The organism is Achromobacter sp., assembly GCF_057314935.1.
This window is the reverse complement of sequence record NZ_DBHKZA010000015.1, coordinates 30,468-86,946: the sequence shown is the minus strand read 5'-3', so window position 1 is coordinate 86,946 and position 56,479 is coordinate 30,468. Positions and strand designations below refer to the sequence as shown.

Annotated in this window: 51 protein-coding genes (1 of these 51 running past the window's edge); 24 read left to right on the top strand and 27 right to left on the bottom strand. The window is 65.6% G+C overall.

What is annotated here, in order from left to right; all coding sequences use genetic code 11:
- Both risS and risA read right to left on the bottom strand, forming a co-directional pair.
- Positions 1-396: the beginning of a sensor histidine kinase RisS gene (gene risS, locus ACO6D5_RS08080; RefSeq protein ID WP_485825082.1), read on the bottom strand. Its footprint begins 999 nt before the window's first position; 396 of the gene's 1,395 nt are visible here — the first part of the coding sequence; its start codon is at positions 394-396; its stop codon lies beyond the left edge, outside the window.
- Between the two features lie 34 nt (positions 397-430).
- The gene (gene risA, locus ACO6D5_RS08075; protein WP_003813882.1) at positions 431-1,165 is read right to left on the bottom strand and encodes a response regulator transcription factor RisA; all 735 of its coding nucleotides are present in this window, start codon (positions 1,163-1,165) and stop codon (positions 431-433) included.
- 131 nt (positions 1,166-1,296) lie between these two features.
- Here risA and tsaB point away from each other — a divergent pair, with 131 nt between their 5' ends.
- Entirely contained in the window at positions 1,297-2,574 is a 1,278-nt protein-coding gene (tsaB, locus tag ACO6D5_RS08070; protein ID WP_485825081.1) for a tRNA (adenosine(37)-N6)-threonylcarbamoyltransferase complex dimerization subunit type 1 TsaB, read from the top strand.
- The gene (locus ACO6D5_RS08065; RefSeq protein WP_485825080.1) at positions 2,571-3,569 is read left to right on the top strand and encodes a uracil-DNA glycosylase; all 999 of its coding nucleotides are present in this window, start codon (positions 2,571-2,573) and stop codon (positions 3,567-3,569) included. The genes tsaB and ACO6D5_RS08065 overlap by 4 nt, the downstream gene beginning before the upstream one ends.
- Positions 3,570-3,660: 91 nt before the next feature.
- Here ACO6D5_RS08065 and lplT read toward each other — a convergent pair whose 3' ends face one another.
- Positions 3,661-4,974, bottom strand: coding sequence for a lysophospholipid transporter LplT (gene lplT, locus ACO6D5_RS08060; protein ID WP_315132470.1), 1,314 nt, complete (start codon positions 4,972-4,974; stop codon positions 3,661-3,663).
- Positions 4,975-5,238: 264 nt separating this feature from the next.
- On the opposite strand from lplT, the gene smc reads away from it, so the two are divergent.
- Genes smc through ligA form a run of 3 tightly spaced genes read left to right on the top strand, consistent with a single transcriptional unit; the run spans position 5,239 to position 11,998 of the window.
- Positions 5,239-8,772: a chromosome segregation protein SMC gene (smc, locus tag ACO6D5_RS08055; RefSeq protein WP_485825079.1), complete on the top strand. Its 3,534-nt coding sequence runs from the start codon at positions 5,239-5,241 to the stop codon at positions 8,770-8,772.
- A 46-nt stretch (positions 8,773-8,818) separates the two neighbouring features.
- Positions 8,819-9,895, top strand: coding sequence for a cell division protein ZipA C-terminal FtsZ-binding domain-containing protein (locus tag ACO6D5_RS08050; protein ID WP_315847070.1), 1,077 nt, complete (start codon positions 8,819-8,821; stop codon positions 9,893-9,895).
- The gene (gene ligA / locus ACO6D5_RS08045; RefSeq protein ID WP_485825078.1) at positions 9,896-11,998 is read left to right on the top strand and encodes an NAD-dependent DNA ligase LigA; all 2,103 of its coding nucleotides are present in this window, start codon (positions 9,896-9,898) and stop codon (positions 11,996-11,998) included.
- Positions 11,999-12,130: 132 nt separating this feature from the next.
- Here the strand turns inward: ligA and ACO6D5_RS08040 are convergent, their stop codons facing one another.
- The 4 genes from ACO6D5_RS08040 to msrB all read right to left on the bottom strand — a co-directional run bounded on the left by ACO6D5_RS08040 (position 12,131) and on the right by msrB (position 14,246).
- Positions 12,131-12,907 (bottom strand): peptidylprolyl isomerase, encoded by a 777-nt coding sequence (locus ACO6D5_RS08040; RefSeq protein WP_006223778.1) that lies wholly within the window; start codon positions 12,905-12,907, stop codon positions 12,131-12,133.
- Between the two features lie 17 nt (positions 12,908-12,924).
- Entirely contained in the window at positions 12,925-13,194 is a 270-nt protein-coding gene (locus tag ACO6D5_RS08035; RefSeq protein ID WP_485825077.1) for a BolA family protein, read from the bottom strand.
- 77 nt (positions 13,195-13,271) lie between these two features.
- A complete protein-coding gene (locus ACO6D5_RS08030) occupies positions 13,272-13,847 on the bottom strand; it encodes a septation protein A (protein WP_315845177.1) in 576 nt (191 codons plus the stop codon).
- Positions 13,848-14,246 (bottom strand): peptide-methionine (R)-S-oxide reductase MsrB, encoded by a 399-nt coding sequence (gene msrB, locus ACO6D5_RS08025; protein ID WP_315845178.1) that lies wholly within the window; start codon positions 14,244-14,246, stop codon positions 13,848-13,850.
- 52 nt (positions 14,247-14,298) lie between these two features.
- Here msrB and ACO6D5_RS08020 point away from each other — a divergent pair, with 52 nt between their 5' ends.
- The 7 genes from ACO6D5_RS08020 to ACO6D5_RS07990 all read left to right on the top strand — a co-directional run bounded on the left by ACO6D5_RS08020 (position 14,299) and on the right by ACO6D5_RS07990 (position 21,345).
- On the top strand, positions 14,299-14,976 hold the full coding sequence (locus ACO6D5_RS08020) for an energy-coupling factor ABC transporter ATP-binding protein (protein WP_485825076.1): 678 nt from the start codon (positions 14,299-14,301) through the stop codon (positions 14,974-14,976).
- Positions 14,973-15,569 carry an energy-coupling factor transporter transmembrane component T family protein gene (locus ACO6D5_RS08015; protein ID WP_485825075.1) on the top strand — a complete coding sequence of 199 codons (597 nt, stop codon included), beginning with the start codon at positions 14,973-14,975 and terminating at the stop codon, positions 15,567-15,569. The genes ACO6D5_RS08020 and ACO6D5_RS08015 overlap by 4 nt, the downstream gene beginning before the upstream one ends.
- A gap of 39 nt (positions 15,570-15,608) precedes the next feature.
- Entirely contained in the window at positions 15,609-16,166 is a 558-nt protein-coding gene (locus tag ACO6D5_RS08010; protein ID WP_315845181.1) for a biotin transporter BioY, read from the top strand.
- Positions 16,167-16,395: 229 nt separating this feature from the next.
- A complete protein-coding gene (locus ACO6D5_RS08005) occupies positions 16,396-17,559 on the top strand; it encodes an ABC transporter substrate-binding protein (protein ID WP_485825074.1) in 1,164 nt (387 codons plus the stop codon).
- A gap of 146 nt (positions 17,560-17,705) precedes the next feature.
- Positions 17,706-18,743, top strand: coding sequence for an ABC transporter permease subunit (locus ACO6D5_RS08000; protein ID WP_315845183.1), 1,038 nt, complete (start codon positions 17,706-17,708; stop codon positions 18,741-18,743).
- A gap of 5 nt (positions 18,744-18,748) precedes the next feature.
- Positions 18,749-20,587, top strand: a complete 1,839-nt coding sequence (locus ACO6D5_RS07995; RefSeq protein ID WP_088587960.1) for a branched-chain amino acid ABC transporter ATP-binding protein/permease — start codon at positions 18,749-18,751, stop codon at positions 20,585-20,587.
- Positions 20,584-21,345: an ATP-binding cassette domain-containing protein gene (locus ACO6D5_RS07990; protein WP_315845184.1), complete on the top strand. Its 762-nt coding sequence runs from the start codon at positions 20,584-20,586 to the stop codon at positions 21,343-21,345. Before ACO6D5_RS07995 ends, ACO6D5_RS07990 begins: the two co-directional genes overlap by 4 nt.
- Before the next feature lie 54 nt (positions 21,346-21,399).
- On the opposite strand, the gene ACO6D5_RS07985 is transcribed toward ACO6D5_RS07990, so the two are convergent.
- The 14 genes from ACO6D5_RS07985 to fdxA all read right to left on the bottom strand — a co-directional run bounded on the left by ACO6D5_RS07985 (position 21,400) and on the right by fdxA (position 35,194).
- Complete coding sequence (locus ACO6D5_RS07985; protein ID WP_485825073.1) at positions 21,400-21,798, bottom strand: ASCH domain-containing protein; 399 nt, start codon at positions 21,796-21,798, stop codon at positions 21,400-21,402.
- Positions 21,795-23,948, bottom strand: coding sequence for a phosphocholine-specific phospholipase C (locus tag ACO6D5_RS07980; protein ID WP_485825072.1), 2,154 nt, complete (start codon positions 23,946-23,948; stop codon positions 21,795-21,797). The genes ACO6D5_RS07985 and ACO6D5_RS07980 overlap by 4 nt, the downstream gene beginning before the upstream one ends.
- A gap of 82 nt (positions 23,949-24,030) precedes the next feature.
- The gene (locus tag ACO6D5_RS07975; RefSeq protein ID WP_315845187.1) at positions 24,031-24,876 is read right to left on the bottom strand and encodes a branched-chain amino acid aminotransferase; all 846 of its coding nucleotides are present in this window, start codon (positions 24,874-24,876) and stop codon (positions 24,031-24,033) included.
- Between the two features lie 86 nt (positions 24,877-24,962).
- A complete protein-coding gene (locus ACO6D5_RS07970; protein ID WP_485825071.1) occupies positions 24,963-25,985 on the bottom strand; it encodes an ABC transporter substrate-binding protein in 1,023 nt (340 codons plus the stop codon).
- Between the two features lie 112 nt (positions 25,986-26,097).
- On the bottom strand, positions 26,098-27,081 hold the full coding sequence (locus ACO6D5_RS07965) for an ABC transporter permease subunit (protein ID WP_315845189.1): 984 nt from the start codon (positions 27,079-27,081) through the stop codon (positions 26,098-26,100).
- Complete coding sequence (locus ACO6D5_RS07960; RefSeq protein WP_006223794.1) at positions 27,078-27,965, bottom strand: branched-chain amino acid ABC transporter permease; 888 nt, start codon at positions 27,963-27,965, stop codon at positions 27,078-27,080. Before ACO6D5_RS07960 ends, ACO6D5_RS07965 begins: the two co-directional genes overlap by 4 nt.
- 97 nt (positions 27,966-28,062) lie before the next feature.
- Positions 28,063-29,277: an ABC transporter substrate-binding protein gene (locus tag ACO6D5_RS07955; RefSeq protein ID WP_315845190.1), complete on the bottom strand. Its 1,215-nt coding sequence runs from the start codon at positions 29,275-29,277 to the stop codon at positions 28,063-28,065.
- 61 nt (positions 29,278-29,338) lie between these two features.
- The gene (locus tag ACO6D5_RS07950) at positions 29,339-30,049 is read right to left on the bottom strand and encodes an ABC transporter ATP-binding protein (protein WP_006223796.1); all 711 of its coding nucleotides are present in this window, start codon (positions 30,047-30,049) and stop codon (positions 29,339-29,341) included.
- Positions 30,046-30,819, bottom strand: a complete 774-nt coding sequence (locus tag ACO6D5_RS07945) for an ABC transporter ATP-binding protein (protein ID WP_315845191.1) — start codon at positions 30,817-30,819, stop codon at positions 30,046-30,048. Before ACO6D5_RS07945 ends, ACO6D5_RS07950 begins: the two co-directional genes overlap by 4 nt.
- Positions 30,820-31,171: 352 nt before the next feature.
- Positions 31,172-31,807 (bottom strand): endonuclease III, encoded by a 636-nt coding sequence (gene nth / locus ACO6D5_RS07940; protein WP_006223798.1) that lies wholly within the window; start codon positions 31,805-31,807, stop codon positions 31,172-31,174.
- Entirely contained in the window at positions 31,804-32,469 is a 666-nt protein-coding gene (gene rsxB, locus ACO6D5_RS07935; RefSeq protein WP_485825070.1) for an electron transport complex subunit RsxB, read from the bottom strand. Before rsxB ends, nth begins: the two co-directional genes overlap by 4 nt.
- A gap of 112 nt (positions 32,470-32,581) precedes the next feature.
- The gene (locus ACO6D5_RS07930) at positions 32,582-33,808 is read right to left on the bottom strand and encodes a polyhydroxyalkanoate depolymerase (RefSeq protein ID WP_315845193.1); all 1,227 of its coding nucleotides are present in this window, start codon (positions 33,806-33,808) and stop codon (positions 32,582-32,584) included.
- Positions 33,809-34,020: 212 nt separating this feature from the next.
- Entirely contained in the window at positions 34,021-34,821 is an 801-nt protein-coding gene (locus ACO6D5_RS07925; protein ID WP_485825069.1) for a ferredoxin--NADP reductase, read from the bottom strand.
- A gap of 49 nt (positions 34,822-34,870) precedes the next feature.
- Positions 34,871-35,194, bottom strand: coding sequence for a ferredoxin FdxA (gene fdxA / locus ACO6D5_RS07920; RefSeq protein ID WP_006218015.1), 324 nt, complete (start codon positions 35,192-35,194; stop codon positions 34,871-34,873).
- A gap of 156 nt (positions 35,195-35,350) precedes the next feature.
- Here fdxA and pncB point away from each other — a divergent pair, with 156 nt between their 5' ends.
- The gene (pncB, locus tag ACO6D5_RS07915) at positions 35,351-36,526 is read left to right on the top strand and encodes a nicotinate phosphoribosyltransferase (protein ID WP_006223802.1); all 1,176 of its coding nucleotides are present in this window, start codon (positions 35,351-35,353) and stop codon (positions 36,524-36,526) included.
- 72 nt (positions 36,527-36,598) lie between these two features.
- The gene (locus tag ACO6D5_RS07910; protein WP_006223803.1) at positions 36,599-36,949 is read left to right on the top strand and encodes a RidA family protein; all 351 of its coding nucleotides are present in this window, start codon (positions 36,599-36,601) and stop codon (positions 36,947-36,949) included.
- An 87-nt stretch (positions 36,950-37,036) separates the two neighbouring features.
- Here the strand turns inward: ACO6D5_RS07910 and ACO6D5_RS07905 are convergent, their stop codons facing one another.
- Together ACO6D5_RS07905 and ACO6D5_RS07900 are read right to left on the bottom strand one after the other, a co-directional pair.
- Positions 37,037-37,546: a flavodoxin family protein gene (locus ACO6D5_RS07905; protein WP_315845195.1), complete on the bottom strand. Its 510-nt coding sequence runs from the start codon at positions 37,544-37,546 to the stop codon at positions 37,037-37,039.
- Positions 37,543-38,376 (bottom strand): zinc-dependent peptidase, encoded by an 834-nt coding sequence (locus tag ACO6D5_RS07900; RefSeq protein ID WP_315845196.1) that lies wholly within the window; start codon positions 38,374-38,376, stop codon positions 37,543-37,545. The genes ACO6D5_RS07905 and ACO6D5_RS07900 overlap by 4 nt, the downstream gene beginning before the upstream one ends.
- A 372-nt stretch (positions 38,377-38,748) precedes the next feature.
- Between ACO6D5_RS07900 and ACO6D5_RS07895 the strand changes: the two genes are divergently transcribed.
- Positions 38,749-41,043 carry a RelA/SpoT family protein gene (locus tag ACO6D5_RS07895; protein ID WP_485825068.1) on the top strand — a complete coding sequence of 765 codons (2,295 nt, stop codon included), beginning with the start codon at positions 38,749-38,751 and terminating at the stop codon, positions 41,041-41,043.
- Positions 41,044-41,084: 41 nt separating this feature from the next.
- On the opposite strand, the gene ACO6D5_RS07890 is transcribed toward ACO6D5_RS07895, so the two are convergent.
- A complete protein-coding gene (locus ACO6D5_RS07890) occupies positions 41,085-42,398 on the bottom strand; it encodes an MFS transporter (protein ID WP_485825067.1) in 1,314 nt (437 codons plus the stop codon).
- 135 nt (positions 42,399-42,533) lie between these two features.
- Here ACO6D5_RS07890 and argE point away from each other — a divergent pair, with 135 nt between their 5' ends.
- The 5 genes from argE (at position 42,534) to ACO6D5_RS07865 (ending at position 47,581) form a co-directional block, all read left to right on the top strand.
- Positions 42,534-43,685 (top strand): acetylornithine deacetylase, encoded by a 1,152-nt coding sequence (argE, locus tag ACO6D5_RS07885; RefSeq protein WP_315845199.1) that lies wholly within the window; start codon positions 42,534-42,536, stop codon positions 43,683-43,685.
- A gap of 128 nt (positions 43,686-43,813) precedes the next feature.
- On the top strand, positions 43,814-45,013 hold the full coding sequence (gene trpB, locus ACO6D5_RS07880; protein WP_485825066.1) for a tryptophan synthase subunit beta: 1,200 nt from the start codon (positions 43,814-43,816) through the stop codon (positions 45,011-45,013).
- A gap of 4 nt (positions 45,014-45,017) precedes the next feature.
- Positions 45,018-45,881: a tryptophan synthase subunit alpha gene (gene trpA / locus ACO6D5_RS07875; protein WP_315845201.1), complete on the top strand. Its 864-nt coding sequence runs from the start codon at positions 45,018-45,020 to the stop codon at positions 45,879-45,881.
- A 35-nt stretch (positions 45,882-45,916) separates the two neighbouring features.
- Positions 45,917-46,795 carry an acetyl-CoA carboxylase, carboxyltransferase subunit beta gene (gene accD / locus ACO6D5_RS07870; RefSeq protein WP_088587972.1) on the top strand — a complete coding sequence of 293 codons (879 nt, stop codon included), beginning with the start codon at positions 45,917-45,919 and terminating at the stop codon, positions 46,793-46,795.
- Positions 46,796-47,032: 237 nt separating this feature from the next.
- Entirely contained in the window at positions 47,033-47,581 is a 549-nt protein-coding gene (locus ACO6D5_RS07865) for an acyloxyacyl hydrolase (RefSeq protein WP_315845203.1), read from the top strand.
- 154 nt (positions 47,582-47,735) lie between these two features.
- On the opposite strand, the gene ACO6D5_RS07860 is transcribed toward ACO6D5_RS07865, so the two are convergent.
- Positions 47,736-50,837, bottom strand: coding sequence for an Rne/Rng family ribonuclease (locus ACO6D5_RS07860; protein WP_485825065.1), 3,102 nt, complete (start codon positions 50,835-50,837; stop codon positions 47,736-47,738).
- 525 nt (positions 50,838-51,362) lie between these two features.
- Between ACO6D5_RS07860 and ACO6D5_RS07855 the strand changes: the two genes are divergently transcribed.
- The 4 genes from ACO6D5_RS07855 to msrQ all read left to right on the top strand — a co-directional run bounded on the left by ACO6D5_RS07855 (position 51,363) and on the right by msrQ (position 54,771).
- Complete coding sequence (locus ACO6D5_RS07855; RefSeq protein ID WP_485825064.1) at positions 51,363-52,325, top strand: RluA family pseudouridine synthase; 963 nt, start codon at positions 51,363-51,365, stop codon at positions 52,323-52,325.
- 2 nt (positions 52,326-52,327) lie between these two features.
- Positions 52,328-52,993, top strand: a complete 666-nt coding sequence (locus ACO6D5_RS07850; protein ID WP_315845206.1) for an HAD-IA family hydrolase — start codon at positions 52,328-52,330, stop codon at positions 52,991-52,993.
- A gap of 157 nt (positions 52,994-53,150) precedes the next feature.
- The gene (gene msrP / locus ACO6D5_RS07845; RefSeq protein ID WP_485825084.1) at positions 53,151-54,113 is read left to right on the top strand and encodes a protein-methionine-sulfoxide reductase catalytic subunit MsrP; all 963 of its coding nucleotides are present in this window, start codon (positions 53,151-53,153) and stop codon (positions 54,111-54,113) included.
- Between the two features lie 7 nt (positions 54,114-54,120).
- Positions 54,121-54,771: a protein-methionine-sulfoxide reductase heme-binding subunit MsrQ gene (gene msrQ / locus ACO6D5_RS07840; protein ID WP_315845207.1), complete on the top strand. Its 651-nt coding sequence runs from the start codon at positions 54,121-54,123 to the stop codon at positions 54,769-54,771.
- Positions 54,772-54,829: 58 nt separating this feature from the next.
- Here the strand turns inward: msrQ and ACO6D5_RS07835 are convergent, their stop codons facing one another.
- Positions 54,830-55,615: an N-acetylmuramoyl-L-alanine amidase gene (locus ACO6D5_RS07835; RefSeq protein ID WP_485825063.1), complete on the bottom strand. Its 786-nt coding sequence runs from the start codon at positions 55,613-55,615 to the stop codon at positions 54,830-54,832.
- A gap of 4 nt (positions 55,616-55,619) precedes the next feature.
- Positions 55,620-56,330 carry an SAM-dependent methyltransferase gene (locus tag ACO6D5_RS07830; protein ID WP_485825062.1) on the bottom strand — a complete coding sequence of 237 codons (711 nt, stop codon included), beginning with the start codon at positions 56,328-56,330 and terminating at the stop codon, positions 55,620-55,622.
- Positions 56,331-56,479: the final 149 nt, after the last annotated feature.

The following is a 56,479-nucleotide window of genomic DNA, read 5'->3' as shown; positions in this document are numbered from 1 at the left end:
GTTCACGCCCCAGGCAATCTGCGTTTCCGGGCCGAAGCGCGTGCGGATGTGCTGGGCAACGCGTTGCCAGTAGTCGTCGTCGGGAAGGGCTTCGGCAAAGTCGGTGACTTCGCGCGGATAGACCTGGATGCCTTCGTTGGTGGCGAGATCCAGCAGGAGCTTGCTGCGTTCGCCGTTATGCGAGTAGATCAGCGCCGTGCGCGTGATATTGACGGCCGTGATCACCCGCTGCGCCATTTGATTGGCGCGCGGTCCCAGCTCCATGCTGAAGAAGACTTGTAGCCACGCGCCCAGGCTGACGAGCATCAGCGCGGCAAGCAGCAGGAACGTGCGGCCGAACAAGCCGAGCCGCAAACGTGATGTCAGGTTCCTGAAGGTTCTGCGCAAGCGGGGCACGAGGCTGCGCTCCTGCCCGGGGCGGGCGAGCCGATCAGCTACCACCGTCCGGCACAAACACGTATCCAAGACCCCAAACGGTCTGGATGAACACGGGCTTGGACGGATTGGGTTCGATCAGTTTGCGCAGGCGCGAGATCTGGACGTCGAGGCTGCGATCGAAAGCTTCGTATTCGCGGCCGCGGGCCAGCTCCATGAGCTTGTCGCGGGACAGGGGAATCTTCGGATGGCGCGCAAACACCTTGAGCACCGAGAATTCACCCGTGGTGATCGGCACCTGTTCGCCGTTGCGCGTGAGCGTACGGGTGGACAGGTTGAGCACGTAGGGGCCGAAGGCAATGGATTCGTTTTCCTGGCTGGGGGCGCCGGGATGCTCCTCGGTGCCGCGGCGGCGCAGGATCGCGTTGATCCGTGCCAGCAGTTCCCGGGGATTGAAGGGTTTGGACAGGTAGTCGTCCGCGCCCATCTCCAGGCCCACGATGCGGTCGATCTCTTCCGCCTTGGCCGTGAGCATGATGATGGGGGTATTGTCGTGGCCACCGCGCAGCCGGCGACAGATGGACAAGCCATCTTCGCCGGGCAGCATCAGATCCAGCACGAGCAGGTCGAAGTGCTCGCGTTGCCAGAGTTTGCCCATCTCTTTGGCGTCTTCGGCAACGAAAACGTTGAATCCCTGCTCGGACAAATACCGGCGCAGCAAATCGCGCAAGCGCGGATCATCGTCGACGACGAGGATTTTTCGGGTGGGGGTGGTGTTTTGCGTATTCATGGCCGGAAATGTAACAGTGACGAGAACCAGCGGCTAGTGGGCGTTCACAAGATATTACACATTGCGAACCATGGTTGAAATCCCCCTTACAACCGGGGGCAAAGCCGCCGTATTTCGTACAATCTGCATCTATGGAACTAAACCTGCTGGCTTTGGAAACGTCTTCGTCCCGTTGCGGGGTGGCCCTTTTGCGGGCGGTCGATGGCCGCCTGGAGGTCAGTACCCGGGAACACGAGGGGTCCCAGGAGCATGCGGAACGGCTTTTGCCGATGGCCAACGAACTGCTGGCAGCGTCAGGGCTGGCGCCGTCCGCCCTGCACGCCGTGGCGTTCGGCCAGGGCCCGGGGGGCTTTACGGGGCTCCGCGTGGCCTGTGGCGTGGCGCAGGGCATGGGCCTGGGCCTGGGCATACCGGTGCTGCCCGTGGTGTCCCATCAGGCCGTGGCGGCCCAGGTGACCGATGCCACGCCGTCCGACGCCATCGTCGTGGCGCTGGACGCCCGCATGAATGAGGTCTATCTGGCGGTCTATCGCCCGGTGGCCGCCGGGGAAGGGGAATCCGGCTGGGAGGCCTTGCAGCCGCCCTTGCTGATCGCGGCGGCCGAAGTCGTGCCCTGGACCGAACACCATCTGCCCGCGTGGTCGGCGCAGGCGGGGCAGAGCCTGAACCTGGTGCTGGCCGGCGACGCCTGGGACGCCTATGCGGCCGACATGGCGCATCCCGCCGCATGGCGCCGCGCCGCTGACGCGCAACGGCCCGAAGCCGCCAGCGTGGCGCGCCTGGCGCGCCTGGGCTGGCTGCGCGGCGAGGCCCTGCCGCCCGAACAGGCCGCGCCGCTGTACGTGCGCGACAAGGTGGCCTTCACCACCGCCGAGCGCATGCGCGGCGAGGGCGGCAATCCCAAGGCGCAGCCGTCGCTGGCGCCCCAAGCCCCCCTGGCCACCTTGATTCCGCAGCCGCTCACCCAGGCAGACCTGGACGAGGTCGTCGCGCTGGAAGCCCATGTGCAGGCCTTTCCCTGGACGCACGGCAATTTCGCGGATGCGCTGGCCGCCGGGTATGGCGCCTGGGTGCTGCGCCGCGAAGGCAAGGTGGCGGGTTTCTGCATTCTGATGTTCGCGCCCGACGTGGCGCACCTGCTTGTGATCGCCGTGGCCAAGCACTTGCATCGCCAGGGCCTGGGCGGCGTGCTGCTTGACTGGTGCGAGCAGCAGGCGCGGGAGCGCGGGCTGGAAGGCGTGTTGCTGGAAGTGCGCCCGTCCAACGCGTCCGCCGTCAGCTTCTATCAACGCCACGGCTATCTGCAGATCGGCGTGCGGCGCGGGTATTACCCGGCCGCCAAAGGCGCCCGCGAGGACGCCCTGGTCATGCAGAAGCGGTTTGCCGCAGTGACAGAGGAAGCCGCATGACGGTGCCGACCGCCGCTGCCCAGCCGGCAGCCCCCCGCGTCAATCCGCTGCAGCGCATCTGGCTGCGGGAAATCGGCATGGAACGCTTGTGGATGCGCCCCGCGCCTGCTGCGGCGCGCCCGGCTGTTGCGCCTCAAGCGCCTGATTCCCAAACCGTTCCGGCGCCCGGCCTGGCGCCGGCCGTCGCCTCGCGGGACGTCGTGCCGGCAGGGGTTCCGCCGACGGTTGTCGCGCCGGCGCCCGCCGTGGCGCAAGCGGTGGCCGATCGTCCGGCGCCGGCCGAGGTTGTGGTTCCGACCACGCGCTCGAATGGCCGTCCGGGGATCCCGGCGTCCATCCTGAACCGCACCGGTCCGCCGCCGCGCCCCGTGCCCAAGGCGGCCGAGGACGAAGCTGTCGAAGCGCCTCGCATCCCCGTGGCGCAAGCCGTCAAGAACGCCACCCTGGACGAGCTGCGCGAGCAGGTCGTGGCCTGCACCGCCTGCGGCCTGTGCGACGGCCGGCGCCATGCGGTCTTCGGCCAGGGCGCCACGCCCACCCGCTGGCTCGTCGTGGGCGAGGCCCCCGGCGAGCAAGAGGACCGGCAGGGCCATCCCTTCGTGGGCCGGTCCGGCCAGTTGCTGGACGCCATGCTGGCCGCCGTGGGCATGAGCCGCGAGACCGACGTGTTCATCACCAACGTGATCAAGTGCCGCCCGCCGGGCAACCGCAACCCCAAGCCCGAGGAAATCGCGGCTTGCAGCCCGTACCTGATGCGGCAGATCGCCTTGCTGAAACCCGAGCGCATCCTCGTGCTGGGCCGTTTCGCGGCGCAGACCCTGCTGGGCACTGATGCCACCATCGGGAGCCTGCGCGGCCGCGTGCATGCGCTCAAGACGGACGAGGGCGTCGAGATCCCCGTCATCGTCAGCTACCACCCGGCCTACCTGCTGCGCAGCCCGTCCGAGAAGGCGCGCGCCTGGCAGGACCTGAAGCTGGCGTCGCGGATGGTGTGACCGTCCGCGGGCGCAAGCCTGTCCAGATAAGAAAAAACCGGGCCTGGGCCCGGTTTTTTCTTTGGAATATCAATTGCTTGGCGCTGGCGGCCTAGTGTGTGGAATCCAGCGCGCGGCCGTGGCCTTCCTGGCCGATCTGGTCGTGCAGGCCGGGGTTGGCCTGCATGTTGCGCTTGCTCCAGCGCATGAACACGACCATCAGCACGGCGACCACGGTGCCGAAGATGACGATGATCACGTTGATGGGCAATTGCAGCCACAGCAGCAGGGTGTACATCGCCACCATCAGCAGGATGTTGAGCTGTTCGTTGAAGTTCTGCACGGCGATGGAATGGCCGGCCGACAGCAGCACGTGGCCGCGGTGCTGCAGCAGGGCGTTCATCGGCACCACGAAGAAACCGGCCAGGCCGCCCGTGATCAGCAGCAGCAGGTAGACGCTCCAGGGCGAGTAGACCAGCGGCATCAGCAGCACGACCAGCCCCATGGCGGCCCCCACCGGCAGCACGGCCAGCGCGCGGCGCAGCGGGATGCGGCCCGCCAGGATCGAACCCACCACCGTGCCCAGCGCGGCCACGCCCATCAGCATCGAGGCCTTGTCCAGCTGATAGCCCAGGTGGCTGCGGCCCCATTCGATGACGATCAACTGGAGGGTCGCGCCGGCGCCCCAGAACAGCGTGGTGACGGCCAGCGAGATCTGGCCCAGCTTGTCGCGCCACAGGACGCAGACATAACCCCAGAACGTGCGGATCAGCCGCACGGGGTTCTTTTGCTGCGGCGGATAGCGCACATGGGTGCGCGGAATCATCAGGTTGCACAGCGCTGCCAGCAGATACACGAAGGCGATCACGAGGATGGCCGCTTCGGCGGGCGTGTGGACCAGGTTGCCGATGAACGAGTGGCTGAGCAGCGCGCTGGACACCGAGGACGAAATCAGCAGACCGCCCAGCACGGTGCCCAGGATGATGGAGAAGACCGTCAGGCCCTCGATCCAGCTGTTGCCTTTGACCAGCATGTGAGGGGGCAGCATTTCAGTGACGATGCCGTACTTGGCGGGCGAGTAGGCGGCGGCGCCGATGCCCACCACCGCGTAGGCCGCGCACACCAGATAGGTCTGATATTCCGGGGCGACGCCGATGCTGGCGTAGGAAAACATCAGCAGACAGCCGGCCACCTTCAGCGCGTTGGTGGAAAACATCACCCGGCCCTTGGGGAAGGAGTCCGCCAGGGCCCCGACAAAGGCCGCCAGCACCACGTAGGCCAGCGCGAAGGACCATTTCATCATGGGCGCCAACCAGTCGGGGCCGTGCAGTTCCTGTATCAAGGCGATGGCTGCGATGAACAGCGCGTTGTCCGCCAATGATGAGAAGGCCTGCGCGGCCATGACTAGATAGAAACCACGTTTCAAGAATGTCCCCGTTCTTTGGCCTGAGCCCGGCCGGTCCGCGTGAAAATTATGTGTCGTGCCAAAAAGTGTCAGGGAGTATAGCCGGAGCGCGGATGGGCGCTATTGAGCGTTTGCCCGCGGGTTGACCGTTGCTGACGTTTGGGGACAGACTGCCTGCGGTATCATACGACCCATATGTGAGCCGGCCCTTGAAGGGCCGGTTTGCAATCTATGCGGCAGGTCCGTTAACGCCTTTCGTTCAACCCACCCCGTCGTCATCGTACTGTGCGTCTCACTCAGCTAAAACTCGCCGGCTTCAAGTCCTTCGTTGACCCCACCGTGATCCCCGTGCCCAGCCAATTGGTAGGCGTGGTGGGTCCCAACGGCTGCGGAAAATCGAACATCATTGACGCAGTGCGCTGGGTGCTGGGCGAGGCCAAGGCCTCCGAGCTGCGCGGCGAGTCCATGCAGGACGTCATTTTCAACGGCTCGGGCCACCGCAAGCCGGCCGCCCGGGCATCGGTCGAAATGGTGTTCGACAACAGCGAGGGGCGCGCCGCAGGCCAATGGAGCACCTACGCCGAAATCGCCGTGCGCCGCGTCCTGACCCGGGACGGCACCAGCAGCTATTTCGTCAACAACCAGCAGGTCCGCCGCCGCGACATCCACGACATCTTCCTCGGCACCGGCCTGGGCGCTCGGGGTTACGCCATCATCGGCCAGGGCATGATCAACCGCCTGATCGAGGCGCGCCCTGAGGAATTGCGGGTGTTCCTGGAAGAGGCGGCCGGCGTGTCGCGCTACAAGGAGCGCCGCCGCGAGACCGAAAACCGCCTGTCCGACACGCGCGAGAACCTGACGCGCGTGGAAGATATCCTGCGCGAACTGAACAGCCAGCTGGAAAAGCTGGAAGCGCAGGCCGAAGTGGCCACGCGCTATCGCGAGCTGCAGGCCGACGGCGAAAAGAAGCAGCATGCGTTGTGGTTCCTGAAGGAAACCGGGGCGCGCGAAGAGCGCGCCAAGAAAGCCCAGGAAATGGCGCAGGCGCAGAACGAGCTGGAAGCCGCCATCGCCGGCCTGCGGGCAGGCGAGGCGGCGCTGGAATCCCGGCGCCAGGCCCACTACGCGGCCAGCGACGCCGTGCACGCCGCCCAGGGCGGGCTGTATGAGGCCAACGCCCAGGTCAGCCGCCTGGAGGCCGAGATCCGCCACGTGGTGGATTCCCGCAACCGCTTGCAATCGCGCCGCGACCAGCTGCAGCAGCAGATCGCCGAATGGACCAGCCAGCGCGAGCATTGCACCGAACAGATCGCCCAGGCCGAAGACGACCTGGGCGCCGCCGCCGCCCGCACCGAAGAGGCGCGCGCCACGGCCGAAGACGCCCAGGCGGGCCTGCCATCCGTCGAGCAGCGGGTGCGCGAGGCCGCCGCCGGCCGCGACGAGATGCGTGCCGCCCTGGCCCGCGTCGAACAGAATCTGGCGTTGGTCGCCCAGACCCAGCGCGACGCCGACCGCCAGATGCAGGTCCTGGAGCAGCGCCGCGAACGCCTGCAGCAGGAACTGCGCGAACTGCACGCCCCGGACCCGGTGCGCCTGGAGCAGTTGGCCGGCGACCGCCTGGCAGGCGAAGACCAGTTGGAAGAGGCCCAGGAGGAATTGGCCACGCTGGAAGGCCGCGTGCCCGAAGCGGATGCCGAGCGCAGCCGCGCCCAGGCCGCCGCCCAGACCGACGTCCAGAATCTGGCGCGCCTGGAAGCCCGCTTGTCGGCGCTGGTGAAACTGCAGGAAGACGTGCAGAAGCAGGGGGCGCTCGAACCCTGGCTGGCCAAGCATGAACTCGCCGGCCTGTCGCGCCTGTGGCAGAAGCTGCATGTCGAGCCGGGCTGGGAAACCGCCCTGGAATCGGCGCTGCGCGAACGCATGGCGTCGCTGGAAGTGCGCAGCCTGGATTGGGCCCGCGCGTTTGCCGAAGACGCGCCGCCCGCCCGTCTGGCCTTCTACCAGTTGCCGGTTGCCGCGCCCACGCCGCCCGCGCCCGCCGGCCTGACGCCGCTGGCCAGCCTGCTGCGCATCACCGATCCCGACCTGCGCACGCTCTTGAACGATTGGCTGGCCGGCATCTACACCGCCACCGACGTGACGCAGGCCTTGGCCATGCGCGCGACCTTGCCTGCGGGCAGTGCCTGCGTGGTCAAGGCCGGCCATCTGATCGACGCGCACAGCGTGCGCTTCTACGCGCCGGACTCCGAGCAGGCCGGCCTGCTGGCTCGCCAGCAGGAAATCGAGAACCTGCAGCGCGAGATCAAGGCCCTGCAACTGATCGCCGACCAGGCGCGCGCCGCTGTCGCCCGTGCCGAAGTGGCCTGGCAGCAAGTGTCCCAGGCGATCGCCCCGGCGCGTACGCGCGTGGCCGAGGTCACGCGCCGGGTGCACGACATCCAGCTGGAACACTCGCGGCTGCAGCAGCAGGCCGAGCAATCCGGTGAACGCGCCTCGCGCCTGCGCCAGGACCTGGAAGAAATCAAGGTCCAGGAAGAAGACCTGCTGGCCACCCGCGAAGAGGCCGAAGCCCGCTTCGAGGCCCTGGACGAGGAACTGGCCGAGCACCAATCCCGTTTCGCCGACGCCGAAATCGACGGTGAAACGTTGGCCGCCCAGGCCGAGGCCGCCCGCACGCGCCTGCGCGAGCTGGAGCGCGCGGCCCAGGAAGCCGAATTCGCCGAGCGCGGCATCCAGGTCCGCATCACCGACCTGCAGCGCAACCAGCAATTGGCCGCCGACCAGAGCCAGCGCGGTTCAGTCGAACTGGAACAACTGATGGGCGATCTGGCCGAACTGGATGCCTCAGCGTCCCAGGCCGGCTTGCAGGACGCTCTGGAAGCGCGCGCCGAGCGCGAGGAAGCGCTGTCGCGCGCGCGCCAGGAAATGGAAAACCTGGCCGCCTTGCTGCGCGGCGCCGACGAAGACCGGCAACAGCAAGAGCAGACGCTGGAACCGCGCCGCGCGCGCATCATGGAATTGCAGTTGCAGGAGCAGGCCGCCCGCCTGGCCGAAGAACAGTTCACCGAACAGCTCAACGCGCGTGAAGTCGACCGCGAGGCGCTCGCCCAGGATCTGGCCAACGCCCCTGACGAATGGCGCCGCGCCAGCTGGCTGCAGCAGGAAGTGGGGCGCATTTCGCGCCAGATCGAGTCGTTGGGCTCCGTCAACCTGGCGGCGCTGGACGAATTGAACACCTCGCGCGAACGCAAGGGCTTCCTGGACTCGCAGCACCAGGACTTGATGACCGCCATCGAGACCCTGGAAGACGCCATCCGCAAGATCGACCGCGAAACCCGCGAGCTGCTGCAAGAGACGTTCAACATCGTGAACGGCCACTTTGGCGAGCTCTTCCCGAAGCTGTTCGGCGGAGGCGAGGCCAAGCTCAGCATGACCGGCGAGGAAATCCTGGACGCGGGCGTGCAGGTGATGGCGCAGCCTCCGGGCAAGCGCAACAGCACGATCCATCTGCTGTCGGGCGGCGAGAAGGCGCTGACTGCGACCGCGCTGGTGTTCGCGCTGTTCAAGCTGAACCCGGCGCCGTTCTGCCTGCTGGACGAGGTGGACGCGCCGCTGGACGACGCCAACACCGAACGTTATGCGAACCTGGTCGCCAGCATGAGCGAGCAAACCCAGTTCCTGTTCATCTCGCACAACAAGATCGCCATGCAGATGGCCAAGCAACTGATCGGGGTAACCATGCAAGAGCAAGGGGTTTCGCGTATCGTTGCGGTAGATATAGATTCGGCCGTGCAAATGATGGCCTCCGAAGCGGCATAAACCCAATATTCAGAAAGGCGCCGCACTGTTGGCGCGGGATTTACACATGAGTGATTTGCAGATCGGGCTGATTGCCCTGGGCGTCTTGCTGATACTGCTGGTGCTGGGGTTCAACTGGTGGCAGGACCGGCGCGTCCGGCGCAAGATGCAGAGCCATTTCCCCACCTCCGAGCAGGATCCGCTGCTGGGCGGCGCCGCGGCGGCCAGCGCCACGGCGGCGGCTTCGGGGGCGACTTCGCGTCGCGAACCCGGCATGGGCGGCGATGCGCCGCGCGCGCAAGGCCAGCCTGCGCCCGTGGATCCGGGCAGCGATGCCGACGACGCCGAGGAACCCGATCCCGCCTGCGAAGTGGTCATCGAGATCAACTTCGCCGAACCGGTGCGCGGCGCCGACCTGCTGCCGTACATGCAAAGCCTGCGGCATGTGGGCCGCAAGCCCATGCGCGTGTTCGCCGAAACCGACCAGCGCCGCCATCGCGCGCGGGTGCATGCCGGCGAGACCTATGCCTCCATGCAATTGGCCGTGCTGTTGGCCAACCGCAGTGGTCCGCTGACCGCCATCGAATGGTCGCAAGCCTGGGCCCGCGCGCAAGACATGGCCGAACGCTTCGACGCCACGATCGAGGGCCCGGACCAGCAGGCCGTGCTGGAGCAGGGCGCCCGCCTGGACGACACCTGCGCCGCCCTGGATACCCAGGTCGGCCTGACCCTCATGTTGGGCGCGGCCCAGCCGGCCGCTGAAGTCCTGTCCGTCGCCCGCGACACGGGTTTCGTGGCGGACGGCAACCGCCTGGCCTGGCCTGCCGAAAACGGCGTGACCCGTTTCACGCTGTCGCGTGCCGATGGTGCCGCCTTCGACGCCGGCATGGGCGGTGTCGAACGCCTGTACCTGCTGCTGGACGTGCCCTGCGCGCCGGCGGACAGCCGCGCCTTTGGCCGCATGGTGGATGTGGGCCGCGACCTGGCCGCGCGCTTGCGCGCAGAACTGGTCGACGACCAGGGCAAACCGTTGGCCGAAGGGTCGGAAACGGTCATCGACGAGCGGCTGCAAGTGCTGTTCGAACAGCTCGAACAAGCGGGCTTGCCCGCCGGAAGCGAGCGCGCTCAACGGGTGTTTGCGTAAATGAGCGGCACGTCCGGTGGGGAATCCGCGGCCCAGGCCGCGGCGCGCTTGCGCGCAGAGCTTGAACAGCACAACGTCCGCTATTACGTCTACGACGAACCCTCGATCTCGGATGCCGAGTACGACGGGCTGATGCGCCAGCTTGAGGCCCTGGAGGCCGAGCACCCCGAGCTTGTCACGCCGGAGTCGCCCACGCAGCGCGTGGGGGCCGCTCCGGTATCGGCCTTCGGCAGCGTGCGCCATGTGGTGCCGATGCTGTCGTTGAACAACGCGTTCGACGAGGAAGAAGTCGCGGCCTTCGATCGTCGCGTCACGGATACGCTGCGCGGCGCGGGCCTCTTGGGCCCGGCGCAACAGGCCGATTATTTCTGTGAATTGAAGCTGGACGGGCTGGCGATCAGCCTGCGCTATGAAGACGGCCGGCTGGTGCAGGCCGCCACGCGCGGCGACGGCCAGACCGGCGAGGACGTCACCTCCAATATCCGCACGATCAAGGCGATTCCGCTGCAGTTGAAGGGCGCGGCCCCGAAGGTGCTGGAAGTGCGCGGCGAAGTGCTGATGAACCGCGCCGACTTCGAAAAGTTGAATGTGGCCCAGGCCAAGCGCGACGAGAAGGTGTTCGTCAATCCGCGCAATGCCGCCGCCGGCAGCCTGCGCCAATTGGACCCGCGCATCACCGCCAAGCGGCCGCTGCGCTTTTTCGCGTATGGCTGGGGCGAGGTCCAGGGTTTGCCCGGCGCACAGAATGGCCTGTTCGACGAGACGTCCGCCGGCGCCGGCCAAGCCTCGGTGCTGCCGGAGAAATCGCACGGCGCGATGTTGGCCTGGCTGCACGAGCTTGGCCTGCCGGTCAATCTGATGCACAACCATCGGGCCTCCGGCGCCGAAGGGCTGATGGCGTTCTACGCCAAGGTGGGCGCGATGCGCGCGACCTTGCCCTACGACATCGACGGCGTGGTCTACAAGGTGGATTCGCTGCCGGCCCAGAAGGTGCTGGGTTTCGTGGCGCGTGCCCCGCGCTTTGCGCTGGCGCACAAGTTCGCCGCTGAAGAGGCCACGACGACCCTGCTGGATATCGAAGTGCAGGTAGGGCGCACCGGTGCGATCACCCCGGTGGCTCGCCTGAAACCCGTGTTCGTGGGCGGGGTCACGGTCACCAACGCCACGCTGCACAACGAAGACGAGATCCGCCGCAAGGACGTGCGAATCGGCGACACGGTCATCGTGCGCCGCGCCGGCGACGTCATTCCGGAGGTGTTGGGACCGGTGCTGGAAAAGCGGCCGGACGACGCCAGGGAATTCGTCATGCCGACGGCTTGCCCGGTCTGCGGTTCGGCCATCGAAAGGCTGGAAGACGAAACCATCGCGCGCTGCACCGGAGGCCTGTTCTGCGGCGCGCAGCGCAAGCAGACCCTGTGGCACGCGGCCAGCCGCAAGGCGCTGGACATCGAGGGCCTGGGCGAAAAGCTGGTGGACCAATTGGTCGATAGCGGCCGCGTGAAGACGCTGGCCGATCTGTACAGCCTGCGTCCGCTGGAACTGGTGGGGCTGGACCGCATGGGCCAGAAGTCCGCCGACAACCTGGTGGCTGCCATTGAAAAGGCCCGCGAGCCCGGCCTGGGCCGTTTGCTGTTCGCGTTGGGCATCCGCCACGTGGGCGAAACGACCGCCCGGGATGTGGCGCGGCATTTCGGCAGCATCGACGCGATCATGGATGCCGACGAAGAAGCCTTGTCGTCCGTGCCGGACGTGGGGCCGGTGGTTGCGGCTTCCATTCGCCGCTTCTTCGCCGAGCAGCACAACCGCGATGTGATCGAACAACTGAAGGCCCAGGGTGTGAACCCGGTGGCCGAAGCCGTGCCGCAAGGCACGACACTTGCCGGCAAGACCTTTGTGTTGACGGGCACGCTGCCCAACTGGACGCGCGAAGAGGCTTCGATGCACATCCAGGCAGCCGGCGGCAAGGTCAGCGGCTCGGTGTCCAAGAAGACCGCGTATCTGGTTGCGGGTGAAGAGGCCGGCAGCAAGCTGACCAAGGCGCAGGAACTGGGCGTGACGGTGCTGGACGAAGACGCGCTGAAAGCCTTGCTGGGCATGTCCTAGGCCACAGGCCGGCCTTTCCTGCAAAATAAAAAAGCTGCGCGCCTTGGGCGCGCAGCTTTTTTTGCATTCGGGCTGCCCAGGGCAAAAAAAACTGCCCGCATCGGCGGGCAGTTTTCTTGTGTGGCGAGAGGCTTACTGAATCTTGGCCTTGTCGCGCAGTTGCTTCTGGTAGTCGGCCAGGGTTTGCTGGCGCAGCATTTCTTCCAGTTGCGGACGCACTTGATCCAGCGGCGGGAATTCCACCGGGCGGGTGTCGTCAACCATGATGATGTGCCAGCCGAACTGGGTTTGCACCGGCTTGTCGACCAGTTGGCCCTTCTTCAGCTGGGTCACGGCTTGCGCGAACGGCTGGACGTAGTTGGTCGGGGGAGCCCAACCCAGATCGCCACCCTTTTCGGCGCTGCCGGGGTCCTTCGAGTTCTTCTTGGCCAGGTCGTCGAACTTGCTCTTGTTGCTCTTGATCTGGGCCAGCAGGTCATTGGCCGTCTTCTCGTCTTCGACGAGGATGTGGCGGACCTTGTATTCCATCTTGCCGGCTTGTTCCTTCTTGATCTTGTCGTATTCCGCCGTGACCTTGGCGTCCGACACCGGATTCTTGGCCAGGTAGTCGGCCATCAGGGCGCGCACCAGGATGCCTTGGCGGGCCAGTTCGACTTCAGTCTGGACGTCGGCTTGCTTGGCGATGCCGCTGGATTCGGCGGCTTGCACGAAGATCTGGCGGTTGATCATTTCCTGCTTGACCTGTTCGCGCAACTGCGGCGAATCGGTCGCGCCCTGGCTGACCAGCAGCTTGACGAATTGATCCAGGTTCTTTTGCGGAATGGCCTTACCGTTGACGGTTGCCACGTTTTGCGCGAAAGCAGGCACGGCGATGACGCAGGCCGCAGCCAGCATGACGATGCGTTTCATGAATATCCTTTGACTTTCTATTTGGGAGCCTGGGCATCTAGCGCAAGCGCATGAATCGGATAGGGGATCAAATCTTGCAAATGATGATACACCAGCCTATGTCGCGCCACGGCGGAGAGCCCTGCAAAGCAAGACGCTACGATGTGCACGCGATAGTGGCCGGCGCCGTTTTTACTGCCTTCGTGGCCGGCATGCAAATGCGAGTCGTCCAGAATGTCCAATGTGAGGGGTTCCAGAGCGGCTAGGCGCTCCCGGATCAGGGCGATGCGATCGGTGGTTTCTGACATGGCGGCAATATATAAGTTCCGGCGCGCGCCGCCAAGGAAGGCTCGCGCGCCGAGGGAGGGTTGAGCCGTCTCGCGGATCAGGGCTTGCTGGGCGGGGTGTCCGAACCGGCGTCTTCGTCGGTCTGGATGTGCTTGCCCAGCCACACCGACTGGCCGATCACGAAGACGACCATCAGGCCCATCAGGCCAAACGCCTTGAAGCTGACCCACTGCGACTCGGTGAAATGGCCCGAGAACGCCACGTACAGGTTCAGGGCGCCGGCCACGAGGAAAAATCCTGCCCAGATCAGGTTCAACTTGTCCCACGCCGCATCGGGCAGCTGGATCTGCTTGCCCATCAGGTTGCGGATCAGGTTGCGGCCCATCAGCAGGCGGGCGAACAGCAGCGCGCCGCCGAACAGCCAGTACAGCACCGTGGGTTTCCACTTGATGAAGACGTCGCTATGCAGCCAGATCGTTGCGCCGCCAAAGACCAGGATGACCGTCAGGTTGATCCAGTGCATGGGCTCGGTGGGCCGTCCCGTTACTTTTAGCCAGACGATCTGCCCCACGGCCGCGGCCATCGCGACGCCCGTGGCGATGTAGATGTCCGAATACCGATAGGCGATGAAGAACAGTAATAGCGGGAACAGGTCGAACAGAAACTTCTTCATTCAGTCTTCTATGGGTTCAAACGTCATCGACAGGGAATTGATGCAGTAGCGCAGCCCGGTGGGTTCGGGACCGTCGGGGAAGACGTGTCCCAGGTGCGAGTCGCACACATTGCACAGCACTTCGGTGCGCACCATGCCGTGGCTGACGTCGCGTTCCTCGCGCACCAGTTCCGGGTCCAGCGGCTGGAAATAGCTGGGCCAGCCACAGCCGGCGTCGAATTTGGTGTCGGATGCGAACAATGCCGTGCCACAGCCCACGCAGCGGTAAATGCCCGGTGTGGTGGTATTCCAATAACGCCCGGTGAATGCGCGTTCGGTACCCTTTTGCCGGGTGACCACGTATTCTTCGGGGGACAGTTGTGCACGCCATTCGGCGTCGGATTTGCGTACTTTTTCCATATGAGCTCTTGGAGTCCCGATGCCCGAAATGGTTCGGGCATAATCCCGCCCCATGTTAATCGAGTTTGACCAGGCGGTAGTGGCTACGCCCCAGGCGGAAGTATTGCGCGGGGTGAGCGTAACCCTGGCCGAACGCCGCATCGGCATTGTCGGGCCCAACGGCGCGGGCAAGAGCACGCTGGCCCGTCTGATCAACGGCCTGGTGCTGCCCTCCTCGGGCAGCGTTCGCGTGGGCGGGCTGGACACCCGGCATGACTTGAAGGCCGTGCGCCGACAGGTGGGCTTCGTGTTCCAGAACCCGGAAAATCAGATTGTCTTTCCCATCGTGCGGGAAGATCTGGCGTTTGGCCTGAAAAATCTGGAGCCGGATCGCACGCGACGCGAAGCCCGCATCGATACCCAATTGGGCGCCATGGGCGTGGGGCATCTGGCCGACCGGACCAGCCATACCCTGTCGGGCGGCGAGCGCCAACTGGTGGCGCTTGCCGCCGTGCTGGTCATGGAGCCGGCGTTGATCGTCTTTGACGAACCCACCACCCAGCTCGACCTGCGCAACCGCAACCGCGTGCGCCGCGCCATTGAAGGCCTGCCGCACGACGCCATCGTCGTCAGCCACGACCTGGAGCTGCTGGAAGATTTCGACCGGGTGCTGGTCGTGCGCGACGGGGGCATCGCGGCCGACGATACGCCGGCTGCCGCCTTGCGCTGGTACCGGGAGCACTGCGCATGATGGAGCCGCTCTACCTCGCCGGCCAGTCGCCGCTGCACCGGCTGCCGGCCTGGCTGAAGCTGGCCGTGCTGGCGGCGGCGGGGGCCGGCCTGTTTATGTTGCGCGATCCGCGCTGGCTGGGCCTGGCCTTCGCCATGGCCGCCGCGCTGGTGGCGTCCACGGGGGTTTCCGCGCTTGGCGTCTGGCGTCAGGTGCGGGGGCTGCTGTGGGTATTGCTGGCGGTCGGGCTGTTCACCGGGTGGTTCCAAGGCTGGATCGACGCGCTTGCCGTGGTGCTGCGCGTGGGCGCGATGGTGGGGCTGGCGCTGGCCGTCACGCTGGCGACCCGTACCTCCGATCTGATCGCCGTCTGCGAAGCCGTGTTGAAACCGCTTGAGCGCGTCGGCCTGGTCGATGCCGGCAAGGTGGCACTGGCTTTGGCCCTGGCCTTGCGCTTCGTGCCGGAAATATGGCGCAACTTCCAGGAGATTCGCGAAGCACAGGCGGCGCGCGGCCTGGGCGCCCATCCGGTGGCCCTGATCGTGCCACTGATTGTGCTGACGTTGAAGCGCGCGCAGGAAGTGGCCGAAGCGATTGACGCGCGCAGCCCCTGACGGGCGCGCCCATCGTACTGATTTCGAAGAGGGTAGACCATGAAATCCAATAACACCGTGCTGATCGCGCTGTTCGCGGCGCTGATCGTCGTTCTGAGCCTGATGCCGCCCATTCCGCTGCCGGGCATACCCGTGCCGATCACCTTGCAGACCTTGGGCGCCATGCTGGCCGGGGCGATGCTGGGGCCCGTGCGCGGGGCGCTGGCCTGCCTGCTGTATCTGGTGTTGGCGGCGATTGGCCTGCCGGTGCTGCCTGGCGGCCGCGGCGGCCTGGGCGCCTTCATGGGGCCCACGGGCGGGTTCCTGGTCGGGATGGTGGTCGGCGCGTTCGTCACCGGTTGGCTGGCGCGCTTGCTGGCCGGCCGCGCGACGAGCGCCTGGGCGAAGTGGGCGGGGTATGTCGTTGCTTGCCTGATTGGCGGCATTGCCGTGGTCTATGCGTTCGGCGTGCCGTGGCTGGCCTCGGTGACCAAGATGGGCTTGCCGAAAGCCGCCACCGCCGTAGCGGTCTTCTTGCCGGGCGATTTGGTCAAGGCCGTGGTGGCCGCCTGGGTGGCGTCGCGTGTGGAACGCGTCTGGCCGATGCTGGGCCGATAGGCCCAAGGGAATCCCCCTACTGACGCGTCAAAACGTTTTCTAGTACAAGTTCGCCATTAACGAACGCATTTGCTAAGACAAGGTTTCGGTAGCACATCAGGGATTTACCGTATTTGCGTGACGTCATCTGATACTGTTTTAACCATATAATATTTTTTTCTGTATAACTTTAACTAGGCTCGCTTCGCCTCAATCGAGGCACATAAGAGCCACCACAGGAGACAAAAATATGCGCAAGCACTTCGGCTTGTCCGCGGCGGCTGCCGCTGTAGCCCTGACTCTGCCGCTCCTGGCGAGCGCACAGGTCAAGGTGGGCGTGACGGTATCCAGCACCGGCCCCGCCGCGTCGCTGGGCATCCCCGAGCGCAACACCGTGGCATTGCTGCCCAAGGAAGTGGCCGGCCAGAAGATCGAATGGATCGTTCTGGACGACGCCACCGACACGACGCAAGCCGTCAAGAACTCGCGCAAGCTGGCCTCCGACGACAAGGTCGACGTGCTGATCGGCACGTCCGTGACGCCGGGCTCGCTCGCCATGGTGGACGTGGCCGCCGAAGCCAAGGTGCCGATGATCAGCGTGGCCGCCAGCGCCAAGATCGTCGAACCGGTGGACGAGAAGCGCCGTTGGGTCTTCAAAACCCCGCAGAACGATGCCCTGATGGCCGGCGCCCTGGCTGACGCCATGGCCAAGTCCAAGGTCAAGACGCTGGGCTTCATCGGCTTTGCCGACGCCTACGGCGACGGCTGGCTGGACGTGATGCAAAAGGCCGCCAAGGCCAAGGGCATCGAGATCGTCGCCATTGAAAAATACAGCCGCACCGACACCAGCGTGACGGGCCAGGTCCTGAAGCTGGTCGGCGCAAAGCCCGACGCGATTCTGATCGCCGGCGCCGGCACCCCGTCGGCCCTGCCGCAGAAAGAACTGAAGGCCCGCAACTACGGCGGCACCATCTATCAGACCCACGGCGCCGCCAACAACGACGTGCTGCGCGTCTGCGGCAAGGACTGCGACGGCATGTTCCTGCCGGCCGGCCCGCTGCTGGTGGCGGCCCAGTTGCCCGATTCCAACCCGGTCAAGAAGTCGGCCCTGGCCTACGTCGAGACCTACGAGAAGGCCAACGGCGCCGGCTCCACCAACACGTTCGGCGGCCACATGTGGGATGCCGGCCAATTGGTGGTTGCAGCATTGCCGGTGGCGCTGAAGTCGGGCGCCAAGCCCGGCACGCCGGAATTCCGCGTCGCCATGCGCGACGCGCTTGAAGGCGTGAAGGATCTGGCTGCCTCGCAAGGCGTGTTCAACATGTCGCCCACCGACCACGCCGGTTTTGACGAGCGTTCGCGCGTCATCGTCAAGGTCGAAGGCGGCAAGTGGGTCTATCAGCCCGGCCTGTAACTCCCCAGGATTGCCCGATCCACGGGTGCGCGACGTAAGGCAGGCGCCAGACGCTGGCGCTTGTCTTGCGGCACCCGAGCAATGCTTCGCACCGGCCTCTCCGGCCGGTGTGTCGTATCAGCAAGAAATCACAAGGTAGTTGTTCGATGGATTCCTCAATTGCGCTGATCCTGCTGCAAGACGGTGTCGTCAACGGCGCTATCTATGCCCTGTTGGGCATGGCTCTGGTGCTGGTTTTCGCCGTTACGCGCGTCATTTTCATTCCCCAGGGCGAGTTCGTGGCGTTTGGCGCCTTGACCCTGGCCATGCTGGTGGACGGCAAGGTGCCCGGCACCGCCTATCTGCTGCCGCTGCTGGGCGCCGTCTGCCTGGCGCTTGAACTGCTGCGCGCCGTGCGCACCCGCAGCTTTGCCGGCCTGCCCAAAGCGCTGGTGACCTGTGTCGTCCTGCCGCTGGCGCTGTTCTGGGTGACCAAGAGCTATACCGGACCGGACAACTCGCTGTGGCTGAACATGCTGCTGACGCTGCTGCTGGTGATCCCGATGGGTCCGATGGTTTACCGCATCGTCTACCAGCCATTGGCTGAGGCCACCGTGCTGGTGCTGCTGATCGTCTCCGTGGCCGTGCACTTCGCCTTGATGGGCCTGGCACTGGTGTTTTTTGGCGCCGAAGGCTGGCGCACGCCGGCGTTCGTCAGCGGCCAGGTGGATCTGGGCTTCATGGTCTGGTCCGCGCAAAGCCTGTTCGTGGTGGCGACCTGCGCGCTGCTGATCGTCGCCCTGTGGTTGTTCTTCGGCAAGACCTTGTATGGCCGCGCGCTGCGCGCCACGGCCGTCAACCGCCGCGGTGCTCGGCTGGTCGGCATCAGCACCACCATGTCCGGCAGCCTGACGTTCACGCTGGCCGTGGGCATCGGCGCCATGTCCGGCATGCTGATCGCGCCCATCACCACCGTCTACTACGACACGGGCTTCCTGATCGGCTTGAAGGGCTTCGTGGGCGCCATCATCGGCGGCCTGGCCAGCTACCCCATCGCCGCGGCCGGTTCGCTGCTGGTCGGCGTGCTGGAGTCGTTCTCGTCCTTCTGGGCCAGCGCCTACAAGGAAGTGATTGTCTTTACCTTGATTATCCCGGTTCTGGTGTGGCGTTCGTTCAGCACCCATCACGTGGACGAAGAGGAATAAACGCCATGAACCGCATTTTGCTTGCCGTATTCATCGTCGTCCTGGCGGGCCTGCCGTTGGTGCCGGTCACGCCTGAATTCTGGGTGACGCAACTCAATTACATCGGCCTGGCCAGTCTGGTTGTGCTGGGGCTGGTGCTCTTGACCGGCGTGGGCGGCCTGACCTCGTTCGGCCAGGCGGCGTTCGTCGGCCTGGGCGCGTACACCACCGCCTTCCTGACCACGCAGTACGACGTATCGCCCTGGCTGGCGCTGCCCGTCGGCCTGGTCATCACCGCCGTCGTGGCATATCTGCTGGGCGCGATCACGTTGCGCCTGTCGGGCCACTATCTGCCGCTGGGCACCATCGCCTGGGGCTTGTCGCTGTATTTCCTGTTCGGCAATATCGACTGGCTGGGCAAGCACGACGGCATCGCCGGCATCGAACCCCTCAGCGTTTTCGGCATTTCGCTGGCCAGCGGCCGGCACATTTATTACCTGATCTGGGTGTTCGTCCTGCTGGCGCTGTGGGCAACGCGCAATCTGCTGAACTCGCGTCCGGGCCGCGCCATCCGCGCGCTGAAAAGCGGCGCGGGCATGGCCGAATCGATGGGCGTGAACACGGCCGCGTACAAGGTCGTGATCTTTGTCTGGGCGGCATTGCTGGCCTGCATCTCGGGTTGGCTTTACGCGCACATGCAGCGCGCCGTCAGCCCCAGCCCCTTCGGCCTGAACTACGGCATTGAATACCTGTTCATGGCCGTGGTGGGCGGTGCGGGCTACGTCTGGGGCGCCTTGCTCGGTTCCAGCGTCATCCTGGTGCTGAAGGACCAGTTGCAGAACCTGCTGCCCAAGCTGCTGGACACCAACGCCAACTTCGAAATGATCGTTTTCGGCGTGCTGCTGATCCTGATGCTGCAATACGCCCGCAACGGCCTGTGGCCGATCCTGGCGGGCTGGTGGGGCAGCGTCACCGGCGCCGACGGGTCGCGCCGCAACCTGGCGCCGCCGGCCCCCGCGCCCGCCTTGCCGACGCGCGAGCGCCCGCAAGCGGGGCAGGTGGTGCTGGAAGTGGACGCCATCCGCAAGGAATTCGGTGGCCTGGTTGCAGTCAACGACATCACCTTCAAGGTCAGTTCGGGCGAAATCATGGGCCTGATCGGCCCCAACGGCGCCGGCAAGAGCACGACCTTCAACCTGATCAGCGGCGTGCTGCCGGTCACGCGCGGTAAGGTCACGTTCATGGGCCAGCGCATCGACAACCGCTCGGCGCGCGAGATCGCCAAGCTGGGCGTCGGCCGCACTTTCCAGCACGTGCAACTGCTGCCCGGCATGACCGTGCTGGAAAACGTGGCGCTGGGCGCGCACTTGCGCTCCGACGTCGGCGTGCTGGCGGGCGCCTTGCATTCGGACCGCGCCCGTGAAGCGCAGCTGCTGCACGAAGCCGCCGAGCAGATCAAGCGCGTGGGCCTGGGCGAGTACCTGTATGAGCAGGCCGGCAACCTGGCGCTGGGCCAGCAACGCATCCTGGAAATCGCGCGCGCCCTGGCGTCCGATCCCGTGCTGTTGCTGCTGGACGAGCCTGCCGCCGGCCTGCGCTACAAGGAAAAGCAGGACCTGGCGCGCGTGCTGGAACAGCTGCGCGCGGAAGGCATGAGCATTCTGCTCGTCGAACACGATATGGATTTTGTGATGCGCCTGACCAACCACCTCGTGGTGATGGATTTCGGCACCAAGCTGGCCGAAGGCGTGCCGGCCGACGTGCAAAAGAACCCGGCGGTGCTGGAAGCCTATCTGGGCGGCATCGACGACGACCTGCCCGAAGCGGATCAGGCCAAGCCCGTGTCGGCCGGAGGTGTGCAATGAGCGCGACGCAAACCCCCGTTCTGGAAGTCAGCAACCTGTCGGCCCGCTACGGCAAAGTCGGCGCGCTGGTGGGCGCCACCCTGACCGTGCCCGCCGGCAGCATCGTGACCGTGATCGGCGCCAACGGCGCCGGCAAATCCACCATGTTGAACGCCATGATGGGTTCCTTGCCGCAGACCGGCCATGCGGCCGGCACCGTGCAGTACGCAGGAACCGACGTGTCGAGCTGGCAGGTGGAGCGCCGCGTGGCGGCAGGCATGTCGCTGGTGCCCGAGCGCCGCGAGCTGTTCGGCACCATGTCGGTGGAAGACAACCTGCTCTTGGGCGGCTTTCGCCGCTACCGGGCGCGCGAGGCCGGCTGGCGCGACACGTTGAACGAAGTGTTCGACCTGTTCCCGCGCTTGCGTGAACGCCGCGCCCAGCAGGCCGGCACCTTGTCCGGCGGCGAACGCCAGATGCTGGCCGTCGGCCGCGCGCTGATGGCCAAGCCCACGCTGCTGATGCTGGACGAACCCAGCCTGGGCCTGGCGCCGCGCATCGTGCGCGAGATCTTCCACATCATCGCGCGCCTGCGCGAAACTGGCGTGGCGATCCTGTTGGTCGAGCAGAACGCCCGCGCGGCCCTGCAAGTGGCCGACTACGGTTACGTGCTGGAAACCGGTGAAGTGATCCTGCACGGCCCGGCGCGCGAACTGGCGGGCGACCCGAAGGTGATCGAAAGCTACCTTGGCCTGGGCAAGGGCGCGGAAAAAGACTGAACGGCCCCGAAGCCGACCCTGACAAAGCCGGACACCGACAGGTGCCCGGTTTTTTTATCTGTCGAACACCTCGACCACGCGGAAGCGTTCGCAGACCAGCATCATGTCCGGCGCATAGCCGCCATTGCGTTCGAAGTAGGCGATGTGCGCGTCCCGCCACACGTCGTAGGGGCCTTCGCCCTCGGCCAGCGCGAATGCTTCGTCCACCTGGTCAAAGCGCTGGATCAGCACGCTGATGGTCTCGATGACGCAAGCCGGCCGGCCCTTGCCGTCCAGCACCACGTCGCGCCGCCCGGCCGCGGGCACAGGTTCCTTGTCGTTGAAGTGATGAAGGGCGCCGCAGGTCGCCGTCTTGGTGCCGGCCAGCACCAGCGCCAGCAGTTCGTCGGCCAGCTCGGGCGAGTCGCCGAACTGGAACGTCACGGCGTTTTCGTAGGGGGCCGGGGGTTTCAAGCTTGGGGTGTCCATTGCAGGTTCAGCTCCTGGTCCATTTCAGGGTCGGACGTGGAAGGGGCGCCGGTTTCGATGCGTCCGGCCAGCCGGCGCGTACAGGCGGGGTCGTCGGGGACATGCACGGTAAGGTCATACCAGCCGCCCGTGCGCGTCATGTCCCACGACAATTCGACGGATTCGCCAGGCGCCAAGGCGGCGCCGGTTTGTGGCGGGTAGCGGTAGGCGTTGGCGTCGACACGGAACGTGCGCGGTTCGGGGCCGGGGTTATGCACCGTCAGCCGCAGGGACGCGCCAGGTGCCGCATAGGCGGCGGTGACTTCCAAGGACGGCGCTTTACCGGCCGCCGCGCGCCCCGTGCAATGGCGGTGGAACCCGTTCGGCCCCAGCACCCACAAGTCGTAGCGGCCGTCGTCACCGGCCGTCAGCCATTCACCCTCCAGCCGCTTGCCGGCTTCCACGGTGTAGCGGCGCGGGCCGCGGTCCAGATGCAGCCGGTCGTAGACATGCAGTACCGCGGCGGCCGTACCGACGTTCTCGAATTGCAGCGTGACGCGCTCGCCGTCCACCCGTGCGTGGGTATGCAGCGCGTAAGGCAGCGCGCGGGAGGGGCGCGTGCCCGATTGCTGGCGCGCCAGCGCCGGTTGCGCCGGCGCGGGGGGCGTCACGGTGCCGGGCAGGGCGGAGGCTTGCGCAGCCCGCTCGGCCGTGGCGGGAAAGTCGCGCAGCAGGTCGGCGCCGTCGGGGTTGGCGAAGTCGAAGATCGACGTCAGGTCGCCGCAGACGGCACGGCGCCAGGGCGAGATATTCGGTTCGGCCACGCCGAAACGCTGTTCGACGAAACGCAGCACCGACGTGTGGTCGAACACTTGCGAATTGACCCATCCGCCCTTGGTCCAGGGTGACAGCACGTACATGGGCACGCGTGGTCCCAACCCGTAGACGCCGTGCAGATGGGCAGGCGTGTCGTCCTTTTCCACGCCGGTGATGAGCTCGTGGTATTCGCCGCGGGTGTCCACGGTGGACGCGCCGGCCAGTGCGCCCGTGGCGTCGCGCGAAGGCGGGGCGGGCGGAGGCATGTGATCGAAGAAGCCGTCGTTCTCATCGAACATCAGCAGCAGGACGGTCTTGCTCCAGACCTCGGGATTGGCGGTCAGCGCATCCAGGACGCGGGCCGTGTAGTCCGCGCCCTGCGCGGGGCTCGAGGGGCTGGGGTGTTCGGATCCCGCCTTGGTGGCGCAGATCCACGACACCTGCGGCAGCGTGCCGTCCAGCACGTCCTGGCGCAGCAGGTCCAGGCCACGGGTCGTCAGCGCCTTTTCCTTCAGCGCGGCAAGCGATCCCGGCACCCCGTGGTAGGCATCGCGATAGGCTTTGAAGCCCGCCGTGGGATTCAGCGAGTAGTTGTCCGCCATGTTCTGATAGATGCGCCAGCTGACGCCAGCGGCTTCCAGCCGTTCCGGATAGGTGGTCCACGTGTAGGCGCGGGCGGGGTCTCCGCCCTTGAGCTTGTTGTAGACGTTGCCCAGCGCCGGGCCATTGCCGCGCCCTGCGCCGTCGTTCGTGCCGCTCCACACGAACAGCCGGTTCGTATTGGTGCCCCCGGTGAACGAGCAGTGGTAGGCGTCACAGAGGGTGAAGGCGCGCGCCATGGCGTACTGGAAAGGCATGTCGGCCTCGGTGTAGTACGCCATCGAATGGTTCTTCTTGGCGGCGGGCCAGCGGCCCATGCGGCCCGCTTCCCAGGCGTCCTGGGCGTTGGACCAGGTGTGCGGCGTGCTGGCCACGCGCAAGGTCTCGAAGGCTTCGCGCGTATCCAGGTGATAGGGCAGCACGGTGCGCGGGGCGCCGTCGTCGGGCTTGTCGTTGTATTGCGCCCAGACGGTGCGGTGGCGGGCCTCAGGGCTGTCCGGCACCGGGATGGGAAAGCGGTCGCCAAAACCGCGCACGCCCGCCAGGCCGCCGAAATAATGGTCGAACGAGCGGTTCTCCTGCATGAAGATCACGATGTGTTCGACATCGCGGATCGTGCCGGTGCGGTGGTTGGCGGGAATGGCCAGTGCGCGGCGGATGGAGGCCGGCAGCAGCGCCAGCGCACTGCTGGCGCCGGCCAGGGTTGCGCTGTTGCGCAGGAAGTCGCGTCGAGTCTGCATGGGGCGGGCATCGCTTGAATGCGACGCTGCCCGCGAGAGGGCGGGCAGCATCAGGGGTATGCGGGGGGATGGCGGCGCCGGTTCAGCGGCGGCCAGTGCTTTCCGCGTAGTCCATGTACAGCTTGTGGGCGCGGCGGGCCAGCGGGCCGTATTCCAGCGCCCGGCCTTCCACGCGGTTCACGTGGACCACCTTGCCGTAGTTGCCGGACGAGAACACTTCGTCGGCCTCTTCGACATCGGCGCGGGTCAGGCTGCGTTCCTGCACGTCGATGCCGTCTGCCTTCAGCAGCGCCAGCACGCGGCGGCGCGTGATGCCGTTCAGGAACGTGCCGTTGTCCACGGGCGTGGACACCACGCCGTTCTTGGCCAGCCACAGGTTGCTGGTGGCGAACTCGGCGATGTTGCCTGCGCCGTCCAGCATGATGGCGTTGTCGAATCCCTTTTCCGCGGCTTCGCGGATGGCGCGCTGGCCGTTGGGGTACAGGCACGACGCCTTGGCGTCGGTGGGCGCCATGTTGGGCCAGGAACGCGCAAAGCTGGAGAAGCACGCCGAGAAGCCTTGCTCGCCGGGCATCGGCACCTTGAACACGTGCAGCACGAATTGGGTCTTGTCGGCATCAGGCAGCAGGAAACCGTCGGCGCAGTAGAACATCGGCTTGATGTAGAGCTCGGTGCCGGCCGGGAACTTGGCCACGGCTTCCAGGCACAGCTTCTGGATCGCTTCCCAGCCGATCTGCGGCTTCATCAGCATCTTTTCGGCCGAGCGCACGACGCGCTGGCAATGCAGGTCCAGGTCGGGCGTCAGGCCGCGGAACGCGCGCGCGCCGTCGAAGACCATGCTGGCCATCCAGAAGGCGTGGTCGGCGGGGCCGAGCAGTTTGGGATTGTCGGTGGTCCAGTGACCGTCGTGCCAATACAGGGCATCCATGTTCATCTTCCTTTGCTTGAATCGGGTAGGCGCTTCTTCGGCGCCGAAACGTCAGGATACATGAGGCGGCGGGCGCGTTTGGCTTGTCATTCGCGCGCAAGCGCTGCCTGGACGCGATCCGCCGCCTCCGCCGGCATCCATTGCCGCCACACGGGGCCGTACTGCTTCAGGAAATAACGCGCTGCGTCCTCGGGTTCCTTGCCTTCGTTCTCAAGCCACCCCAAGGTGGCGTTGATGGCGTCGTCGGGCACGGTCAGTTTGCTCAGGAACTCGGCGATCCGGGGCGCTTCCTTGGCGAATGCCGCGTTCACGCCCGTGACGACGGGGTTGGGCTTGAACTCGGTGGCGACCGGGTCCGGGCATTTGGGATCGGTCATGCAGGTGTAGGCCGCCTGGTCGAAGGCGGGCAGTTCCAGCTTCACCAGGTCCAGCGCGCCCACCAGCGACGTGGGTGTCCAGTAGTAGAAGACGATGTCGCGCTTGCGCTTGTAGGCCGACACGATGGCCGCCTTCTGCGCGGCGCCCGAGCCGGGCGCGAACAGCGAGTAGTCCTTGTCCAGTTTCAGGGCGCGCAGCAGGTTGTCGTTCAGGGTGCCGCAGGCCCAGCCGGCGGGGCAGCCGTAAATGCGGCCGCGGCCCGGGTCTTCGGGGTCGGTGAACACCTTCTTGAAGCGCGCCAGATCGGCCGCGGCCTTCAGTTCAGGGTGGCGTTCGACGGTGTAGCGGGGCACATACCAGCCTTCGCCGGCGTCGTACACGTGACCCACGCCCAGCACGCGGCCGCTGGCCAGTGCCTTCTTCCAGGCGCCTTCGATCTGGCCGGGCCACACTTCGGGCGTCACGTCGACGTCGCCGCGCTGCAGCGCCGCCAGCATGGGTAGCGTTTCGCCGATTTCCACCGTGGTCTTGCAGCCGTAACCGTGTTCCAGCACATAGCGTTCAATGCCGGCCAGCACCAGGTTGGACTCCCAGTTCAGGCCACTGAAGCGGATGGGGCGGTCGACTTCGCAGGTGGGGGCGGACGAGGCGGCCTGGGCAGCCGGGGCCAGCAGGGTTGCGGCCAGCGCCAGGGCGCCGATGACGGGGGCGAGCGGATGCGGGTTGCGCATGGTCAGGCACCTGTTTGATTGGGTGCGTTTGATTGTACGGGTGCTTGACGGGAGGCCAAACGCAAACGGGGCCGCATGGTGCGGCCCCGTCCGGACGGCAAGCGTGTGCCGGTCAGGCGCGGGCGGCGCGCCGGCGTTCGATGAAGGCGCCGACTTCGCCCACGATGCCGCGGCGGAAGGCCAGCACGCAGATCACAAAGATCAGGCCGATCACGATGGTGACGGATTCACCCAGGCGCAGGAACCAGTCCACGCCGGTCAGGTTGGCCATCATCTGGCCGAAATCGCCCACCTTGTTCTCCAGCAGCACCACGATGAAGGCGCCCAGGATCGGGCCCGTCAAGGTGCCGAGCCCGCCGATCAGCGTCATCAGGATGACCAGCCCCGACATCTGCCACGTGGCGTCCGACAAGGTGGCCGACACGAACACCAGCGTCTTGGTGGCGCCGGCCAGGCCGGCCAGCGCGGCCGACAGCACGAAGGCCAGCAGCTTGAAGCGGTCGACGTCGTAGCCCAGCGAAATGGCGCGCGGCTCGTTCTCGCGCAGCGCCTGCAGCACTTGCCCGAACGGCGAATTCACCGTGCGCCAGATGATGAAGTAGCCGATGACGAAGATGGCCATCACCACGTAGTACAGGTTGATGTCCTTGGACAGGTCGACCAGTCCCAGCAAGGTGCCGCGCGGCACGCTTTGCAGGCCGTCTTCACCGCCGGTGAACTTGGCCTGCAGGAAGAAGAAGAACACCATCTGCGCCAATGCCAGCGTGATCATGGCGAAGTAGATGCCGCTGCGCCGGATGGCGATGGCGCCCATCGCCAGGCCCAGCAGCGCCGCCACGCCCACGCCGAACAGCAGGCCGATTTCGGTCGGGAAGCCCCAGACCTTCATCGCATGGCCGGCCGCATACGCCGCGCTGCCCAGGAAGGCGGCGTGCCCGAAGGACAGCAGCCCGGTAAAGCCCAGCAGCAGGTTGAACGCGCAGGCGAACAGCGCGTAGCACATGATCTTCATGGCGAAGATCGGATACACCCCGAGAAAGGGTAGAGCGGCCACCACGACGGCCAGGACCGCATAGCCCAGGAATTGACGATTCATTTTTCTTTTCCGAACAGCCCGGCCGGGCGGATCAACAGAACGATGGCCATGATGATGAACACGACGGTGCTGGAGGCTTCAGGCCAGAACACCTTGGTCAGTCCTTCAATCACGCCCAGGCCCAGACCGGTCACGATGGCGCCCATGATGGACCCCATGCCCCCGATCACGACCACGGCGAACACGACGATGATGAGGTTGGACCCCATCAACGGGGAAATCTGCAGGACGGGCGCGGCCAGCACGCCGGCAAAGCCCGCCAGCGCCACGCCGAAGCCGTAGGTCAGCGTGATCATGCGGGGCACGTTCACGCCGAAGGCCTCGACCAGGCGGGGGTTTTCGGTGCCGGCGCGCAGCAGGGCGCCCAGGCGGGTGCGTTCGATCACGAACCAGGTCGCCAGGCAGACGACCACCGACGCCGCCACGACCCAGCCGCGATAGTTCGGCAGGATCATGAAGCCCAGGTTGGTCGCGCCGCGCAAGGCCTCGGGCGTGGGATAGGGTTGGCCCGACACGCCGTAGAAGCTGCGGAACAGCCCCTCTATCAGCAGGGTCAACCCGAAAGTCAGCAGCAGGCCGTACAGGTGGTCGAGCTTGTACAGGTGCTTGAGCAGCAATTTCTCGATCAGGATGCCGAATAGCCCGACGACCAACGGCGCCAGGATCAGCATGACCCAGTAGTTCAACCCCAGGTACGACAGCCCCATCCAGGCGATGAACGCGCCCAGCATGTAAAGCGCGCCGTGCGCGAAGTTGATGACGTTCAGCAGCCCGAAGATAACGGCCAGCCCGAGCGACAACATGGCATAGAAGGAACCGTTGACCAGGCCCAGTAATAGCTGGCCGAACAAGGCCTGTATAGGGATGCCGAAAAGGTCAGTCATCTTGTGAAAATCCTGCGCGTACGGATGGAAGCGAGCAAATGCGAGCTGCGGCGGCGGCTTGCGCCCGACCGCAGCTCGGGGTCACATAAGCCGGGGATTACTTCTTGACCAGCTTGCAGGTGGACTCGGACAACTTGGTGTAGACCTCGTCGCCGGGCAGCGTCGCCACGACCTTGTAGTAGTCCCACGGGCCCTTGGACTCGGCCGGGGTCTTGACCTGCATCAGGTACATGTCGTGGATCATGCGGCCGTCTTCGCGCACATACCCGCCCTGGGCGAAGAAGTCGTTGACCTTGTTGGACTTCATCCACTTCATCACGGCGTCGCCGTCGTCCGTGCCGGTGGCCTTGACCGCGTTCAGATAGAAGCTGAGGGCGGAATAGTCGCCCGCCTGAAGCATGGACGGCTTGCGGCCGACCTTGGCTTCGAACTTCTTGGACCAGGCGCGCGAAGCGTCGGATTGATCCCAGTACCAGCCATCGGTCAGGTACATGCCCTGCGTGGCCTGCAGGCCCAGCGCGTGCACGTCGTTGATGAAGACCAGCAGGCCGGCCATCTTCATGGTCTTGGTCACGCCGAATTCATTGGCGGCCTTGATCGCGTTGATGGTGTCGCCGCCTGCGTTGGCCAGACCCAGGATCTGCGCCTTGGAGGCTTGCGCTTGCAGCAGGAAGGACGAGAAGTCCGAAGCGCCCAGCGGCGCCCGCACCTGGCCTTTCACTTCGCCGCCCGCAGCCTTGACGACCGCCATCGTGTCACGCTCCAGCGCATGGCCGAAGGCGTAGTCGGCGGTCAGGAAGAACCAGCTCTTGCCGCCGTCCTTCACGACGGCGGAACCGGTGCCGCGCGCCAGGGCCACGGTGTCGTAGGCGTAGTGCACGGTGTAGGGCGAGCATTGCGCGTTGGTCAGGTCCGAAGCGCCCGCGCCAATTGCCATGAAAGGCTTTTTCTTGGCTGCGGCCACGCCGGCCATGGCCAGGCTGGTCGACGAGTTCGTGCCGGCGATGATGACGTCCACCTTCTGTTCGTCGAACCATTCGCGCACGCGCGCCGACGCGACGTCGGCCTTGTTCTGGTGGTCGGCCGAGACGACTTCGATCTTCTTGCCGTTGATCGAGCCGCCGGCGTCTTCGATCGCCATGCGGATCGCTTCCAGACCGGCCTTGCCGTCGATGTCGGAATACACGCCCGACATGTCGGTGATGAAGCCGATGCGGATGACATCGTCGGAGATACCTTGCGCGTGGGCGGTCGCCCCTGCAAATCCCAGGCCCGCCATGGCCAGTGCAGCAGTGATGGTGTGCAGCTTCATGGGATGACTCCTCTTCCCTACGGTGTAGTGTTGCCGGGGTTCCGGCGGATGACAGGTTGTTTTAGACGCCCAGCAATTCGTTGAGCGTGTCCTGTTTTTCTGAAAGTTCCGCCGCTTCGAAATGCTCGACGATCTGGCCGTGTTCCATGACATAGAAGCGGTCGGCCAGGGGAGCCGCGAAGCGGAAGTTCTGCTCCACCATGACGATGGTGTAGCCGCGCTGCTTGAGCGTCGTGATCATGCGGGCCAGCGCCTGCACGATGACCGGCGCCAGGCCTTCGGAGATTTCGTCCAGCAGCAGCAGGTTGGCGCCGGTGCGCAGGATGCGCGCCACCGCCAGCATTTGCTGTTCACCGCCCGACAAGCGCGTGCCAGGCGAATTCCGGCGCTCTTGCAGGTTGGGGAACATGTCGTAGATCTCGGCGAGCGACATGCCGCCGCCCAGCGAGCCCACGACGGGGGGCAGCAGCAGGTTCTCTTCGCAAGACAGGCTGGCGAAGATGCCGCGTTCTTCAGGGCAATAGCCCACGCCCAGGTGGGCGATCTTGTAGGTGGGCAGATCGATGGCTTCGGTGCCATGGATGCGCACCGAACCCTTGCGCGACCCGGTCAGGCCAAGAATGGCCCGCAGGGTCGTCGTGCGGCCGGCGCCGTTGCGGCCCAGCAGCGTGACGACTTCGCCTTGTCCCACGCGCATATCCACGCCGTGCAGGATGTGCGATTCCCCGTACCAGGCTTGCAGGCCCGAGATTTCCAGTGCCGGGGTGCTCATGCGTGCGCTCCTTGAAGTTCGCCGTCGGTGGTGCCCATGTAGGCTTGCATCACGGCCGGGTGGCGCGAGACTTCGGCGTACGTCCCCTCGGCCAGCACCGAGCCGCGCGCCAGCACGGTGATGGTGTTGGCAATGGAGGACACGACGTTCATGTTGTGTTCGACCATCAGGATGGTGCGCCCGGCGCTCACGCGCTTGATCAACTGCGTGACGCGGTCCACGTCTTCGTGGCCCATGCCCTGGGTGGGCTCGTCCAGCAGCATCAGTTCGGGTTCCATCGCCAGGGTCGTCGCGATTTCCAGCGCGCGCTTGCGGCCATACGGCAGGTTCACCGTGGTTTCGTTCGCGAAGGCGCCCAGGTCCACCTGGTCCAGCAGCGCTCGGGCAGGCTCGTTCAGCGCGGCCAGGCGTTTATCGCTTTGCCAGAAATGGAACGACAGGCCGGTCTTGCGCTGCAAGCCGATCCGCACGTTTTCAAGCACGGTCAGGTGGGGAAACACCGCCGAAATCTGGAACGAGCGGATGACGCCGCGCCGCGCGATTTGCGCGGGGCGATCGCCGGTGATGTCGATGCCGTTGAACTTGATCGTTCCCGACGTGGGAGATAAGAACTTGGTAAGCAGGTTGAAGCAAGTGGTCTTGCCCGCGCCGTTAGGCCCGATCAAGGCATGAATCTCGCCCCGCTTGATACGCAAATCGACCCCATTGACCGCGACGAATCCGCGGAACTCCTTGGTGAGGCCTTTTGTCTCCAGGATTGTGTCATCCATGTCCGCTGCACCGGCGTTGATTTTTATGGTCTCAACCTGCCGTGATTTCGGCAGGCCCCCGCGGGGTCGTGAAATGCAGCGATTGTTCGCTGTTTTCCGATGAGTTGCCGGCGAGTATGCGGACCTCTTTATCAAAATTCCATGAGGGTTTTACATAGGTTTTGCAGTGCGGCATGTTGAATTGTCAACAGGCCGACAATACTTGGCGTACAAGGCGGGAAAACCCTTTTCCCATCCAATGCGTTGCAGCAAATAGGCGTTGATTGATATCAATGCCTTATGCGAATTTCATCAAGGGAAAACCCGGTTTTCCATCTATTGAAATGATTCCGCAATATTCGGAATGCTGTATTCACGCAGGCGTTTTCTGTTTGAATTCGCACAGGTCGGAAATGCCGCATTGCGGGCATTTCGGTTTACGCGCCACGCAGACATAGCGGCCTTGCAATATCAGCCAGTGATGGGCGTCCTGCATGTATTCGCGCGGCACGAACTTCACCAGTTTCTCTTCGACTTCCAGCACGTTCTTGCCGGGCGCGATACCCGTGCGGTTGGAAACGCGGAAGATGTGCGTGTCCACGGCCATGGTCGGCTGGCCGAACGCGGTGTTCAGCACCACGTTGGCCGTCTTGCGGCCCACCCCGGGCAGCGATTCCAGGGCTTCGCGCGTTTGAGGCACTTCACCGCCGTGGTGCTCGATCAGGATCCGACAGGTGGCGATCGTGTTCTTGGCCTTGGTGCGATACAGGCCGATCGTCTTGATGTAGTCGGACAGGCCTTCTTCGCCCAGGTCCAGCAGGGCCTGGGGCGTGCCGTACTGCGGGAAGAACTTGCGCGTGGCGATATTGACCGACTTGTCGGTCGCTTGCGCCGACAGCAATACCGCGATCAGCAATTGGAACGGGGTGTCGTATTCCAGTTCGGTGGTGGGGTGGGGATTGGCCGCCTGCAGGCGGGCGAAGATCTCACGGCGTTTGGCTGCGTTCATGACTGCGTCGGATTGCGGCGGGCCCGGGCGCGGGCCAGCGCGGATTCAATGGCGGAGCGCTTGCGGTCTTCGCTTTGCGCGTCGGCGGTGGCGGGCGTTACTCCGGGGGCGGCGGCCTGAACAGGAGCTGCCTGAGCGGGAGCCTCCGGCGCCATCAGGCGCGCGTTGTCGGCCGCCAGACGTTCGGTGCGCGCCAGGTGGCTGCGATGGCGCTGCCGGCTGACGGCGGCGTCTTGCGCGCTCCAGGCGCGTCCGGCCGGGACCATCTGGATGCAGTCCACCGGACAGGGCGCCACGCACAGGTCGCAGCCCGTGCACCAATCGGCCAGCACCGTGTGCATGTGTTTGTTCGCGCCCACGATGGCGTCGACCGGACAGGCCTGGATGCACAGCGTACAGCCGATGCAGTGGGATTCATCGATGCGCGCGACCAGCAGCGGGCCAGGTTCGCCGCGTTCCAGGTCCAAGGGCAGGACGGGGGTCTCGAGCAGGGCGGCAAGCGCGGCGACGCCCTCGTCGCCGCCGGGCGGGCAGCGGTTGATCGGGGCTGCGCCCTCGGCGATGGCGTCGGCATAGGGCCGGCAGCCGTCATAGCCGCACTTGGTGCATTGCGTCTGGGGCAGCAAGGCGTCGATGCGGTCGGCAAGTGAGCGACAGGACATGTAAGGCCAATAAAAGAAAAAGGGGCCACTCGGGCCCCGTGGAATACGGATCTGGCTTGAGGGCGCGCGGGCCGGGCCCGCGCGTCACCTGCCGGACGGCGCTATGCCGTCGTCAAGCCGATTGCCGGATGAATTCGGCAATTTTAGGACAGATCATTTCGCGCCACCGGCGGCCGGAGAAAATCCCGTAGTGGCCGCAGTTCGGGGCGGTGTAGTGCGTCTTGCGTTCAGCCGGGATGTTCTTGCACAGCTTGATGGCCGCGCGGGTCTGTCCCTGGCCCGAAATATCGTCCAGCTCGCCTTCGATGGTGAACAGGGCGACCTGCTTGATATCGGCCGGGCGCACGGTCTGGCCGTCCACTTCCCAGGTGCCGCTGGGCAGCGCGAAGTCCTGGAACACCATGCGGATCGTGTCCAGGTAGAACTCGGCTGGCATGTCCAGCACGGCGTTGTATTCGTCGTAGAAGCGGCGATGCGCTTCGGCGTCGCTGTCGTCGCCGCGCAGCAAGTCCAGGTAGAACTCATAGTGCGACTTCATGTGGCGGTCGGGGTTCATGGCCATGAACCCGGCATGCTGCAGGAAGCCCGGATAGACCTTGCGGCCGGCGCCCGGATAGCGGGGCGGCACCGGGTGGATCACCTGGCTCTCAAACCACGAATAGGGCTTGGTCGTGGCCAGGCGGTTCACCTGCGTGGGCGACTGGCGCGGATCGATGGGGCCGCCCATCATCACCATGCTGCGCGGCTGGCAGGGATCATTGGCGGTCGCCATCAGCGACACGGCGGCCAGCACCGGCACGGTGGGCTGGCAGACCGAGATCACGTGCACGTCCGGGCCCAGGTGCCGGATGAAATCCTGCACATAGCGCACGTAGTCGTTCAAATGGAACGGGCCGGCCGACAGCGGCACCATGCGGGCGTCGACCCAGTCCGTGACGTAGACGTCATGGTTGGGCAGAAGGGCGCGCACGGTGTCGCGCAGCAGCGTGGCGTGGTGGCCGGACAGCGGGGCGACCAGCAGCACCTTGGGGTCATCGCGGCCGGCGGCGCGCACGTCGCGGTGGAAGTGCACCAGGCGGCAGAAGGGCTTGTCCAGCGCCAGGGTTTCGGTGACGCGTACGGGCTTGCCGTTGATCTGGGTCTCGGGAAGGTTCCAGGCGGGCTTCTGATATTCCTTGCCGATCCGCGTCATCAACTCGTACCCGGCCGCCATCTGGCGGGAAATCGGGGTGTAGGCGAGGGGACTGTAAGGGCTGGAGAACAGCTGGGAACCGGCATCCGTGAATGCAGCGAACGGAGTCAGGAAGGCGCGCTGCATTTCGTGCAATTGGTACAGCATTTGGGGGAAGTCCTTCTGGGTCGTGCGTGTGCCCCGATTATTGCGCCGAGGACTAAAGATATATCCAATCAGCCTGAAGAAACTGCCGCAAAGACCGGGATTCTGTTGCTAAAAAGAGACCCGTCATCCCATTAAGCACCAGTTTAGGGCGTTTTCCCGTCCAGCCCAGCGCCCAAACGGAGGATTTATGCACTAAGCCGGCTCGCGTGGGATCACCAGTAATTCTCGACCGCCAGGTTGCCGGGGATGCCCCGGCGGCCCGGCTTGAAGCCGCGTTCGCCCAGCAGCTTGCGGGCATCGGCCAGCATCTCGGGGTTGCCGCAAAGCATGATCTTGGCGTGCTCGGGGTCCAGTGGCAGCCCGGCCAGCTGCTCCAGCCGGCCATCGGCAATCAGCGTGGTCAGGCGCGCCTGGGGCATGCCCGGCAGGGCTTCGCGCGTGGCGATGGGCAGGTAGACGAGCTTTTGCGGGTCGGCCGCGAACAGCTCGGCCAGCTCGGGCCGTTCATCCCAGGACTCGATCTCTTCGCGGTAGGCGAGCTCCGCCGCGGTGCGTACGCCATGCACCAGGATGATGCGGCGGTAGGCGCGCCAGGTGGCGGGGTCGCGCAGGATGGACAGGTAGGCGGACAGCCCGGTGCCGGAGGCCAGCAGCCAGAGGTCGCCGCCCGGGGCGAAGCGTTCCAGCGTCAAAAAGCCGTAGGGCGTCTTTTCCACGTACAGCGCGTCGCCCGGCTGCAGCTGCGCCATGCGCGGGCTGAACAGGCCGTCGGGGACCACGATGGAATAGAACTCCAGCCCGGACTCGTGCGGGGCCGACACCATGGAATAGGCGCGCCACAGGGTGGGCGGGCCGTCGGGATCGTCCGCCCCGGGCAAACCGACCCGGGCGAACTGGCCTGGCAGGAATGTATACGCGTCGTCGCGCGTCACGCGCACCGAGAACAGCTTGTCGGGCACCCAGGTATGGATCTGGGTTACGGTCTGGCGCGTGTATTTGGAGTCGTCGGTCATCGGGGCATCGCACGATGCCGGCCGCCAGGCAGCAGCCGGCTGTCGCGGACTATTTTTCCAGGTATTGCAGCTTGTCCTGCTTGCCGTTCCAGTCGTCGGCGTCCGGCAGGGGCTTCTTGGCGCGGCTGATGCTGGCGAACTCGGGCGAGAGTTCGGCGTTCAGCGCGATGAAATTCAGTTGGTCCTGCGGCACGTCTTCTTCGGCGTAGATCGCATTGGCCGGGCATTCCGGGATGCAGACGGCGCAGTCGATGCATTCGTCCGGATCGATCACGAGGAAGTTCGGACCCTCACGAAAACAGTCCACCGGGCACACATCAACGCAATCGGTGTACTTGCACTTAATACAGTTTTCGGTGACAACGTGGGTCATTCAGGAACTCCGGGATCGGCGGCTTTTGTGTCTTGTTGGCCGGATTTTACCCAATGCGGGCGGGATGTGCCGGTAATACCCGTATTGACATCGTGGCCCATCGCCCTGAACCCCCGGTCCTCTATGCTATGGTGTCGCGAAACGATACGCGCAATCATGATAATCACTTCGCTGCTCGACACCGATCTGTACAAATTCAGCATGATGCAAGTGGTGCTGCATCAATTCCCCGCTGCGCAGGTCGAGTACCGTTACAAGTGCCGCACCGTGGGCGCCGACTTGCGCCCCTATCTGGATGAAATCCGCGAAGAAGTGCACCAATTGTGCCAGCTGCGCTTTACGCAGGACGAACTGGATTACCTGGGCGGCTTGCGTTTCATCAAGAGCGACTTCGTTGATTTTCTTGGGCTGTTCCACATGCCCGAGCGCTGCATCCACATCAGCGAAGGCGACGCGCCCGGCGAGATCTCGATCGAGGTCAAGGGCCCGTGGCTGCACACGATCCTGTTCGAGATCCCGGTGCTGGCCATCGTCAACGAGGTCTATTTCCGCAACACGCGCAAGAATCCAGACTGGGAAGAAGGCCGCCAGCGCTTGCAGTCCAAGATGCACCTGGTGCTGGACGATCCCGCGTTGGCCGATTTCCGCGTGGCCGAATACGGCACGCGCCGCCGCTTCTCGAAGGTCTGGCACCAGGAAGTCGTGTCCACCATGAAGGCGCAGATGGGGCCGCACTTTGCCGGCACCAGCAATGTGCTGCTGGCCAAGCAGCACGAAGTGCTGCCGCTGGGCACGATGGGCCATGAATACCTGCAGGCCTGCCAGGCGCTGGGCCCGCGCTTGCGTGATTCGCAGGTGTACGCCCTGGAAGTCTGGGCCAAGGAATACCGTGGCGACCTGGGCATCGCGCTGTCGGACGTCTACGGCATGGATGCCTTCCTGCGCGACTTCGACATGTATTTCTGCAAGCTTTTCGACGGCGCGCGCCACGACTCTGGCGACCCCTTCGTCTGGGGCGAGCGCCTGCTGGAACACTACCGGAAGAATCGCGTGGACCCCCGCGCCAAGACCCTGGTGTTCTCGGATTCGCTGACGTTCCCGCGCGCCATCGAACTGGCCCGCCAGTTTGCCGGGCGCTGCAAGGTGTCGTTCGGCATCGGCACCAACCTGACCAACGACCTGGGCCATGAACCGCTGCAGATCGTCATGAAGATGGTCCGTTGCAATGGCCAGCCCGTGGCCAAGGTGTCCGACGCGCCCGAAAAGACCATGTGCGACGATCCCGCGTACCTGGCGTATCTGCGCCAGGTGTTCCAGCTGCCTCCCGCCTGAAGGCGGCTCGGGGTAAATTGCTGGTTTCCTTGTATTGATTCACCCACCCAACTCGACTCTAGGGGAATATTCATGAGCAGCATCAAGCGCTTCCACGTCGCCAAGCGCCTGTCGGACATGGCCGTGTACAACGGCGTCGCGTATCTGGCAGGCCAGGTGCCTGACGATGCCAAGCTGGACATCACCGGCCAGACCGAGCAAGTGCTGGCGACGATCGATCGCCTGCTGGCCGAAGCCGGCACCGACAAGACCAAGATCCTGATGGCCCAGATCTACGTGGCCAACATGAAGGAATTCGACGGCATGAACAAGGCATGGGACGCGTGGGTCGCCGACGGCAATTCGCCTCCGCGCGCCACGGTCGAAGCCCGCCTGGCCAACCCGGACTTCAAGGTTGAAATCGTCGTGACGGCCGCCGTCTAAGCGATATCCGCTTGCCAGCGAAAAGCCCTTCGGCATGCCGAAGGGCTTTTTCTTTTGGCGGGGCACCGCCTGATCGCGCGCACGCCATCAAGTCCCCATCAGCACGATCCCGGCCAGCAGGCCTCCCAATTCTTCGCACCTGGCCAGGTCCCCCTCGCGCACCGTCTTGGGCGCCAGGATCTGCTCGGCCGTCTGCGCACCCAGGTTGACGATCAGCGCTGGCGCCACCGGCTTCAGGCGCCAGCCGGTGCAGATCCGTTCGACCTGCCGTGCCGCGCCCGCGCCGTCGCTGCCTGCGCTGATGGCGCAACCGTAGGGCAGGCCCTGGATCCGGTCCAGCACGGCGTAGTAGTTGCGGTCGAAGCATTCCTTCATTTCCCCGCTCAGGCTGGCCAGGTTCTCCGGCGCGCAGAACAGGTAGCCCTGGCTTGCCAGCAGGAGGTCGGCGTCGACCTCCGCTGCGCGCCGCAGCACGACGCGCAGCGCGTCCGGCTGCTCCAGCTGCGCGGCGGCCGCTACGGCGCCCCGCGCGGCGGCCTCGGCCAGCTGCCGGGCCGCGCCCGTGCGCGAATGCCAGACGATCAGCAGCTGCTTCATGCGTAGCGTTCCAGGGTGTCCTGCCGGTAGTACGCCCGCAGCAAGCCATACCATTCGGGCAGCGCCTGCTGCATGGGGATGGGGTCGACGAAGAAGTGCTCCGAGCTGACGGCGAAGAATTCCGCCTCGTCGGTGGCGGCGTAGGGGTCCATCGGCAATTGGCCGTACCAGGCGTCCGCCTCCTCGCTTTCCGGGTCCACATCGTGCGGGATGGCCGCTTCGACCGCGTCGAGCGCGGCGATGAAGCGGTCCAGGCTGTCGTCCAGCACTTGCCGCCAGACTTTCGGCTTCAGATCCGGGTGCGCCGCCAGCGACGGCATGCCGTCGGCAAATCCCGAGCGCAGGTCCAGCTTGTGGGCGAATTCATGGATGACCACGTTGAAGCCGCCTTCGGACAGTTGTGTGTCTTCCCAGGACAGCACCAGCGGGCCGCCTTCCCAGGCTTCGCCGGCCGCGTCCTCGATGTATTCGTGGACCACGCCGTCGTCGTCCTGGCGTGAACGGGGAATGCGGAAACTGGCGGGATACACGATGATCTCGTCCCAGCCTTCGTAGAGCTCGGGCGCCAGGTTCAGGATGGGCAGGCTGGCCTGCGCCGCGATGGACAGGCGCATGAAGTCCGAGACCTCCAGGCCCTGCGCGCCATTGATGGTCTTGCTGGCCAACAGCCAGGCCGACCGCGCCAGCAATTGGGCGGATTCGTCGGCGTTCAACGCCGCCAGGAAGGGGTAGGCATCCAGCACCTGCCGCCAGAGTTCGGGCGAGATCCGGGCCTGCATCTCGGCCACCTCTGAAGGGCGGGCGCCCCGGCCCTTGAGCCAGCGCAACATAAGCTTCGGTTCCTTCTATATACCGGGAGACGGCGGGGCATTCAGTGTTAACAGCCCCTAGGGCCTGTTAGCACTAAAAGGAGCCTCGCATGAGTACCCAAATGAGTGGCTATCAAGGCGCGAAGCGCAGCCATGGCGGGACCACGGCGAGCATTCGCAACGCCGAGAGGCGCTCATTTGGGTGTTCACCCTTCGGGCAGGCCGACTATCGGGCGCCTGGCGTCGTTGCAGCCACCTTGCGTGGCAAAGCCACGCGGCGGCGTCTGCGCCTAGCCAGGCGCCCGATAGCCGGCCTGTGCGAGGCTCCTTTTAGTGCTAACAGGCCCTAGTGTAGAGTGTCGGGATATCAACCCGCCACGCACGACGCCCTTCATGTCCGCCCCGCCTGTTATCGACGCGCCTTCGCCTTTCGACGCTTCCTGGCGGCAGGAGGTAGGGGCGGGCCTGGACGCCGACGGCATGGCGCTGATCGACCAGGCGGTCGCCTGGGCCATTCCCCGGTTTGAAGGGCAGCAGGCATTGACGGGCGAGCCGTTGGCCAGCCATGGCGCCGGGGTCGTCCGCATCCTGGCGGCCTTGCACACCGACGCCGCCACGCGCGCCGCGGCGCTGCTGGCTGCCTTGCCCACCGACTTGATGGCGCCCGCGCCGGCCCTGCGCAACGACCCCGTCGCCACGGCGTTCGGCGCCGAGGTCGCACGGCTCGTCCAGGGCACCCGCGCGCTGCTGCGCCTGGGTGTCGTGGCCCGCCAGGCCAGCGATGCCGAGGCCGAAAGCGGCTCGCAAAAGGAAATGCAGCGCAAGATGCTGCTGGCGATGGCGGCCGACCTGCGCATCGTGCTGATGCGGCTGGCCTCGCGGCTGCGCACGCTGCGCTGGCACGCCGAAAGCAAGGCCCCGTGCTCTATCGCTTTTGCGCGCGAAACGCTCGACCTGTACGCGCCGCTCGCCAACCGCCTGGGCATCTGGCAGATCAAATGGGAAATGGAAGACCTGGCCTTCCGTTTCCTGGAGCCTGACCGCTACAAGCAGATTGCCCGGCTGCTGGAAGAAAAGCGCGTCGAACGCGAAGCCTTCATCGCCGGCGCCATCGACCGCCTGCAGACCGCCTTGTCGAAATCCGGCATCGAGGCCGAGGTCAGCGGCCGGCCCAAGCACATCTACAGCATCTGGAACAAGATGCGCGTCAAGCGCCTGGATTTCGCCCAGATGTACGACCTGCGCGCCTTGCGCATCATCGTCGATGACGTGCGGGCCTGCTATACGGCGCTGGGGCTGGTGCACGAGATGTGGACGCCCCTGTCCGATGAGTTCGACGACTACATATCGCGGCCCAAGCCCAACGGGTACCGTTCGCTGCATACGGTCGTGGCGGACGACGACGGCCGGCCCTTCGAAGTGCAGATCCGCACGCGCGACATGCACCAGTTCGCCGAATACGGCATGGCCGCGCACTGGCGCTACAAGGAAGCCGGCGCCAAAGGCGGCCAAGTGGCGGCCTCCAGCGAATACGACCGTCAACTGGCGTGGATGCGCCAGCTGCTGGCCTGGAACAGCGATGTCGAGGGCGGCGGCGAACCGGGCGCGGAAATCGTCAAGCCGGAAGCCGCCAAACCCGCTGCCGGCAAGTCCGGTCCGGGCAAGAACCGCAACGTGGTGACGGCGCCCGCGCATACCGACGAACGCATCTACGTGCTGACGCCGCAGGCGCGGGTGATCGAACTGCCCGCCGGCGCCACGCCGGTGGATTTCGCCTATCACTTGCATACCGACCTGGGCCACCGCTGCCGAGGCGCCCGCGTCGACGGCCAGATGGTGCCGCTGCAGACGCGGCTGTCCACGGGGCAGACCGTCGAGATCATCTCCGCCAAGTCGGGCGGCCCGTCGCGCGACTGGCTCAACCCCCAGTTGGGGTTTTTGGCCAGCCCGCGGGCGCGCGCCAAGGTGCGCATGTGGTTCAACGCCATCGAGCTGCAGCAGCGCATCACCCAAGGGCAGGCGCTGGTCGAAAAGGAATTGCAGCGGCTGGGCAAGACGGCGGTCAACCTGGAGCAGCTGGCGCAGAACCTGGGCTTTGCCCGCGCCGACGACCTGTACGTGGCGGCGGCCAAGGAAGAGTTCAGCCTGCGCCAGATCGACAGCGTGTTCCAGCAACCGGCGCCGGCCGTCGAGCCGCAGCCGGCCGCACTGCGCCACGCCAGTGCGGGCAGCGCCGAGAAAAGCGGCAAGAGCGGCGTGCTGGTGGTGGGGGTGGGGTCGCTGTTGACGCAGTTGGCGCGCTGCTGCCGCCCGGCGCCGCCGGACGCCATCGCCGGCTTCGTCACGCGGGGGCGCGGCGTGTCCATCCACCGCAGCGATTGCCACAGCTATCTGGCGCTGGCGGCGCGCGAACCTGAACGCGTGATCGAAGTCGCCTGGGGCGAGACCTCGGATACCTTCTATCCCGTGGACATCAGCGTGCGCGCGCACGACCGCTCCGGCCTGCTGCGCGACCTGTCGGAAGTCTTTGCGCGGTTGCGCCTGAATGTCGTGGGCGTGAATACGCAGAGCAAGCAGTCGCTGGCCCACATGGTGTTCACGGTGGAAGTGCGCGGGGGCGAATCACTCGCCCGCGCGCTGGATGCCTTGGCCGAGGTGGCCGGCGTGTCCTCGGCGACGCGCCGTTAGGACGAAGCCCCCAGGGCCGGACGGCCGTGGGGGAGGTGGCCTTAGTGGTCCAGGTTCTCGTGCGCGCGTTCGCGCATGAAGAACGAGGCAACGAGACCCAGCGCCACGCCGAACATCACGTAGTAGGCGGGCGCCATCGGTGAACCCGTGGTCTTGATCAGCCACGTCACGATGAACTGCGCGAAGCCGCCGAAGATCATCACCGCCACGTTATAGGCCAGGGACAGGCCCACTGAGCGCACGCGCGCCGGGAACAGTTCCGCCATCACCGTGCTGAACACGCCGAAGAAGGCCGACACGAAGAAGCACACCACGATCTGCACCGTCAGCAGGCGGCCGATCGACGGGGCGTCCGACAGCCAGTAGTACAGCGGGTACAGCACAAGCAGGTAGCCGATCAGCGAACCGATCACCAGCGGACGGCGGCCGATGCGGTCCGACCAGGCGCCCATGAACGGGGTCATCAGCACCATCAGCGCCGCGCCCGCCATCTGCACCATGAAGGTGTCCTTCATCGGCAGCTTCAGGATCTGCGTGGAATAGGTCACCAGGTACGTGAAGGTGATGTAGATGGACACCGTCGCGGTCACGACCAGGCCCACGCCGATCATCGTCTCGCGCGTGTGGGTCTTGATCATCTGGACGAGGCTCAACCGCTGCACCTCGCCGCGCGCGGCGGCCTGGCGGTCCTCTTCCTGCATCTTCTTGAAGACTTCGGTTTCGTCGATGTTCTTGCGGATATAGATCGCGATCGGAACAATCACCAGGCCGAACGCGAACGGCAGGCGCCACGCCCAGTCGGCGATCTGCTGCTGCGTGAAGAACTCGGTGATCAGCGTGCCGCAGGCGGCACCGATCAAGAGCGCCAGCATCTGGCCGGCCATCTGCCACGACCCGTAGAAACCGCGTTTGCCGTTGGGCGCCATTTCAATCAGCAGCGCCGTCGACGTGCCGAATTCGCCGCCCGCCGAGAAGCCCTGCAAGAGGCGCGCGATCAGGATGAAGATCGGGGCCAGGATGCCGGCGGCGTGGTACGTCGGGGCAACCGTGATCAGCGCGATGGACACGGCCATCAACGAGGTCACCATCACCATCGCGGCCTTGCGGCCCTTCTTGTCGCCGTACATGCCCAAAATGATGCCGCCGACCGGGCGCATGAAGAAGCCGACGCCGAAGATCGCCGTCGTCATCAGGATGGCGTTCAGCTCGCTGCCGGGCAGGTTGGGGTCGGTGGGGAAGAACAGCTTGGCGATGATCGGCGTCATGAACGCGAACACCAGGAAGTCATACCATTCTAGGGCGTTGCCTATCACTGCGGCCACGATGTTGCGTGTGGGGACTGCTTTGTGCTGCACGGTTTCTCCTTGGGGGGTATTTTTGAATCCGGGCGCCATTCTAGGCGCTTAACCCGTGAACGGTGGGCGGGGCCGTCCAAGACGCGGGCGCTTCCTGGCTTTACACTTGCCGTTTTTCCCCAAAAGAGAAGTGACATGAACGCGCGCACCTGGCTGGAAACGCTGGTGGGTTTCGATACCACCAGCCGCAATTCCAATCTTGCCCTGATCGAAACCGTCCGCGATTGGCTCAAAGGCCAGGGCGTCGATGCGTGGCTGGCGCACAACCCCGAGCGCACCAAGGCCAACCTGTTCGCCACCCTGCCTGCGCAGGACGGCAACGAGCAGGGCGGCATCGTCCTGTCGGGCCACACCGACGTGGTGCCCGTGGATGGCCAGGACTGGAGCACGGACCCGTTCAAGCTCGTCGAGAAAGACGGGCTGCTCTATGGGCGCGGCAGCTGCGACATGAAGGGGTTCATTGCCGGTTCGCTGGCGCTGGTGCCGGAATTCCTGGCCATGCCGCGCAAGAAACCGATCCACCTGGCGTTCTCCTATGACGAGGAAGTCGGTTGCGCCGGCGCGCCGTACATGCTGGCCGACCTGCTGGAGCGCGGCATCCGGCCCGAAGGCTGCGTGGTGGGCGAACCCACGGGCATGCAGGTGGTCGTGGCCCACAAGGGCATCAATCTCTTCCGCTGCAAGGTGCATGGCAAGGCGGCGCACTCGTCCTTGACCCCGCGCGGCTGCAACGCCATCGAATACGCCGCCCGCCTGATCTGCCGCATCCGCGACCTGGCCGACAGCTTCAAGGCCAACGGCCCGTACGACCAGTTCTACGACGTGCCGTTCTCGACGATGACCACCAACCAGATCCGTGGCGGCATCGCGGTCAACACCATTCCCGAGCTGTGCGAATTCACCTACGAATTCCGCAACCTGCCGGGCATGCAACCCGACGAGATCCAGGCCGAAGTCGAAAAATACGTGCGCGATGAGCTCTTGCCGCGCATGAAGGCCGAATTCGACGGGGCCAGCATCGAAATCGAAACCGGCGCGGCTGCGCCCGCCCTCGAAGCCTCGGAAGAAGCCGCCATCACCCAGCTGGTGCGTGCGCTGACCGAAGACCGCACCACCCGCAAGGTGGCTTACGGCACCGAAGCCGGCCTGTTCCAAGGCATTGGCATCCCGACGGTCGTCTGCGGCCCCGGCCACATCGAACAGGCCCACAAGCCCAACGAATACGTCGCGCTGGACCAGATGGCCTCGTGCGAGACCTTCCTGCGCCGCCTGGGCCAATCGCTCTAGGCGCCGTGGGCGACCGGCCGGGGCAGGGGACTTCCCGCCCCGGCCGCGCCCGGGTCAGGTAAAATGACGGGTTGCAAACCGGATTTGCGGCCGGCAGTGGTCTGCCGCGATACCGGGGGAGATGCTTGGTGAAACCTTACGATTTTCCGGATGCCAAGGGCCATTTCGGCCCTTATGGCGGTGTTTTCGTGGCGGAAACGCTGATGCACGCGCTCGACGAGCTGCGTGCCGCTTATGACCATTACCGTGTCGACCCCGCCTTCCTGGAAGAGTTCAACTATGAACTCAAGCATTTCGTCGGCCGGCCCAGCCCGGTCTACCATGCCCGCCGCTGGTCGGACCTGCTGGGCGGCGCCCAGATCTGGTTCAAGCGCGAAGACCTGAACCACACCGGCGCGCACAAGGTCAACAACTGCATCGGCCAGGCGCTGCTCGCCAAGCGCATGGGCAAGCCGCGCGTCATCGCCGAAACCGGCGCCGGCCAGCACGGCGTGGCCACGGCCACGGTGGCGGCCCGCTACGGCATGGAATGCGTGGTGTACATGGGCAGCGAAGACATCCGCCGCCAGGCGTCGAACGTCTACCGCATGAAGCTGCTGGGCGCCACGGTGGTGCCGGTCACTTCCGGTTCGCGCACCCTGAAGGACGCGCTGAACGAAGCCATGCGCGACTGGGTCACCAACATCGAAAACACGTTCTACATCATCGGTACGGTGGCGGGTCCCGACCCCTATCCCCGCATGGTGCGGGACTTCCAGACCGTCATCGGCAACGAATGCCTGACGCAGATGCCGGAGGCCATCGGCCGCCAGCCCGACTACGTCGTGGCGGCGGTGGGCGGAGGCTCGAACGCCATGGGCATCTTCCATCCCTACATCCCCTTTGAAAACGTGCGCCTGATCGGCGTCGAAGCAGCGGGCGAGGGCATGGACAGCGGCAAGCACGCCGCATCGCTGGCCGCCGGCCAGGTGGGCGTGTTGCACGGTAACCGCACCTACGTCATGCAGAACGCCGATGGCCAGGTCCAGGAAACGCATTCCGTGTCTGCAGGCCTGGACTACCCCGGCGTCGGCCCCGAGCATGCCTGGCTGAAAGACACCGGCCGCGCGGAATACGCGGGGATCACCGACGATGAAGCCCTGAAGGCGTTCCACGACTGCTGCCGCATCGAAGGCATCATGCCCGCGCTGGAGTCCTCGCACGCCATCGCGCAAGCCGCGAAGATGGCGGCCACGCTGCCGCGCGACAAGGTCATCCTGGTCAACTTGTCGGGCCGTGGCGACAAAGACATGCATACCGTCGCCGAACGTGCCGGTATCGAGCTCTAACACCATGACAACTCGCATTGATCGTATCGCTGCCGCCTTTGCGCGCACCGCCGAATCCGGCCGTGCCGCGGCGCTGATTCCCTATATCGCGGCAGGCGACCCGTCGCCCGCCGCCACGGTTCCCCTGATGCACGCGCTGGTCGAGGCCGGCGCCGACGTGATCGAGCTCGGCGTGCCGTTTTCGGATCCCATGGCCGACGGCCCGGTGATCCAGCGCGCCGCCGACCGCGCCATTGCGCAGGGCGTGGGCCTGGCCCGCGTGCTGGAACTGGTGGCTGAGTTCCGCCAGCGCGACACCACCACCCCCGTGGTGCTGATGGGATACGCCAACCCGATCGAACGCATGGGCCAGACGGCGTTTGCCGTCAACGCCGAAAAGGCGGGTGTGGATGGCGTGCTGGTCGTGGACTATCCGCCTGAAGAAGTCATCGAGTTCGCCGCGACCTTGGGCGAGCACGGCATTGCCCCCATTTTCCTGCTGGCCCCGACCTCCACCGAGGCCCGGATCCAGGCGGTGGCGGAAGTGGCGCGCGGTTACGTGTACTACGTGTCGCTCAAGGGCGTCACGGGCTCGGGCTCGCTGAACACCGACGACGTCGCCGAACGCGTGGCCGTCATCCGCCGCCATGTGCGCAACATCCCGGTGGGCGTCGGCTTCGGCATCCGCGATGCGGAAAGCGCCCAACGCGTGGCGCGTGTGGCCGATGCGGTCGTCATCGGCAGCAAACTGATTGAAACGATGGAGCAGGCGGTGGCTGACGCCCCGGCTGCCCAGAAAACCGACGCTGCAGTCACCGCCGCCAGCGGCTGGCTGCGCACCATCCGGCAAGCGCTGGATCAAGTAAAACGAGAAAACGCGTCGGCCTGAATGGCGGGCGCGACCTCACACGGGATGAAATATCAATGAGCTGGATCGAAAAACTCCTGCCTCCTCGCATCAATAAGACCAGCGACAGCGGCGCCCGCCGCGTGCCCGAAGGCCTTTGGGTGAAATGCCCGTCGTGCGAATCGGTGCTGTACAGCGAAGACTTGGCGGCCAATCTGCATGTGTGCCCCAAGTGCGACCATCACATGCGCATCGGCGCCCGCGCCCGCATCGATTCGTTGCTGGACATGGAAGGCCGCGTCGAAATCGGCCAGACCACGCGTTCCGTGGACACGCTGAAATTCAAGGACACCCGCAAGTACCCCGAGCGCCTGCAAGAGGCCGTCAAGCAAACCGGTGAAACCGATGCGCTGGTGGTCATGAGCGGCTCGATCCGCGGCGTACCGGCGACGCTCGCCTGCTTTGAATTCGAATTCATGGGCGGCTCCATGGGCTCGGTGGTCGGCGAGCGCTTTGCGCGCGGCGCCCAGGCCGCCCTGGACAACAAGACGCCGTTCATCTGTGTGGCTGCCTCCGGCGGCGCGCGCATGCAGGAAAGCCTGCTGTCGCTGATGCAGATGGCCAAGACGAACGCCATGCTCACGCGCCTGTCCGCGGCGGGGCTGCCGTTCATCAGCGTGCTCACCGACCCCACCATGGGCGGCGTGTCGGCCAGCTTCGCCTTCATGGGCGACGTGGTCATCGCCGAACCCAAGGCGCTGATCGGCTTTGCCGGTCCGCGCGTGATCGAACAGACCGTCCGCGAGAAGCTGCCTGAGGGCTTCCAGCGCGCCGAGTTCCTGCTGCAGAAGGGCGCCATCGACATGGTCATCGACCGCCGCCAGCTGCGCGAGGAAATCGCCCGCCTGCTGGCGCTGTTGACCAATCAGCCGGCGGACGTGGTGACTGCTGTCTGATCTGCGTTCACCGCCTCGAAAAATGCCGTCGTCAGCCCTCGCGTTGTCGGCGGCATTTTCGTTGCTGGCTGCCCGCCGAATTGTTGTGCCACAGGCCAGATCTTGTATCGGGTGTGACCACGTTTTTCGGAACAGTGTTTTCCACGCCGAATTGTTGCCATATTGCGACAACGATCAAGCCATGCGGCCCGGATTTTGATATGTTGCCGGTTAGACCAGAATTCTACGGAGTTACCTATGCTGTCGACCAAGAAGAAAATGCTTACCTGCCTTGTCGGTTTGGCGCTTGCCGGTGCTGCCACCGTGGCCAGCGCGCAATCGTCCGAGGGCACGCAAGGCGGGGTCAGTATGCATTACGGCATCGGCGACCACTATCAACGCTTCACGCTGAACTACGAGACCCCTTCTGTCTGGACGCACCAGTTCGGAGGCAATTGGGGGCGCCTGGACCTGACGCCGGAATTCGGCGCGTCCTATTGGTGGGCTGACGGTTCGCGCTCACCGGGCCACGTCTGGCAGTTGAACGCCATCCCGATGTTCCGCTGGTGGACGGGCGAACGCTTCTACCTCGAAGCCGGCATTGGCGCCACGGTGTTCTCCAGCACGCGTTTCGCCAACGAGAACATCAGCACCGCCTTCCAGTTCGGCGACCACGTCGGCATGGGTTTCCTGCTGACCCCGAACAACCGTATCGGCGTGCGCTATTCGCACTTCTCCAACGCCAGCATCAAGCGCCCGAATCCGGGTCTGGACGTGGTCCAACTGACGTACACCTACCAGTTCTGACCGCCGCCAGGCTGCAATATTGAAGCCCTCGGTCACGAGGGCTTTTTTTCGGCCTGCGTTCGCCGCTGCGGCTGGCGTCGAGCGTCCCTGGGGCGGTCCCAAGGCAAAAAAAAGCCCCCATCATGCGATGGGGGCTTTTTGTCGCGCTAGCGGCTTAGTGACGCGTTTCGACTTGAACCAGCGGTTCGTTCGAGACGGTCGCAACCGGCTTGCGCTCACGGCCCAGGCGGGTCGGCGTATGCGCGGCAGCGATACGCAGCTGGGTCTGGGCGTGGCGGTCCGGATCGGTTTCCACCCACTTCAGGCCAGCGGCGTTCACCACGTCGTGCAAGGCTTGGGCCTTGGCCGTCGGCGCCGTTGCCGGCACCACGATCGGTTGTTGCGCATCCACCGGCGCGGCAGCGACCGGGGCGGCGGCTTCAACCACCGGCGCGGGGGCCGTCACGACGGGTTCCGCGGCAGCGGGTTCCACGGGGGCAGCCACCGGTGCAGGTGCGGACACCTGGCTGGCGGGTTCCACGGCGACGGGCTGCGTCACTTCCGGTGCAATCGTTTGCACGGGCTGGGCCACGGGTTCGGCCGCGGTTTGCACGGGTTCGGCCTTCGGGGTTTCGACCTGTTGGGCTTCAACCGCCTGGGCTTCGACCTGCGGGGCGGCCACTTGGGCTTGCACCGGCGCAGCTTCGACCACCTGGGCTTCCGTCACCTTGGTCGGGACGGCTTGCGTCTGAACCGGGGCGGCTTGCTCAGCGGTCGCCGGGGCGGCTTCTGCTACCTGGACCGGGGCAGCCGGGGCGGCGGGAGCGGCAGGAGTGGCTTGGGTCGCGACGCCTTCGGCTTGTTCGCCGGCCTCGTCATCCGAACCGTCTTCCAGCTGCTCGTCGCTACCTGCCAGACCGGCTTCGTCCGGGCTGCGGCGGCCACGGCGGCTGCGGCGGCGGCGGCGCTTGCGTTCCGGATCGGCTGCGCCTTCGGCTCCCTCTGCCGTCGGGATGCCGTCGGCGGTTTGCTCGGCAGCGTCGGCCGCTTCCACAGGGGCTTCAGCGGCCGGCTTGGTGTCGGGCAGGGCGGTCGCGACGCTTTGCGCCAATGCGGCCACCATGCTTTCCTGTTCGCTCATCGGCGCGTCGGACTGGCCTTCTTCACGACGATTGCGGCCACGGCCACGACGGCGATTGCGGCCGGCGCCGGTGTCGTCGCCATTGGCTTGGTCAGCCTGGTCGGGACGGTTGGAGGCCAGGGCTGCTTGTGCAGCCTGGTCGCCGCGCGGCTCGTTGCGGTTGCCGCGGTCGCCACGTTCCTGGCGCTCGCCGCGTTCGCCTTCGGGGCGACGGTTGCCACGCACGTGGTGACGGCCGCCTTCGCTGCCTTCAGCGCCTTCGGCGCGCGATTCGCCGCGGCGGTTGCGGTTGCGGTCCGAACCATGGCGTTCGCCACGGCGTTCCTGGCCGTCATGGCCGCTGCGGCCCTTGCCGCCACGGCCGGAAGCCGCGCGCTTGGCGCTGTCTTCCTGGACGGCGGGGGCGGGCTTGGCGGTGTCGGCATTGCCGGTCAGCCAGCCGACCAGGCGCTTGAACAGGCCACCCAGGCCACCCGCTGCGGCGGGCGCGGCAGGCGCGGCGACCGGGGCTGCGGGCGTCGAAACGGGAGCGGGCTGCGAGGGCGTGATGCCCTTGACCAGCGCTTCCGGACGGGCCTTGATCTCGCTTTCGCGCGGCTGCCAGGGAGCGTCCGTGGCCGGTGCCTCAACCAGCTCGAAGCTGGTCTTCAGTTCTTCCAGGCGCGGATCGTCGTGGCGCAGGCGCTCGATGTGGTGATGCGGCGTTTCCAGATGCTTGTTGGGGATCAGCATCAGGTTGACCTTCAGGCGGGCTTCCATCTTGGTGATGTCGGCGCGCTTTTCGTTCAGAAGGTAGGTGGCGACATCCACCGGCACCTGGGCGTGGACCGCCGCGGTGTTTTCCTTCATCGCTTCTTCTTGCAGCAGACGCAGCACGTGCAGGGCGCTGGATTCGGCGTCGCGGATGACACCGGTGCCGTTGCAGCGCGGGCAGGTGATGTGCGAGCCTTCGTTCAGGGCCGGACGCAGGCGCTGGCGCGACAGTTCCATCAGGCCGAAGCGCGAGATCTTGCCCATTTGCACGCGGGCACGGTCGAAATGGAGGGCGTCACGCAGGCGCTGTTCGACGGCGCGCTGGTTCTTGCTGTCTTCCATGTCGATGAAGTCGATGACGATCAGGCCGCCCAGGTCGCGCAAGCGCAACTGGCGGGCCACTTCGTCGGCCGCTTCGGAGTTCGTGCGCAGCGCGGTTTCCTCGATGTCGGCGCCGCGGGTGGAGCGGGCCGAGTTCACGTCGACGGAAACCAGCGCTTCGGTGTGGTCGATCACGATGGCGCCGCCGGAAGGCAGCGTCACGGTGCGCGAGTAGGCCGTTTCGATCTGATGTTCGATCTGGAAGCGCGAGAACAGCGGGATATCGTCACGGTAGCGTTTGACGCGCTGGACGTTGTCCGGCATCACCACGCTCATGAAGGCGGTGGCCTGGTCGGCGATCTCGTCGGTATCGATCAGGATCTCGCCGATTTCGGGCGAGAAGTAATCGCGGATGGCCCGGATGACCAGGCTGGATTCCAGATAGATCAGGATCGGCGCGGAGTTGTCGCGGGCGGCGCCGTCGATGGCGGTCCACAGCTGCAACAGGTAGGACAAGTCCCACTGGAGCTCTTCGACGTTGCGGCCGATACCGGCCGTGCGGGCGATGATGCTCATGCCCTGGGGCAGCTCGAGCTGCTCCATCGTGTCGCGCAGTTCCTGACGGTCTTCGCCCTCGACGCGGCGCGAAACGCCACCGCCACGGGGGTTGTTGGGCATCAGGACCAGGTAGCGGCCAGCCAGCGAGATGAACGTGGTCAGGGCAGCGCCCTTGTTGCCGCGCTCTTCCTTTTCGACCTGAACGATCAGTTCCTGGCCTTCGCGCAGCGCATCCTGGATGCGGGCGCTACGGACATCTACACCTTCCTTGAAGAAGCTGCGGGCAACTTCCTTGAAGGGCAGAAAGCCGTGACGGTCTTCACCGTAGTTGACGAAGCAAGCTTCCAGGCCGGGTTCGATCCGGGTGATGACACCTTTGTAGATGTTGCCTTTGCGTTGTTCGCGGCCGGCAGTCTCGATGTCGAGGTCGATGAGTTTTTGCCCATCGACGATTGCGACGCGTAATTCTTCCTGATGCGTCGCATTGAACAGCATGCGCTTCATGAGAGGGTTTCTCCGTTGTCATGACGCGCCGATATCGGCGCGTGACCTCGGGTCACTCGGGCTGCGGCTGAAGCGGGCAAGAAATGCGGACCGTACCTGGGCGGCGCCCAGGCGTATCCGCCGCGGGTCAGGCGGGCACGTCGTGCCGTGGGGCACGGGGTTCTGTCAGCAGGAGGGTCAGCTTCACTGAATGTGGTTTGACGGAAAAATTGCTGTGAACGGCAGTTGCGGTCGGATTGGTTGCCTACACGCAGCTGGTGCTTTAAATATGCGACGATTCTTGCAGTGCTTCAGAGCCGCTTGCGGCATGCAACGGACCTGCTGGGACAGCGGGCAAAGTGAATGCCACACCACTATCCGGCAGGGCGCGGTTGCGCCGGCGACCAAGAGACCCAGGGGTTGAATGAGCAGGCAGTACAATGGCGGCCCGCGCGCTCGACGGAGTTGCGTATTTAAATTGCATCTCTACGCCAGGCGGCTAGTTCAGCCCCTTAAGGCTGTCCCGATTATATGTCGCTTTCCGCAATGCGCAAAGAAACTTCCTCCCCCATATCCCCCTCTAAAGCCCCCCCCGCCGTCCGAATGGTGGAGGTCGATGCCGAGCATGCCGGCCAGCGTCTGGACAACTACCTGATGCGGCTGTGCAAAGGCGTCCCCAAAACGCATATCTACAAAGCCATCCGCGGCGGCGAAGTGCGCGTAAATAAGGGACGCATTTCGGTCGACTATCGCGTCGTCGAAGGCGATATCGTGCGCATCCCGCCGCTGCGGCTGCCGGATCCCGGCAAGCCCCGGCCCGTGCCCGGCGCGGAATTCCCGATCGTGTTCGAAGACGATGCGCTGCTGGTGGTGGACAAGCCCGCCGGCGTGGCGGTGCACGGCGGCAGCGGCGTGTCGTTCGGCGTGATCGAACAATTGCGCGCCGCCCGGCCCGATGCCAAGTTCCTGGAACTGGTGCATCGGCTGGACCGCGAGACCTCGGGCCTGCTGATGGTGGCCAAGAAGCGCAGCGCGCTGCTGGCCCTGCATGCCATGCTGCGGGAAGGCAAGGGCGACAAGCACTATCTGGCCCTGGTCGAGGGCGATTGGGTCAATGACCGCCAGCACATCAAGCTGGGCCTGTCCAAATGGACCACCCAATCGGGCGAGCGCCGGGTCAAGGTGGATCCCGACGGCCAGACCGCGCACACCATCATCACGCTCAAGCAGCGCTTCGGCGGCTACAGTCTGGTCGACGCCGAACTGCGCACCGGGCGCACCCACCAGATCCGTGTGCACCTGGCCGCCAGCGGGTTTCCCATCGTGGGCGACGACAAATACGGCCATGACGATGTCCGGGCGGAATTCGCCCGGGCCGGGTTCGGCCGGATGTTCCTGCACGCCCACCAGCTGACCTTGGCCCATCCGGTCACGGGCGAGCCCATGACCCTTACCGCCGAACTGCCTCCCGCGTGCCGGCAAATACTGAAACAACTGGAGTCGGTCTGATTATGTCGTCGTATTCGCTGGTCGTTTTTGACTGGGATGGCACCTTGATGGATTCCACGCACAGCATCGTGGCGGCCATCCAGGGCGCTTGCCGTGATCTGGAGCTGGCGGTGCCCTCGGCATCCGAAGCCAGCTGGGTGATTGGTCTGTCCCTGGAAAGCGCCTTGCGCCGCGCCGTGCCGGAACTGACGCAGGCGATGATGCCCCGGTTCCTGGAACGCTATCGCACGCATTACCTGCTGCGCGACCCTGAGCTGCGTCTGTTTGACGGTATTCCGGAGTTGCTGGCCGAGTTGGCCGGGCAGAACGTGCGCCTGGCCGTCGCGACGGGCAAGAGCCGCGTCGGCCTGACCCGCGCGCTGGCGGCGACCGGCCTGGGCCCCTTGTTCGACGCTACCCGCACCGCGGACGAAACCTTCAGCAAGCCGCACCCGGCGATGCTGCACGAGCTGATGCAGGAACTCGATGTCGACCCGGGCCGCGTCGTGATGATCGGCGATACCTCGCACGACCTGCAGATGGCGGCCAACGCCGGCGTCCATGGACTGGGTGTGACGTATGGCGCGCACACCCTGAAGGAACTTCAAGGTTGTGCGCCGCAGGCGGTGCTCGATAGCGTGCCGCGGGTGCGCGACTGGCTCTTGCCGCGGGTGTCCGCGGGCGCCTGATCCGGCCTCCGGCCGGGAACGTCCGGTGTCGCGGCGAGTCAATCTGGAAGTTCCCGTCCGCGGCGATGCCGCCGCGGAATATCATGGGATGGCGCAACGTCTATGGCTTGCGCAGGGTGCGGCCATCACTGGCAGGCGCCAGACCGGAGAGACCACGATGCTGATACGCAAGCCCGCCGATATTGTTCCGTCCGAAATCACCGACGAAGCCGTCTGGCGTTCGCGGCGCGAGTTGATGCTGCGCGCCGGGCTGACGGCTGCCGCCGTTGGCTTGCCAGGCTGGGCGACGCGCAGCGCCTTCGCCCAGGATGCCGGCGCTCTGACGGGCAAGCCCAACGCGTCGCTCAGCGTCATGGACAAGCAGACCTCGCTGGCCGATGTCACGTCCTACAACAACTACTACGAGTTCGGCGTCGACAAGGGCGATCCTGCCGCGAACGCCAGCAAGCTGCAGACGCGCCCCTGGACCATCAGCGTGGAGGGCGAGGTCGCCCGGCCGCGCACCTTCAGCATCGAGGAATTGCTCAAGCTCGCGCCGATGGAAGAACGCGTCTACCGCCTGCGCTGCGTCGAGGGCTGGTCCATGGTGATCCCGTGGGTGGGCTATTCGGTGTCTGAACTGTTGAAACAGGTCGAGCCCACGGGCAACGCCAAATATGTGGAATTCGTGACGGCGGTGCAGCGCGAGAACATGCCGGGCGTGCGGGCCGCCATCCTCGATTGGCCCTACGTCGAAGGGCTGCGCATCGACGAGGCCATGAATCCGTTGGCGATGCTGGTGTTCGGCGTGTACGGCAAGGTCCTGCCTAACCAGAACGGAGCCCCGCTGCGTCTGGCGGTGCCGTGGAAGTACGGATTCAAGTCGGCCAAGTCGATCGTCAAGATCCGGCTTGTGGAAAAACTGCCGGTGTCGTCCTGGATCAAGGCGGCGCCGCAGGAGTATGGCTTCTATGCCAATGTGAACCCCAACGTGCCGCATCCGCGCTGGAGTCAGGCGACCGAACGCCGCATCGGCGAGGACGGCCTGTTCAGCCCCAAGCGCAAGACCTTGATGTTCAACGGTTATGGCGAACAGGTGGCGTCGCTCTACCAGGGCATGGACCTGAAAGCGAACTACTGAGGCATCGATGCCTGAAGGCACTTCGCAACCCGCCGCAACTGCAGCCCCGCGCAAGGCGTCCCTGTCCGCTCGGGCAGTCGGGCGGTTCAAGCCTGTCCTGTTCCTGCTGGGCCTGACGCCGTTCCTGCGATGGATCTGGCTGGGTTTCAACAACGGCCTGACCGCGAACCCGGTTGAGTTCCTGACACGCTCGTCCGGCACGTGGACGCTGGTCTGCCTGCTGGTCACGCTGGCGATCACGCCGTTGCGCCGCCTGACCGGGCAGCCTGCACTGGTTCGGGTGCGCCGCATGTGCGGGCTGTTCGCGTTTTTCTACGGCGCCATGCATTTCACGGCCTGGGTATGGTGGGACCGGGGGCTGGATCCGGCCGCGATGCTGCAGGACATCGGCGAGCGCCCCTTCATCACGGTGGGATTTGCCGCCTTCGTGCTGATGACGGCGCTGGCGGCCACTTCCACGCAGTGGGCCATGCGCCGGCTGGGCAAGCGTTGGCAGCAGCTGCACCGCGCCATCTACGCGATCGGCCTGCTGGCGGTGCTGCACTATTGGTGGCACAAGGCCGGCAAGAACGACCTGGCGCAGCCGCTCCTGTACGCCTGCGTGCTGGCCTTGCTGCTGGGTTGGCGGATCGTGGCGTGGTGGCGCCGCAGGGCCTGACGGCCGCGGGGGCGCGCCCGGATCAAGGCCTGGTCAAGGCGGCGCGCCCGGTGCTTGGCTAAGGCATCGCCAGCATGATCGCGGCCGTCTCCGCATCCGGCTGGCCATCGTGGAGGGCGGGGCGATAGTGCATCTGGAAGGCCGCCAGCGTGTTGATCGTTGCGCGGTCCAGGGCGCCGTCCTGTGGGCAGGCATAGCCCAGCCGTAGCAGCTGCTTCTGGAACCAGGCCACGTCCGGCACGCCCTCGGCTTGCAGGCGCGCCAGGTGCTCGGTGGCGCCCGCCTCGTCGTACCAGCGGCCGATCCCCGCCGCAGCCAACGCTTTCCACGGGAAAAGCGGGCCGGGGTCCACTTTGCGCTGCGGGGCGATATCGCTGTGGCCGACCACGTTTTCGGGGGCGATGCCGTGGCGCTGGATGATGTCGCGCAGCAGGATCGTCAGTGCCCGCACCTGGCGCGCGTTGTAAGCGTGCCAGAGCGGCTTGCCGTCCGGGCCGTCCGTCCAGCCCGGGTTGACGACTTCGATGCCGATGGACGTGCTGTTCATGGCGATGTTGCCGTACCAGGAGCTGGCGCCGGCGTGCCAGGCGGCCCGGTTTTCATCGACCAGGCGATAGGCGCGCCCGGCGTCGTTGATCAGGTAGTGCGCGCTGACCTTGCCTTGGGACAGTAGCTTCATGGAGGTGGCGTCGTCGACCGAGGTGTAGTGCAGGACGACGCTGCGTACGCGGCTGGCCTGGCTGACGGCGGTGACGGAGGTGTCCAGGTCCAGCCCGGCGGGGCCGCGCGCGGCGCAGCCGGCCAGGACTGCCGTGGCCAGCAGTGTGGTGATCAGGCGGAGCATGGGGTCAGCGGGCCAGGTAGAGGAACAGCGTGGGCAGCTTGTCCAGTTGAGGCGCCGGGCGCTTTTTCCAGTCGGCCACGGTGTGCGTCACGACCCATTCGTCGGCCGTCGTGACCGAGCGGGCCACGCATAGCTTGGTGTCGCCCTTCAGGCTGGCCAGCAAGGTGGCGAACATGGCGGCGTTGCGGTACGGCGTTTCGATCAGCAGCTGGGTCTGGTTGTGGTTGGCCGAATGCTGTTCCCATGCGCGCAACTGCTTGGCGCGCTCGGCCGGATCCACCGGCGCGTAGCCGTGGAAGGCGAAACGCTGCCCGTCCAGGCCGCTGGCCATCAGTCCCAGCAGGATGGAAGAGGGGCCCACCCAGGGCTTGACGGTGATGCCCAGGCGATGGGCGGCGTCCACGACCTTGGCGCCGGGGTCCGCCACGGCCGGGCAGCCCGCTTCGGAGACCAGCCCGATTTCCGCCCCTTTCCTGACCGGGTCCAGCCACGCCTTGATCTGGCCGTCGTTGATCTTGTCGGTCAGGGTGTGGATGGTGATTTCCTGCAGCGGCCGAGTGGTGCCGATCAACTTCAGGAAGGCGCGCGCGGTCTTGGCGTTCTCGGCGATATACGTGTCCAGCCGCCCAGCCAGCGCGCGGACGTCAGCGGGCAGCCAGCGCTCGGGCGGGGCGTCGCCCAGGCCGACGGGGATGAGGTGCAGGGCGCCGCTCATTGGCGTGCCTTCGCGCTGTGGCGCTGCGGCGTCATGAGCCTTCGGAGCGGCCGGGCGGGTTATGGGCGTGCCTTCGCGCAGTGGCGCTGCGGCATCATGAGCCTTCGGGACGGCCGGGCGGCTCATGCCGTGGCTCCCGGCGCGTCCAG

Excerpts from the sequence above, each read along its gene's own strand:
- ACO6D5_RS08035 (WP_485825077.1), bottom strand. The coding sequence starts at position 13,194 with ATGTCAGAAACCACCGATCGCATCGCCCTGATCCGGGAGCGCCTAGCC.
- ACO6D5_RS08030 (WP_315845177.1), bottom strand. The coding sequence starts at position 13,847 with ATGAAGAAGTTTCTGTTCGACCTGTTCCCGCTATTACTGTTCTTCATC.
- fdxA (WP_006218015.1), bottom strand. The coding sequence starts at position 35,194 with ATGACCCACGTTGTCACCGAAAACTGTATTAAGTGCAAGTACACCGAT.
- trpA (WP_315845201.1), top strand. The coding sequence starts at position 45,018 with ATGACAACTCGCATTGATCGTATCGCTGCCGCCTTTGCGCGCACCGCC.
- ACO6D5_RS07905 (WP_315845195.1), bottom strand. The coding sequence starts at position 37,546 with ATGAAGCAGCTGCTGATCGTCTGGCATTCGCGCACGGGCGCGGCCCGG.
- ACO6D5_RS07895 (WP_485825068.1), top strand. The coding sequence starts at position 38,749 with ATGTCCGCCCCGCCTGTTATCGACGCGCCTTCGCCTTTCGACGCTTCC.
- ACO6D5_RS07850 (WP_315845206.1), top strand. The coding sequence starts at position 52,328 with ATGTCGTCGTATTCGCTGGTCGTTTTTGACTGGGATGGCACCTTGATG.
- ACO6D5_RS07965 (WP_315845189.1), bottom strand. The coding sequence starts at position 27,081 with ATGAATCGTCAATTCCTGGGCTATGCGGTCCTGGCCGTCGTGGTGGCC.
- accD (WP_088587972.1), top strand. The coding sequence starts at position 45,917 with ATGAGCTGGATCGAAAAACTCCTGCCTCCTCGCATCAATAAGACCAGC.
- ACO6D5_RS07835 (WP_485825063.1), bottom strand. The coding sequence starts at position 55,615 with ATGCTCCGCCTGATCACCACACTGCTGGCCACGGCAGTCCTGGCCGGC.
- msrP (WP_485825084.1), top strand. The coding sequence starts at position 53,151 with ATGCTGATACGCAAGCCCGCCGATATTGTTCCGTCCGAAATCACCGAC.
- ACO6D5_RS08010 (WP_315845181.1), top strand. The coding sequence starts at position 15,609 with ATGAAATCCAATAACACCGTGCTGATCGCGCTGTTCGCGGCGCTGATC.
- ACO6D5_RS08020 (WP_485825076.1), top strand. The coding sequence starts at position 14,299 with ATGTTAATCGAGTTTGACCAGGCGGTAGTGGCTACGCCCCAGGCGGAA.
- ACO6D5_RS07945 (WP_315845191.1), bottom strand. The coding sequence starts at position 30,819 with ATGGATGACACAATCCTGGAGACAAAAGGCCTCACCAAGGAGTTCCGC.
- rsxB (WP_485825070.1), bottom strand. The coding sequence starts at position 32,469 with ATGTCCTGTCGCTCACTTGCCGACCGCATCGACGCCTTGCTGCCCCAG.
- risA (WP_003813882.1), bottom strand. The coding sequence starts at position 1,165 with ATGAATACGCAAAACACCACCCCCACCCGAAAAATCCTCGTCGTCGAC.
- ACO6D5_RS08005 (WP_485825074.1), top strand. The coding sequence starts at position 16,396 with ATGCGCAAGCACTTCGGCTTGTCCGCGGCGGCTGCCGCTGTAGCCCTG.
- nth (WP_006223798.1), bottom strand. The coding sequence starts at position 31,807 with ATGAACGCAGCCAAACGCCGTGAGATCTTCGCCCGCCTGCAGGCGGCC.
- ACO6D5_RS08065 (WP_485825080.1), top strand. The coding sequence starts at position 2,571 with ATGACGGTGCCGACCGCCGCTGCCCAGCCGGCAGCCCCCCGCGTCAAT.
- ligA (WP_485825078.1), top strand. The coding sequence starts at position 9,896 with ATGAGCGGCACGTCCGGTGGGGAATCCGCGGCCCAGGCCGCGGCGCGC.
- msrQ (WP_315845207.1), top strand. The coding sequence starts at position 54,121 with ATGCCTGAAGGCACTTCGCAACCCGCCGCAACTGCAGCCCCGCGCAAG.
- ACO6D5_RS07995 (WP_088587960.1), top strand. The coding sequence starts at position 18,749 with ATGAACCGCATTTTGCTTGCCGTATTCATCGTCGTCCTGGCGGGCCTG.
- tsaB (WP_485825081.1), top strand. The coding sequence starts at position 1,297 with ATGGAACTAAACCTGCTGGCTTTGGAAACGTCTTCGTCCCGTTGCGGG.
- ACO6D5_RS07975 (WP_315845187.1), bottom strand. The coding sequence starts at position 24,876 with ATGGATGCCCTGTATTGGCACGACGGTCACTGGACCACCGACAATCCC.
- ACO6D5_RS07865 (WP_315845203.1), top strand. The coding sequence starts at position 47,033 with ATGCTGTCGACCAAGAAGAAAATGCTTACCTGCCTTGTCGGTTTGGCG.
- ACO6D5_RS08040 (WP_006223778.1), bottom strand. The coding sequence starts at position 12,907 with ATGAAACGCATCGTCATGCTGGCTGCGGCCTGCGTCATCGCCGTGCCT.
- ACO6D5_RS07955 (WP_315845190.1), bottom strand. The coding sequence starts at position 29,277 with ATGAAGCTGCACACCATCACTGCTGCACTGGCCATGGCGGGCCTGGGA.
- ACO6D5_RS07925 (WP_485825069.1), bottom strand. The coding sequence starts at position 34,821 with ATGACCGACGACTCCAAATACACGCGCCAGACCGTAACCCAGATCCAT.
- ACO6D5_RS07910 (WP_006223803.1), top strand. The coding sequence starts at position 36,599 with ATGAGCAGCATCAAGCGCTTCCACGTCGCCAAGCGCCTGTCGGACATG.
- msrB (WP_315845178.1), bottom strand. The coding sequence starts at position 14,246 with ATGGAAAAAGTACGCAAATCCGACGCCGAATGGCGTGCACAACTGTCC.
- ACO6D5_RS07930 (WP_315845193.1), bottom strand. The coding sequence starts at position 33,808 with ATGCTGTACCAATTGCACGAAATGCAGCGCGCCTTCCTGACTCCGTTC.
- ACO6D5_RS07990 (WP_315845184.1), top strand. The coding sequence starts at position 20,584 with ATGAGCGCGACGCAAACCCCCGTTCTGGAAGTCAGCAACCTGTCGGCC.
- ACO6D5_RS07830 (WP_485825062.1), bottom strand. The coding sequence starts at position 56,330 with ATGAGCGGCGCCCTGCACCTCATCCCCGTCGGCCTGGGCGACGCCCCG.
- ACO6D5_RS07860 (WP_485825065.1), bottom strand. The coding sequence starts at position 50,837 with ATGAAGCGCATGCTGTTCAATGCGACGCATCAGGAAGAATTACGCGTC.
- ACO6D5_RS08050 (WP_315847070.1), top strand. The coding sequence starts at position 8,819 with ATGAGTGATTTGCAGATCGGGCTGATTGCCCTGGGCGTCTTGCTGATA.
- ACO6D5_RS07900 (WP_315845196.1), bottom strand. The coding sequence starts at position 38,376 with ATGTTGCGCTGGCTCAAGGGCCGGGGCGCCCGCCCTTCAGAGGTGGCC.
- ACO6D5_RS07960 (WP_006223794.1), bottom strand. The coding sequence starts at position 27,965 with ATGACTGACCTTTTCGGCATCCCTATACAGGCCTTGTTCGGCCAGCTA.
- pncB (WP_006223802.1), top strand. The coding sequence starts at position 35,351 with ATGATAATCACTTCGCTGCTCGACACCGATCTGTACAAATTCAGCATG.
- ACO6D5_RS07950 (WP_006223796.1), bottom strand. The coding sequence starts at position 30,049 with ATGAGCACCCCGGCACTGGAAATCTCGGGCCTGCAAGCCTGGTACGGG.
- ACO6D5_RS07970 (WP_485825071.1), bottom strand. The coding sequence starts at position 25,985 with ATGCGCAACCCGCATCCGCTCGCCCCCGTCATCGGCGCCCTGGCGCTG.
- ACO6D5_RS07980 (WP_485825072.1), bottom strand. The coding sequence starts at position 23,948 with ATGCAGACTCGACGCGACTTCCTGCGCAACAGCGCAACCCTGGCCGGC.
- ACO6D5_RS07855 (WP_485825064.1), top strand. The coding sequence starts at position 51,363 with ATGCGCAAAGAAACTTCCTCCCCCATATCCCCCTCTAAAGCCCCCCCC.
- ACO6D5_RS08015 (WP_485825075.1), top strand. The coding sequence starts at position 14,973 with ATGATGGAGCCGCTCTACCTCGCCGGCCAGTCGCCGCTGCACCGGCTG.
- ACO6D5_RS08000 (WP_315845183.1), top strand. The coding sequence starts at position 17,706 with ATGGATTCCTCAATTGCGCTGATCCTGCTGCAAGACGGTGTCGTCAAC.
- argE (WP_315845199.1), top strand. The coding sequence starts at position 42,534 with ATGAACGCGCGCACCTGGCTGGAAACGCTGGTGGGTTTCGATACCACC.